28 protein-coding genes and 1 pseudogene are annotated in these 50454 nt (G+C 43.9%); 23 read left to right on the plus strand and 6 right to left on the minus strand.

Features of this window, described 5'->3' with window-relative positions:
- The first annotated feature begins 928 nt into the window (after positions 1-928).
- Complete coding sequence (locus tag G625_RS0117010) at positions 929-2638, plus strand: hypothetical protein (RefSeq protein ID WP_198014937.1); 1710 nt, start codon at positions 929-931, stop codon at positions 2636-2638.
- Between the two features lie 97 nt (positions 2639-2735).
- Positions 2736-5408, plus strand: coding sequence for a leucine-rich repeat domain-containing protein (locus G625_RS0117015; protein ID WP_029202054.1), 2673 nt, complete (start codon positions 2736-2738; stop codon positions 5406-5408).
- Between the two features lie 272 nt (positions 5409-5680).
- On the opposite strand, the gene G625_RS0117020 is transcribed toward G625_RS0117015, so the two are convergent.
- Entirely contained in the window at positions 5681-6289 is a 609-nt protein-coding gene (locus G625_RS0117020) for a hypothetical protein (protein WP_029202055.1), read from the minus strand.
- 314 nt (positions 6290-6603) lie between these two features.
- Here G625_RS0117020 and G625_RS0117025 point away from each other — a divergent pair, with 314 nt between their 5' ends.
- From G625_RS0117025 to G625_RS0117045, 5 genes are all read left to right on the plus strand, one after another.
- Positions 6604-8466: a hypothetical protein gene (locus G625_RS0117025; protein ID WP_029202056.1), complete on the plus strand. Its 1863-nt coding sequence runs from the start codon at positions 6604-6606 to the stop codon at positions 8464-8466.
- Positions 8467-8779: 313 nt separating this feature from the next.
- A complete protein-coding gene (gene glpK / locus G625_RS0117030) occupies positions 8780-10273 on the plus strand; it encodes a glycerol kinase GlpK (protein WP_029202057.1) in 1494 nt (497 codons plus the stop codon).
- Positions 10274-10300: 27 nt separating this feature from the next.
- The gene (locus G625_RS0117035) at positions 10301-11746 is read left to right on the plus strand and encodes an NAD(P)/FAD-dependent oxidoreductase (RefSeq protein ID WP_029202058.1); all 1446 of its coding nucleotides are present in this window, start codon (positions 10301-10303) and stop codon (positions 11744-11746) included.
- Positions 11743-13011: an NAD(P)/FAD-dependent oxidoreductase gene (locus G625_RS0117040; RefSeq protein ID WP_029202059.1), complete on the plus strand. Its 1269-nt coding sequence runs from the start codon at positions 11743-11745 to the stop codon at positions 13009-13011. Before G625_RS0117035 ends, G625_RS0117040 begins: the two co-directional genes overlap by 4 nt.
- Before the next feature lie 13 nt (positions 13012-13024).
- On the plus strand, positions 13025-13393 hold the full coding sequence (locus tag G625_RS0117045; RefSeq protein ID WP_029202060.1) for a DUF1667 domain-containing protein: 369 nt from the start codon (positions 13025-13027) through the stop codon (positions 13391-13393).
- Positions 13394-13667: 274 nt separating this feature from the next.
- Here the strand turns inward: G625_RS0117045 and G625_RS0117050 are convergent, their stop codons facing one another.
- Positions 13668-14036: a hypothetical protein gene (locus G625_RS0117050; protein WP_029202061.1), complete on the minus strand. Its 369-nt coding sequence runs from the start codon at positions 14034-14036 to the stop codon at positions 13668-13670.
- A 448-nt stretch (positions 14037-14484) separates the two neighbouring features.
- Between G625_RS0117050 and G625_RS21695 the strand changes: the two genes are divergently transcribed.
- The 4 genes from G625_RS21695 (at position 14485) to G625_RS0117075 (ending at position 18552) form a co-directional block, all read left to right on the plus strand.
- Complete coding sequence (locus tag G625_RS21695) at positions 14485-16017, plus strand: diguanylate cyclase domain-containing protein (RefSeq protein ID WP_029202062.1); 1533 nt, start codon at positions 14485-14487, stop codon at positions 16015-16017.
- A gap of 75 nt (positions 16018-16092) precedes the next feature.
- Positions 16093-16851 (plus strand): hypothetical protein, encoded by a 759-nt coding sequence (locus G625_RS20670; RefSeq protein ID WP_049895994.1) that lies wholly within the window; start codon positions 16093-16095, stop codon positions 16849-16851.
- A gap of 298 nt (positions 16852-17149) precedes the next feature.
- A complete protein-coding gene (fliY, locus tag G625_RS0117070) occupies positions 17150-17758 on the plus strand; it encodes a flagellar motor switch phosphatase FliY (RefSeq protein ID WP_029202063.1) in 609 nt (202 codons plus the stop codon).
- Between the two features lie 281 nt (positions 17759-18039).
- Positions 18040-18552 (plus strand): hypothetical protein, encoded by a 513-nt coding sequence (locus tag G625_RS0117075; protein WP_029202064.1) that lies wholly within the window; start codon positions 18040-18042, stop codon positions 18550-18552.
- Between the two features lie 288 nt (positions 18553-18840).
- On the opposite strand, the gene G625_RS23135 is transcribed toward G625_RS0117075, so the two are convergent.
- Positions 18841-19401, minus strand: coding sequence for a hypothetical protein (locus G625_RS23135; RefSeq protein ID WP_029202065.1), 561 nt, complete (start codon positions 19399-19401; stop codon positions 18841-18843).
- 454 nt (positions 19402-19855) lie between these two features.
- On the opposite strand from G625_RS23135, the gene G625_RS0117085 reads away from it, so the two are divergent.
- From G625_RS0117085 to G625_RS0117100, 4 genes are all read left to right on the plus strand, one after another.
- Positions 19856-20734, plus strand: coding sequence for a prepilin peptidase (locus tag G625_RS0117085; RefSeq protein WP_029202066.1), 879 nt, complete (start codon positions 19856-19858; stop codon positions 20732-20734).
- 76 nt (positions 20735-20810) lie between these two features.
- On the plus strand, positions 20811-22766 hold the full coding sequence (pilM, locus tag G625_RS0117090; RefSeq protein WP_029202067.1) for a pilus assembly protein PilM: 1956 nt from the start codon (positions 20811-20813) through the stop codon (positions 22764-22766).
- A gap of 21 nt (positions 22767-22787) precedes the next feature.
- On the plus strand, positions 22788-23930 hold the full coding sequence (locus tag G625_RS20680; RefSeq protein ID WP_044933412.1) for a hypothetical protein: 1143 nt from the start codon (positions 22788-22790) through the stop codon (positions 23928-23930).
- A 120-nt stretch (positions 23931-24050) separates the two neighbouring features.
- Positions 24051-24755 carry a hypothetical protein gene (locus G625_RS0117100; protein WP_029202068.1) on the plus strand — a complete coding sequence of 235 codons (705 nt, stop codon included), beginning with the start codon at positions 24051-24053 and terminating at the stop codon, positions 24753-24755.
- 141 nt (positions 24756-24896) lie between these two features.
- On the opposite strand, the gene G625_RS0117105 is transcribed toward G625_RS0117100, so the two are convergent.
- Positions 24897-25118: a hypothetical protein gene (locus G625_RS0117105; protein ID WP_029202069.1), complete on the minus strand. Its 222-nt coding sequence runs from the start codon at positions 25116-25118 to the stop codon at positions 24897-24899.
- 76 nt (positions 25119-25194) lie between these two features.
- A complete protein-coding gene (locus tag G625_RS20685; RefSeq protein ID WP_044933415.1) occupies positions 25195-26094 on the minus strand; it encodes a hypothetical protein in 900 nt (299 codons plus the stop codon).
- A 473-nt stretch (positions 26095-26567) separates the two neighbouring features.
- Here G625_RS20685 and G625_RS0117115 point away from each other — a divergent pair, with 473 nt between their 5' ends.
- Positions 26568-27752, plus strand: coding sequence for a substrate-binding domain-containing protein (locus tag G625_RS0117115; protein ID WP_029202070.1), 1185 nt, complete (start codon positions 26568-26570; stop codon positions 27750-27752).
- On the opposite strand, the gene G625_RS0117120 is transcribed toward G625_RS0117115, so the two are convergent.
- A complete protein-coding gene (locus G625_RS0117120; RefSeq protein ID WP_029202071.1) occupies positions 27723-29375 on the minus strand; it encodes an ABC transporter substrate binding protein in 1653 nt (550 codons plus the stop codon). The two genes, G625_RS0117115 and G625_RS0117120, sit on opposite strands and share 30 nt — an antisense overlap.
- 273 nt (positions 29376-29648) lie before the next feature.
- On the opposite strand from G625_RS0117120, the gene G625_RS23140 reads away from it, so the two are divergent.
- The 7 genes and pseudogenes from G625_RS23140 to G625_RS22825 form a co-directional block, all read left to right on the plus strand.
- Entirely contained in the window at positions 29649-29930 is a 282-nt protein-coding gene (locus tag G625_RS23140; RefSeq protein ID WP_044933418.1) for a hypothetical protein, read from the plus strand.
- Between the two features lie 435 nt (positions 29931-30365).
- The gene (locus G625_RS0117130) at positions 30366-31070 is read left to right on the plus strand and encodes a hypothetical protein (protein ID WP_029202072.1); all 705 of its coding nucleotides are present in this window, start codon (positions 30366-30368) and stop codon (positions 31068-31070) included.
- Between the two features lie 6 nt (positions 31071-31076).
- Positions 31077-31391, plus strand: a complete 315-nt coding sequence (locus G625_RS0117135; protein ID WP_029202073.1) for a hypothetical protein — start codon at positions 31077-31079, stop codon at positions 31389-31391.
- Between the two features lie 30 nt (positions 31392-31421).
- Positions 31422-32003: a hypothetical protein gene (locus G625_RS0117140; protein WP_029202074.1), complete on the plus strand. Its 582-nt coding sequence runs from the start codon at positions 31422-31424 to the stop codon at positions 32001-32003.
- Positions 32004-32016: 13 nt separating this feature from the next.
- On the plus strand, positions 32017-34443 hold the full coding sequence (locus tag G625_RS0117145; RefSeq protein ID WP_029202075.1) for a type II secretion system protein: 2427 nt from the start codon (positions 32017-32019) through the stop codon (positions 34441-34443).
- A gap of 24 nt (positions 34444-34467) precedes the next feature.
- On the plus strand, positions 34468-49353 hold the full coding sequence (locus G625_RS0117150; protein WP_029202076.1) for a SpaA isopeptide-forming pilin-related protein: 14886 nt from the start codon (positions 34468-34470) through the stop codon (positions 49351-49353).
- Between the two features lie 751 nt (positions 49354-50104).
- Positions 50105-50454, plus strand: a pseudogene (locus G625_RS22825) (hypothetical protein); the annotation flags it as partial.

Raw genomic sequence — 50454 nt, forward strand, 5'->3', positions numbered from 1 at the left:
ATTTGGGTCATCCTGAATGGCAGGTTACATTGACTCAATTTCAGGTAATCAGGATTTGGGTCATTCTGAATGGCAGATTACATTGACTTATATTCTGAATTCTGAGTTTTAAGGTCAATCAGTGGTTCCAATAACTCCAGATGGTGGGGAAAAAAGTCGACCACGGTCTTCGCGAACCATTGCCGGCTGAACTGTTACAAATAGTGTATGCTCAAGAACTAAAATTCTGGCTTTTTATTGAAAATTATAATCACAAATGATATATTTATCAGTAAGGAAAGTACCCACTCCAAAGTGGATGCTCCCATTAGATGTTATTTAGCTCTCAGTGAGAGCCGCCTCTCTTGTTTGCAGACGAGAGAGGCTTTATTTTTTTCGCTTGTTGTTTCTCTTATCAAGAAAGCTAAGCAACGCCAGTAAGAAACCACAAGCCGTAAAAAGCAATGCCAACAAAGTCAGCATAATCATTAAGATTTCGTAGTCCGTCATGTGCGCCACCTCCCTTCCACAGTGACATCCAAATAATGGAGCACCTTATAATATGGCTCGGGAGATTACCACCTCGTCATGGGTACTTGTAAAGCGGATGAACCGCTTTTTTAATATAGCACATACGTTCTGTCTGTTCAACCGAACAATTACCATTCCTTAGTAAATTCCAATAATAATCTCTTTATAATCTCTTTATTTTTCCTTCCTCCACTATTTGCGGCTAGCAAACTAAATACCATTCACCTGTGAATTGTTACTAAAATCCGGATATTTTATCTTTTTTTTGATTTTAAATAAAATCATTTTCTAATTTTATGGTATAATGTACAAAGGAAGTAGGCTTTAATATTTATAAATTGTATGCTTTTTACAAAATTTCTGATCTTTTTAAGCGTACAGGTATAAAGCAAGAGAGTATGAGTAGTATGAGGAGGGTATGATGAAACAATCGTTTAACAAGTATGTGCTGACTGTGACATTGCTTGCTGCGTTTTTTTCTTTAAACGGCTGCAGCGGCTCCGGAGATAAACCTGCGGAAACCACAACAGCTGCAGCGGCTGTCATAGCTGAGACAACAGCAAGGTCTTCTGCCGGAACAGCGAAGGCTTCTGCTGAAACAGCGAAGGCTTCTGAAATGAAAGCTGACAAGGCAGCCGGAGATGCAGGGAAGTATGTAATCTATGAATATGAATCCAACGGCAATAAGGTAGATCATGGCATGCTTGCAGAGGCCGGCATGGGAGACACATGGCTTGAGCTCTATGAGGACGGCACAGGAAAATTTAATCTTTTCAAAAATATGCTGGACATCACATGGGAACCCGGAGAGATCACAGTATACGGCACTTCAAAATATACTTATAAGCTTGAAGGTGACACACTTAATCTCGATATGCAGGGCGTTTACTACACTATGATGCGAGAGGGAAGCCTTCCTGCTGCAGACAGTACTGGCAGCAACAGCAGCTCCTCTGATTCCGGTGAAGTCTCCGGTACTTATTATCTCACCATGCTTGACACGATGTCCATTCAGGAATTTGCGGAGATGACAGGAACAACTGTTGATAAAGCATCTGAAATGATCATGCTCAGGCTTTCTCCTGACGGCAGTATGCATTTCATCGAGGACGGCGAAGACCAGCCGGGAACCTACACTATAGAGGATGATGTCATCACACTGACTGCTGAGGATGAAAAGATGACAGGAACCATAGACGGTGACACCATAACCTTTGATCTTGAGGGCGAAAAGCTGGTGTTATCAGGCAGCAGACCGACTGACAGCGGAGCTTCTGCAGCCGCTGATGGCTCTGACTCAAAATCCGGGGAGGCTGTCGATACTTCAACTGCCACCGGCGGTGACGGAGTTGTGGGAAGTGAAGAGGAGCTTGAAAAGGATTATGTATGGATGAACAAGGTAGCAAAGGATATCTTCCATACCACTTATGAGGATCTCGTAAAGCAGTTCGGTGTCGAAGGAAAGTTTGACAAGGAAGAGTATTCCGAGCATATGAAGGTAAACAAACGCTACTACTTCTGGATATCTCCTGAAGATGAGAATCACTTCATTTATGTCAACTTTGAGGAGGATGATCCTGACAATGCACCCGGAGTATACACAGTCAGCGGTTTCAACTCAAGCGGCTTCAGCGCATCAGAGGCTGAAAGCAGGTATCTTGAGGAGGTTCAGGCGGCAGCCAATGAAGCCGACAAGGCAGCTGCAGCAAACATGAAGATGAAAGACTTCTCTGTAGATATTCACCCGTTTGCACACGACGAAGACACGATAACCGTCAGTATGCAGATTCCGGAAAGCGGATGGTCATATGATGAAAACAAGGATCATCTTGTAGAAAATGAAGATCCCAATACCTTTGGCGCAGGCTTCATACAGTTCAAGGTGGATCCTGAACTCTCAAAATTTGATTTCTACAAGGATAAGTTTGAAAACTATAAGGATATCGATGAAAGAGAGATAGGAGGCATCAAATTTGCCGGACGAACCTACAAGAATATCGGATATGAGTGGACCGAGTATATCGCTCAGATAGATGATTCTCACGCTGTATCCATAGGTATAGTTCGCATAGATACAAGCGAAGGAAGCATGGGCGACAGGATACTCAATTCCATAAAATTTAAATGATAAAGATTTTATGCTATATACGGAACTGTAAACTGTTTATCAGACCCCATCGATACTAGCGGTGCTTGATAAACATCAAAAATAGAGAGGATGCATTATGAAGAAAAAAACTTTGATCCTTGTTCTCTGCGCGACGGCTATCGGGCTTGCGGCCTGCAGCAAAAAGCCTGTACAGGATACGCCTAAAACTACCGATACGCCTGAAACTACCGCCTCTGCCGAGACTGAAGCTCCGTTTGTGGAGGAAGAGCCTGCAAAAAACGAGCTTGATCCCGCATCACCTATTCCGGGTATAAACAAGGATTATGCCCTGACAGAGCAGGTGTTTGAAGATGAAAATCTCATACTCCGGCTGCCTGAAGGCGTCAGCGCTGTTAATGAAGGCAAAGGGGAAAACATGGGGCACATTACAGTGACCGATGAAGAAGATGGGTGGAAACTAATGTTCCGCCCTGATAATTTCTCACTTAACAACATAATAAACAATGTGAGTAATACTGTTATCTACGACGGAAACGAGGTAAAAACAGACTGGTCACGTGACGTATCAGGGACTCTGGCAGGATTCCCTGTACGGGTGTGGGCCAATAATACACGAAAGGGATGGCTCCACCCTTCCAACGAAAGTGATACACCTGCTGTTGATATCGTCATGGATTACGGCGAAACCCTGGTAGGAGAATGGCTGGGCATGCATATCCGTCTGGAAGCGCTGAAGCCAACCGATGATACAAACATTTATCACTACCTGTATAACAGTAAGCTTCGTGCCGTACTGAACAGTTTTGAATGTATAAAGACCGCGGATGGCAATGAATATTCCGTAAACGGCATCACCGCCACCTTCCCTGCCCGCTGGCCCGTAAAAACAGGCGAGAATTCCATGGTGGCAAATCTGCATTCCAATGCTCTCACCGGCGGTATCACCATGACAACACAGTACAACCCGGATCCTCAGCATCATGCAGATATGTACGAAGGGGATCAGTTCAGCCGTACCTATGGAAGCAATGACTGGCTCGGTGTCATCGCAAAACATATATTTGAAAAAGAAGGCGCTGATGAACCGACCATCCTTTACTCCATGTACCTGTTCTCAAAGTTCAGTGACAGGATGTGTGCCTGTGTTCATGTTTCCAACAACAGCTTCGGTCCTGAGGAATTCAAAGCATTCCTCGACAACGAACAGTTTGTGGATCTGATGAATTCTGTGAAACTTGATCCTGAGGCATGGCACCAGCCGGGTACAGCAGAAGTAAACGGTCTTCTTTCCGACGGCGGCAGTATCATGTCATACTCCGGTACTGATGAAGAAGTAACTATCCCTTCTGTTATCGGTGATTACAACACAGTCAGCGTGGGATTTAATGCATTTAAGGATAATACTTCCATCAAGAAGATAGTTATCCCTGAAGGCGTCACCGAGATCCAGGGCAATGCTTTCTTCGGATGTGCAAATCTCGAAACGGTCGTTCTTCCCGAAACCCTGAACTTCATATATCCATACGCTTTCCGTGACTGCCCTAACCTTAAGGATGTAGTACTGCCTGATGGTGTTTCTTATGTAGGATCCGGTGCTTATGAAGGTTCCGGCACAGGAACATTTAAAGGCAGCGCCGCAGAATATGATTATCACGCATTTGATGAAAGCGGATTTGATAAGATAAGTTTTGCAGACGGTGCGATCCTTTCGGCTGATTATATTTTTGACGGAGCATCGCTTTCTGAGATAGAGCTGCCGACAGACCTTAAAGAACTTGGCAAGGGAGCATTTGTAAACTGTCACAACATCCAGAAGATCGAACTTCCTGAGACAGTGACAACCATAGGTGAAGGTGCATTTTCATCCATGTTCGGACTTCCGTGTATAAATCTTCCGGAAGGTCTCACCGAGATTCCTGATGGCTGCTTCAACTCCACAACTTTGGACACTCTTGTCATTCCTTCTACAGTAACAAAAATCGGTGACCATGCAACATTTGGCGCTGCCTGCATCATCATCCTCTGTCCTGAGGCAGAGATAGGCGAGCGCGCAATACAGGCTGACTACGTATATCTGGAAGATGCCTATAAGCATGTATTCTCAGATCATGAGGAACTTGAAGGAAGCTGTCTGTATCTCGATGATGTTTATGACCCTGCTTCACAGATTCAGGGAAATTTCTATGATGCAACAAGCTTCGATTATCAGATCTACCTTCCGTCTGACGCAACCATTGAAGAGTCTGATAATCTTGATAAGTACCTGCTTTCTATCGGATATCCGGAGATTGCATGGATGGGTTCTTCCAGAGATTTCATCCCTGACAGCACCTTTGACTTTGACTGTATCAATCCGGGAATTATAACCGGATATCACGGCAACAGCGATAAGCTTGGTATCCCTAACTATCATATGTATACAGAAGATGGCTGGTGGCTGACAGGCAATGTATATGGAATCGCGGATGAAGCCTTCAAGGATTCTACATTTACTTCTGCCTACTTCCGCGGTCAGTGTGGAGACGGAATCGGTTCAAGGATCCTTGCAGGAAATACTGCTCTTAAGGACATATGGTTTACTACTGCCATCATGGATGAGATAGATGACGGGAATGCCATAGACGGAGTTCCTCACTATCAGCCTGATACCTTTGCAGGTATCCCTGAGGATGTGACCGTACATCTGCCGGATTCTATCCCTGAGGATCAGCGTTCCGGCCTGGAGGACAGCCTGCGTGCCCATGGCATACCGGGCGGAGCGACCTTTACATATTACAGCCTGAGGTAAGCCTCCGGTATCTGATTACAGTCTGAGGCAAGCTGCCTGTATCTGATTATAAAACCTCTTCTGTATAACACACTCCCCTCCGGATATTCAGGCAAAGGCCTAAGATCCGGAGGGGAGTTTTTTCTAAGAGTTACTTCTGTAGTGGTAAAAGATACACCGGATTTTATTGTTGATAGAATATAATTTAAAAACGTTTAAAGCCTCTCTCGTTTGAAAAGACGAGAGAGGCTTTTTTTAAGCAGAATTCAAAGAAAAAGCATACCTATTTAGTCTTATGAAACTGGAGATGTTGTCTTATCCTGTTTCTTTGCGAGCCATTCTTTGTATGCTTTACGAAATTGTTTTACAGGCATATCCAGTTCTTCGGCCGCATATTCTTCTAAGAGACGACCTTTATTGAATAAAGACATAATGCTGTCGCTTTTACTTTTAGATAAGGCTTCGTCAAATTCTGGTTTCATTAAAGTCATAAGAGCTTCATACATATCAGGTACCTCCTTAAAATGTCTAAAAATGTCAGGATTTTCAGCTAAAGCTAATCGTATAACCGAGTCGGCATTTTCTTTATCATCCTTATCGGAGAGACTATTAGCAGACAGCACCAGACATTTTCCGGTTTCTAAATTCATTTTACTTGTTAGTGACTTGAGCCAATAGTGTGATTTTTCACTGAGTCTGGATGAAACAATAAGTTGCAGAGGAAAAAGAATTTTGTTCCCGGACACATAATATATTCCGGGATATTTCTCTAAAATTTTACATCCATTATCTTTAAACCACTTTATAAGTTTGACCGGTTTTCCCTCATGTACAAGGGAAACAGTAATGTTATCAACTTTTATGCCATCAGATTTAGGACTGTTTGCCTTGTTTAAAATCATTCATTACATTATCTTTCTTTTATTTTGATTCTATCATCATTATTTAGATGATACAATGTGCAAATGTTAGGGGTGAAATACATCACAGAACGTGACAGAATTTTTTCCTGATTGTGTTACAGAAAGATGATAGCTGAGAAATGGAAATTTTCCTATAGTCTAAATTTAGACCATATATGGAATTTTATGAATTCGGATTCGATTATTGTACAGACCTACAAATCAAGATGGGTTAGAACCGTCCCCTCTGACTTGTACATACAAATATACATTGGTATATTAGGCATATACCGATTATACGAGGAGGTGTGAAGGTGAAAAAGAATATATTGCTTACCACACTGGATGTTTCCTGGAATGACAGAAGTCCGAGATATTACTCTGCAAGGAATGAGTTCGGTTACGATTACTGTGAAGCTCTGCAGAGTATTGAGGCGGGTACAAAGTTAATGCTGGCCCGAGTTCCTGTTGAGGAGATACTGATCATAGGTGATGAAGTACTTCAAGGTGACATGGACAGCCAAAAGAGCATAAGGCTGAAGGATTCAAAGAATCTTTCGCAGGAGGAAGGCTCCGGACTGTCGGCCTTGGATCTTTACAAGTGTCGTTTGGCTCGGTACATAGATGAAATCAGTCCGGACGAAAAGGCTTATGATACCTTACTTCCGGAGGAAGTCAGGAACAGGCTGATCAAATTTATCGGAGATTTTCAGGAGCAGTATTCGGAACGTGAGACTAAACGTCTTAACCGTTTTTTTGATGAGCTTTCAGAGAACCGGGTTTTATACAAGAAGTTCTGCTCTGCCCTTTTTAATGAATTCCCGGACCTCGACAAAGAATCGGGACACACAATGCAGTGGGTTAAATATTATCTTTATACACAGTTAAAGCCATCTTCAAAGCTTGAGTGTCTTGAGATAAATGAGGGTGTTTCATTCAGATATATTCCGGCGGAGATGCTTGAAAAACGTGAGTACTGGGTCAGCATACTACTCAACACTGACCCTGCGGATACTGAGGGAGAAGATGAGATAAATCTATATGTTTCTCTTGGTAATGATTCCGCAATAGACGGTCAGATCCTTCTCAACATGCTTGACATCCTGATCTCGACTCCCGGAAGTAATGTTCAATTAAAGAAGATTTACAAGGTGACGGAATCCGGCGACAGCCTGACGGGGCAGATAGAAGACAGCACTGTAATTTCAAAATCCACGGAGCTTGTCACAGCCGCCCACGCATTTCTCAACTACAGTAAAACGGATTTGCTTGTGAAATTCTGGGAGAATTCAGGAGGACAGGATGATAGGATAAGTAAACTTATCTATGGGGCAAGACATGTGGACGTAGGCATTTCCATGTGCAACATTCCTGAGGTTCAGGAGGGCATTGACCGTCTCCGCAGCTTATTCCGGGATGAAGCATCATGGAAGGATGAAGGCGAGTACGGACTGTTGTTTGGAATGATAGCAGGATGCATCAAGGCAGATTATAAGAACCTTTTGGAGGGTGACGGCAGCATTAAGTTTCTGGAGCTTATAAAATGGGCATATAAACACCAGCTGTATCAGCAGGTATTGACTCTTATCGAAGCCCACGCTCCTGCGAACATTGTAAGCTCAGGTATTTTCTTTTATTGTGATGATGAGACAAAGGCAGATGATATCATCAAGATCCTGGCGCTTCGGCGTCTGGAAATGAAACCATATGAATACTATAAGCTTGATGATATAGAGCACTATTTCATCAAAAATTATGACCGTGATGCCGTCAGACTGATGGGTACAAAAGATGAAGACAGAAACCTGATATATGCCGGCATCAGAACCGGGTCCATCAATGATGATACACCTGATAAGATAGCCGGACATACTGCCTGCAGCAGCATTGAAAGTGTACAGAAGGTTCTTTATGCTTATTACCACCTGGGAGAAGTCAGGAACAAGATAAGTCATGCCGATTCCCGTGCCATGGCTGAAAGTCGCCTGATCGTATACGAAAACGATATCAGCTCCGCCATGCTGGTAATGCGTGAAACCATCGAATATTTCATAAACAGTTATGAAGCTTCACTGGAGGAGGTTAAGGGCAAAGCTCCGAACATTGTCATCATCACACCGGAAGAAGTGAGAAAAAAAGCTGATATGTTAAAACGTGGCACCAAAAGAGATATGTAATGGCCATGGAAGCGGGCATAACCGACAACTGCTGGCTTTGACCGGCATTTTAGTGTAAAATGTATAAGGCACGAACACAGCTGAAAATTTTTTTGGCTTTTATGCTGTTTCCTGTTGTACATTTTGTCTTAAAGTGCTAGTATACATATATAAATATTTTGCCACGGAGAGTAGAGAGTATGGCAGTAAGCAGTTTATGAAGGCTGTTTACTTGCTGTACTCTTTTTTGTGCCCAAAACGAGGTAAAACATGCCGTATCGTGCTGATGTTAGTAAAAGAATCTTATAAGTAACTTTAACGGAGGAATATATAAATGTCTAAATACGTAATGGCCATGGATTCCGGTACAACCAGTAACCGCTGCATCCTCTTTGACAAAGCAGGAAATATCTGCTCGGTAGCGCAGAAGGAATTCACACAGTTTTTCCCTCAGCCTGGCTGGGTTGAGCATGACGCCGGTGAGATCTGGCAGTCACAGCTTTCTGTAGCGAGACACGCGATGCAGAAGATCGGAGCAACCTTCGAGGATATCGTTTCTATCGGTATCACAAACCAGCGAGAGACCGCTATCGTATGGGATAAGCTCACAGGTCAGCCTTTATGCCACGCAATCGTCTGGCAATGCCGTCGAACCGCCGACGCAGCTGAAGAACTGAAGAAGGAAGGACTTGAGGAAAGTTTCCGGAAGAAGACCGGCCTCATCATTGACCCATACTTCTCAGCCACAAAGCTTCAGTGGATCCTCCACCATATGCCGAATGCACAGGAAAGAGCGGAAAAAGGAGAGCTGCTTTTCGGAACAGTAGACACCTGGCTCATATGGAAGCTCACAAAGGGAAAGGTTCATGTGACAGATTATTCCAATGCTTCCAGAACCATGCTCTTCAATATCAATACTCTTGACTGGGATGATGAGATCCTTCAGAAGCTTAACATTCCACGCTGCATGCTTCCCGAGGTTAAGCCCAGCAGCTGCGTTTACGGAGAATCAGATCCCGAATTCTTCGGAGGCCCCATTAAGATCGCGGGCGCCGGCGGAGACCAGCAGTGTGCATTGTTCGGACAGACCTGCTTCGATTCCGGAGAAGCCAAGAATACTTACGGAACCGGATGCTTCATGCTGATGAACACAGGCGAGAAGCCGGTATTCTCAAAGAACGGTCTTCTCACTACCATCGCATGGGGAATCGACGGAAAAATAAATTATGCTCTGGAAGGTTCAGTTTATGTAGCAGGAGCTGCCATCCAGTGGCTGAGAGATGAGCTTAGAGTCATCGACAGCTCGGCAGATTCCGAGTACTTCGCCACAAGAGTTAAGAATACAAACGGCTGCTATGTGGTACCTGCCTTCACAGGACTTGGCGCACCTTACTGGGATCCCTTCGCAAGAGGCGTCATCACAGGACTTACCCGTGGAGTAAACAAATACCACATCATCAGAGCGACGCTGGAGTCATTAGCCTTCCAGACAAATGACGTGCTGAGAGCCATGGAAAAGGATTCCAACATTCACCTTACTTCACTTAAGGTTGACGGCGGTGCCTGCAAGAACAATTTCCTGATGCAGTTCCAGTCAGACATCATCGATGCTCCGGTACACAGACCTAAATGTGTAGAGACCACAGCCATGGGAGCCGCTTATCTGGCAGGACTTGCAACCGGATTCTGGAAGGACAAGGAAGACGTCAAGAAGAACTGGCAGATAGATGAGGAATTCCGACCCGAGATGAGAGCGGAACAAAGAGAAGAAGAAATCCGCGGATGGAATCAGGCAGTAAAGGCCACCTTCGGCTGGGACAAGAGATAATAGTTATTTATAAGGAGATAATAAATCATGACTTACGATGTGATCATTATCGGTGCAGGTGTCACCGGTGCGGCCGTGGCGAGAGAGCTTTCCCGCTACAATGTTGAAGTATGTGTTCTCGATAAGGAAGAGGACGTATGCTGCGGTACTTCAAAAGCAAACAGCGCCATTATTCACGCAGGCTACGATGCTGAGCCGGGATCAAACATGGCAAAGATGAACGTTCGCGGAAATTACATGATGGATCAGCTCTGCAAGGATCTGGATGTTCCTTTCAAGAGAAACGGTTCCCTGGTTGTATGTATCAATAAAGAAATGCTTCCGGGACTCAAGGAGCTATACGATAAGGGCGTTAAGAACGGCGTTCCCGGCATGAAGCTTTTAAGCAGGGAAGAAGCTCTCGCAATGGAGCCGAACCTTTCCGACAACGTTCAGGGTGCTCTTTACGCAGAGACAGCTGGGATTATCTGCCCATTCAAGCTGAACATAGCCATGGCAGAGAATGCCAATGTTAACGGCGTTGACTTCCGTTTCAATACCAGGGTTGAGAAGATCAAGAAGGGTACTGATGGTCTCTGGCATCTCCGCACCAACAACGGTGAGTACAAGACAAGATATGTTGTTAATGCAGCCGGCGTTTACGCAGATGTATTCCACAACATGGTAAGCGAAGAGAAGATTCATATCATAGAGCGCCGCGGAGAGTATTATCTCCTTGACAGAACAGTAGGGGATCACGTAAGTCACACAATATTCCCTCAGCCCAATAAATTCGGAAAGGGTGTTCTGGTAGCACCTACAGTACATGGAAATCTCCTTGTAGGACCTACAGCCATCGACCAGGATGACAAGGATGCAACAAACACAACTCAGTTTGGAATGGATCAGATAACAGCCAAGGCTTCTGAGAATGTAAAGAACCTTCCGTTAAGAAGTGTTATCACTTCCTTCTCAGGACTTCGTGCTCATGAAGATCATCAGGAATTCATCCTTGGAGAGGTTAAGGATGCACCGGGCTTCATCGACTGCGCAGGTATCGAGTCACCGGGACTTTCAAGCTCACCGGCAATCGGAGAGTATATCGGAAATATGCTCCGTGACATGATGAACCTTACAGCAAAGGAAAACTGGATCTCAACAAGAAAAGACGTGCTTGATCCTAAGAAGCTTTCATTAGAAGAAAGAAATGAACTTATCAAGAAGAATCCTGCATACGGTCAGATCATCTGCAGATGCGAGTCTGTAACAGAGGGTGAGATACTTGATGCCATTCACAGACCTCTCGGCGCACGTTCACTGGACGGCGTAAAGAGAAGAACCAGAGCAGGAATGGGACGCTGCCAGGCAGGTTTCTGCAGTCCCCGTGTAATGGATATCCTTGCAAGAGAGCTTGGACTTCCACTTACAGAGATCACAAAGAGCGGCGGAAAGTCAAACATAGTGCTTGAGCACTCCAAGGAGGTAGCAGAATGAATAATGTAGATATCGTAATAGTCGGCGGAGGACCCGCAGGTCTCGCCGCAGCAGTAGCCGCAAAGAAAGCCGGCTGCGACAGCATTCTCATCCTTGAGAGAGACGGAGAGCTGGGAGGAATCCTTAATCAGTGTATCCACAACGGATTCGGTCTTCATACATTTAAAGAGGAGCTTACAGGTCCCGAGTACGCAGACCGCTTCATCCGGCAGGCCCTGGATCTTAACATTGAATACAAACTGAACACCATGGTCATGGACATCTCACCAGAGAAGGTCATCACAGCCATGAACCGTACAGACGGAATGTTCCAGATCCAGGCAGGAGCAGTTATCCTCGCCATGGGCTGCCGCGAGCGTCCCAGAGGAGCCCTCAATATCCCGGGCTACAGACCCGCCGGAATCTTCTCAGCAGGAACCGCACAGAGACTTGTTAATATCGAAGGCTACATGCCCGGAAGAGAAGTTGTCATCCTGGGTTCCGGAGACATCGGACTCATCATGGCACGCCGTATGACTCTTGAAGGCGCAAAGGTAAAGGTTGTTGCCGAGCTTATGCCTTACTCAGGCGGACTCAAGAGAAACATCGTACAGTGCCTTGACGACTACGGAATTCCTCTCAAGCTTTCACACACAGTCATAGACATCGAAGGCAAGGAGCATATCTCAGCTGTAACCATCGCTGAGGTTGGACCTGATCGTAGGCCGATTCCCGGCACAGAAGAGAGATACACCTGTGACACACTTCTTCTTTCCTGCGGACTTATACCTGAGAACGAGCTTTCACAGTCCGCCGGCATTGAAATGAGCCGCATCACCTCAGGCCCTGTTGTAAATGAGAGCCTCGAGACCAATGTTCCCGGTATCTTCGCTTGTGGCAACGTTCTTCATGTTCATGACCTCGTTGACTACGTTTCCGAGGAAGCCGGACGTGCCGGAGAAAACGCTGTGAAGTATGTAAAGGGACAGCTTGACGAAAATGCTTCAGGAAAGCTCATTAAGCTTGCTGCAACCGATGGTGCAAGATACACAGTTCCTTCAACCATCGATCCGGGCCGTATGGATGAGAATCTGACAGTCCGATTCCGTGTCGGTGATGTATATAAGGATTCCTACGTTTCTGTATATTATGGAGATGAGAGAGTTCAGCACAGAAAGCGCCAGATTCTGGCACCGGGCGAGATGGAGCAGATCATTGTTAAAAAGGAAGACCTGCTGGCAAGACCTGAGATGGAGACCATAACCATCAAGATTGAAAAAGAGTAAGGAGAATAGAATTATGGAGCAGAGACATTTGACCTGTATCGGCTGTCCCATGGGCTGCCAGCTCACAGTCGAGATGGATAAAGGAGAAGTTCTCTCAGTAGCAGGAAACACTTGCAAGAGAGGTGACATATATGCAAGAAAAGAGGTTACAAATCCTACCAGGATCGTGACTTCAACCATAGCAGTTAAAGAAGGTGACAAGGAAAGAGTTTCCTGCAAGACAGCAAATGACATTCCAAAGGACAAAATCTTCGCAGTAATGCAGGACATCAACCACGCAGTTTGCAAGGCACCAATCAGCATCGGTGACGTTCTCATCGAGAATGCAGCAGGCACCGGCGTAGCTGTAATCGCAACACGCGACATCAGAAAAATATCTTAAATAATTAAACGGGCTCTGATTTGCACATAGAAGAAGATGTGTGAATCAGAGCCTGTTTATTTAAATTAAAACCACGAGAACCTTGTTTGTTGAAAATCATCACCACGTCCACACTTTCTTAAACAAAGATCATAAGTTCCAAATTAGATTTGATTCAGAACTGATTATTATCCAAGTGGGTCAAAAATCTGTAAACTTTTCAATGACTGCAATTCATTTATCTTGATAATGAAGTTAACCATAGAGTTATTATTCGTTGATTCCACACACGGTTTTATAAATATGAATCAAAACCTAAGATTGCTTTCATTGACTCCAAATCCGGCTTTATCCATCTGAGGTCATTCCACTGGCTTACTTTCATTGACTCCAAATCCGGTTTTATCCATCTGAGGTCATTCCACTGGCTTACTTTCATTGACTCCAAATCCGATTTTATCCATCTGAGGTCATTCCACTGGCTTACTTTCATTGACTCCAAATCCGATTTTATCCATCTGAGGTCATTCCACTGGCTTACTTTCATTGACTCCAAATCCGGTTTTATCCATCTGAGGTCATTCCATTGGCTTACTTTCATTGACTCCAAATCCGGTTTTGTCAATCTGAAGTCAATCCACTGACTAATATTAATTGACTCCATATCCCGTTTTATCCATCTGAAGTCAACCCACCGGCTTTTTGTTTTTGACTTCAAGTCAAGTAATATCCATCCTGAGTCATGCCGGGAGATGGTTTTTATCGTATTCGAGGCCGAACCTATCCATTTGTTGTCAAATTCTAAACCTTATATTGGCAAATCCTAAACCTTATATTGTCGAATCAGAATCCGGATTAAATCTTCACAGAATAATTATTCCAATATTAATATAAAACTTATAAATCAAATGTTTTATCACGAAATACTATATATAGTAATTTAGAAACGAATTATTGTGTTCAGATTTCTTAACTAAATTAATAATATGTGAGCATACAAGAGCAAGCGTAAGTGAAAGAGCAAGTAAAAGCGCAGATGCAAGTAATAACGCAGATGCAACTAAAAGCGCAAATGCAAGTGAAAGTGCAAAAAGCAGAGGAGACCCACCACCTTGGACAAAAATAAGACTATCACCAACCAGAACCGGAATTCTCCGGAAAACTCAACAAAATACAGAGAATTCATAAATAATAACAGGGTTAAGCTCAATAAATACCTGAATAATATACTGTGGTTCTGTATCCTTACGGGACCTGCAATTGCAGGCGGAGTCTATGCCGGAGTTTTTCGTAAAGTTCAGATGATTACTTGTCTTCATATCTCACTGACCATGCTGATCATCGCACTTGTTCATTATTACCTGAGACGCTGGAAACCGGCATCAGCCTGGGTGAGTATGTTTGCTCTTTTGGCTCTGGAAATTCTCCTCTTATACATGTGTTACGCCCATGTAGGCATTCATCTTACATGGTTCTCAGTGCCTGTACTGTCACTGCTTTTCTGCGACAAGTGGTTTTATCTCACCACAGTCATTACAAATTATTTGGTGATGGTGCTTGGAACCTTTATCACTGCGCCGTACTATGGAGCATTAAGAACAGACTTTAGTTCGATCACATCATATTTCATAAATATGATTGTCGGACTGACCATTGAGACTGTTGTGATGCTTGGAGTAGGCTATGGACTTCTGAGAACCATGAACAGGTATCTCGAGGATATGTTCAACCAGAATCAGACCATTGAGGACGACAAGGTGAAGTTGAAAGATCAGCTTCGTATTTTATTTTCCATGGCGGAGATATATGACAATGTAAACCTCCTGGATTTTAAAAAAATGACGGAGATGTCTTTGCGGGAGGAAGTCCCTGTGGAACACGAACTGAATCTGAACTCATATAACCACTCCATTATGAACCGCAAGTTAAAAATGGAAGTAATTCACAAATATGTTAATGATTTCCAGAGATTTACCAATATAAAAACAGTCCAGAAAAGACTCATCGGAAAAAAATACATTTCTTATGAATTTGAAAGTATCTTCTCGGGATGGTACAGGGCACTGTATATCCCGGTTGAAACAGACGAAAAAGGTGTTCCTCAGGTAATCATATACACACTGCAGAATATTGATGAAGATAAAAAACGTGAAGAGCATCTCGTCCGTATATCCATGACGGATGAACTCACCAGACTTTACAACAGAAGATGCTTTGAAGAGGATCTTATAAGTATAAGAAACAACGGAATGGAAGATGACTTTGTCATCTATTCAGTCGATGTTAACGGTTTAAAATCCGTGAATGATAATATAGGCCATGCCGCAGGAGATGAGCTTATAAAAGGTGCGGCAGACTGCATGTCCCTGGTTGTGGCAGGAAACGGTCGCGTTTACAGAACAGGAGGAGATGAATATTTCATCATCGCACATACAACAGAACCCGAAAAACTAAAAGAAGGTATCTTATCAGAAGCGGCAAAGTGGCATGGCAAGCTGGTTGAGCAAATGTCTATATCCATAGGATACGCCACCCACAAAGAAAATTCTGAAGCTAATGTTGACGACCTGGAGCGACTGGCTGATAAGAAAATGTACGAAGACAAAGACCGGTACTATCAGGAAAACGGCCTGATCAGACGTTAAACTGAAATAATATACAGAAATCCACCGGGAGTTATTCAACAGAGACGATTCAAAAAGACAGGGGTGATTTGGGGGATGAAACTGAATACAAAGGTCAAAACAGGGATTTTGATCACACTATATACATATGTGATAATGTCGACGGCAGGTGCATTAACCTCATATGCTGAAGGCTGGAAAAACAATTCCGGTGTCTGGCAATGGGTTAAGGATGACGGGACCGTCGCCACCGACACCTGGAAATCTGCCAACGGCTACTGGTTTTATCTGGATTCCAGCGGAAACATTGCCAAAAACAAACTTATATCAGAAGAAACAAAAGACAGCATCGATTACTACTATGTAGATTCCAACGGTGCACTCCTTAGAGATTCCTGGAAAGCAATCCCCATAGACCAGTCTGAGAAAAAGAACTACAAGGCTCAGTACTGGATGTACTACTTCGGAAATGACGGAAAAGCTTATAAATCCGATAAAAACTTCTCGGATGATGACATTAAAACCATCGAAGGAAAGAAATATGCATTCGACAAAAACGGACGTATGCTATACGGCTGGATCGATTCCTCCGATGTCAAACAGCAGGACTATGATTCCATCGCATGGGTCTTTTCGGATTACTACTTTGGTGAGTGGAATGACGGTCACATGCAGGAAGGCTGGCTGCAGCTTCCTGTTTACGAAAGAAAAGACGGTGCCACCAGAGAATACTGGTTCTACTTTGATTCCAACGGAAAGAAAGTGAAAAGCAAGACAAGGATCATAGACGATTATTATTACGCTTTTGAAGACGACGGTCATATGTCCAGAAGCTGGAAACCGAAAGCAGAATAATTATTATATGAATCGAAAACTGATACCTGTATCAGATTGAAGATTACATGAATCTGGAAGCCTGATACCTGAAACAATTTGTTTTCTAAAAATTTTGTAAAAAATCTCTTATTAAGAGAATGCTTTAACCGATAAATATTAGAAGAAGGTTATTTTTGTATTGAAGGGCAACCTGGAGCTTACATGTTGTGTATGGTCTAAAGCAGGGAGGCATCAGCCAAATAGTGATATCATATAACAAAGACTGCTCTTTAAGACGAATACGAGGAAAAGATCATTTTAAATCGAGGGAATACGAATGAGCGAATTAACAAATGAGCAAAAGGATATTTTGGGAGAGATCGCAAATATCAGCATGGGAAACGCAGCTACAAATCTTAGCATGATGGTTAATAACCCTGTAAACATCACTACCCCGGGCGTGAGCATCATCAGCAGAAAGAATGCTTTGGATGATTATGAAAAGACCTGTATCTTTGTACAGATCCATTACGTTAAAGGTCTTTACGGAAACAATGTTTTCATCCTGCAGGAGCCGGATGTTGTCGCAATTACAGATTTAATGATGGGTGGTCCTGGAAGCAGTGAAGGAGAGGTGAATGATATGCATCTGAGCGCCATCTCCGAAGCCATGAACCAGATGATGGGTGCATCGGCAAGCTCTCTTGCTACACTGCTTGACCGGTTGGTTGATATAAGCCCGCCTGAAGTATGTAAGATCGATGTAGACAGTATCAAAACATTTGAAAGAATATTCGATTCGGTGTCGGAGCAGTTTGTTAAGGTCGCATTCAAGATGGATATCGGTGATCTGATACATTCAACCATGGTGCAGCTTTATCCTATACCCTTTGCTGTTGAAATGTGTGAGAAATTCTCTGTTAAGAAGAAAGCCGGACAGTACTGATAGTTTATGTTATCAAAGATAAAATGCATATATGGGATCTCCTGAGTTTAATTGGGGTATTAGCCTACAAAACTCTCATAAACAGATATATAAAGCGGAATAATAAAAGTAATTTATAAAGTTTATATTTTTTTAATGTTTTTTTTGAAAAAACTACTTATATATTGTTTGCTATTTAGTATTTCTATACTATAATTAACTCATAAAAGACTATGTACGTAATGCGTAGCATTGACTTTAACGGCGAAGGAGAGTCGTTAACCATTACAAGGAGGTTCAAAATGAGTTATCAGGCAATTGAGGGTGTAGCCAGATACGATAACCAGGAACGGATCAGTACGGAAAGCCGTTGGCAGCAGTATTTGGAGTTACGGAGCCGTAACAACCAGAAGCTGGATCAGACATATCAGTCTGAGAACAGGAAGTTTCAGAATGAGAATTCAGATGAAGCAAAAGAAGAGAATAAGCTTCTTTTTGAGCGTCCGAATCAGCAAAATCTTGATCAGTTAAAGCGTAAGGCTGACTCAGGACAGAAGCTGTCTTCTGATGAAAAGGCTTATCTCCAGCAGTATGATCCCGAGTCTTATCGTAAGGTTACCGAAAGGGAAAGTGAGTTAAAAGAGTATAAGCGTATTTTAAGGCAGGCCAAATCCAAAGAAGAGATACGTAATGCAAAGATTAGTCATGCTAAGGTGGCTTATGGCAATTTTGAGGTTTTAGCAGAAAGCAATTATGCTTTGGATAGTGATTATCTGGTGGATGAGGAAAGATCTACTTATGACCGGGTTGTTTGATTTTAAGCAACAAGTTTCTTTTGAGTGAGGAAAGATGCGTATGGTCAGAGAGATGAAGTTTATTAATAGAAAATCATAAGCTTCTGAGATAATTAAATATCTCAGGAGCTTTTTTAATTGGAAATCCAAGGTTTAGCAGGGCTTTACAAAGTTATTTAAAAGATCCGTCCGCGATAGCTCTTTAAAAAAATCCACCGGGGACGGTTCTCGCCGGCGAGAACCGTCCCCGGTGGATCAAAAAAAAAGGTCTTGCGCTTTGCGCAGGACCTAAAGCTCATAAGTTATATATTAAGCAGTCTTTGTGTAGTGCATCTTTGAGCCATCAACATTTGTGATGATCATCTCACCGTTGTTGAAGTCATACTGGAGACCGTTGATAACACTTACATAGTGATTTGTTCCCATGAAAGAAACCTGTGATGTTGTGCCACCCATTCCGTTAGCTCTCTCGATGATTGTAAGAGACTTGTCTGAGTTAGCAGATACTTCACGTGTATCAAGGAAAGTTGCAGGCATAGCAGCCGCACCGTTGTTAGGCTCTGTGTATACCCATGTATATGTACCGATCACAGAAATTGATGCATTTGTGTCAGTGTTTAATGCATTTGGAATCCACTTTCCGTCAGCACCTACGAAATATCCATCAGGTGTCCATGTGTTTGTGAGCATATGTCCATCTGACCCTAAATAGTAGTTACCTACCCACTGATTAGCGGCTAACTGACCGTTGCTCCTTAAATAGTACCATAAATTACCGTTGGCGATCCACTGGCCTGCCATGGCTGTCATAGCTGATCCTGCGATCATAAATGCAGCAATCCCTGCTGTTAAAAGCTTCTTTAACTTCATTCCTAACCCTCCTGGATTTAAAACATTATTTGCGCATGCACTGCTTTTGAGTGATACGCTGTGTATGTGAGAGAAATATATTGTCCCCTCATACAGTTTAAACATCAGAAGTATAACATCAGAATGCTTAAATGCAAGTCTGATGCAGGAAATTTTAAAATTTTGACAGGAAAGTTAATATTTTCACAGACAGACTCTGTTCAATTCTTATATTATATAGTGATTATAAAAATTCTATTAAATTTTCCCATGAGGGCGCACAACAAAGTTCTAGTGGAAATTTAATCCATTTTTTAAGAATTTTGGGCAAAATTACTATATTTTGCTTATATTTGAATTATCTTAAGTCGACGTATCAGTAAAGGATTTGTTTAGAATTTTTATCGGATTTTAATAATGGTGCCTCAGGATTCACCTAAGGAATCATACTCGTGTTTTATATGCAGGAAATCATATGGACCATACAAGCATTGGATTTACTATTTACATTCTGACTTTAGCATTTGTTTTTGGAACTGTTTTTGGTAGTTTTATCGATTGTATGGCCTGGCGTATTGTAAAACAGGAGAGTGTTCTCAACGGACGCTCCCACTGTGATGTGTGCGGGGCACAGCTCACAGCAGGAGATCTGATACCTATAGTGTCGTATTTGAAATCCGGTGGAAAATGCAGTCACTGCGGTGCGAAGATAAGCCCGGAATCAACATGGGTAGAATTACTTCTGGGTGTAACCTCAGTAGTACTGGTTTTAAAATTCGATCTGTCCTTCACAGCGCTAAGATTTATGGGACTTGCAGTTATCCTCATGGGACTTAGTCTTGTGGATTTAAAGACCTACATAATTCCGGACAGATTTCATGTCCTGGGGATCATCTGGTGGCTAATGACTCTGCCCCTGATAGCACTCACTAAAGGACAGGGTCTGACTTCATACTTCGCAAGAGAAGTTTTGGGAGCCGAAGGTACTTCGTTACAGACAGGAACAGAATCCCTGAGTACCCTTGAGCTGATGCTTCAGGATCTAAAGTATGGACTTATCAGTGCCTTTGGCATAGCGCTTTTTATGCTGGTACTGTCGATCATCTTCGACAAGGTTTCGGGAAAAGAGAGCCTTGGCGGCGGAGACATTAAACTACTGTTCATGACAGGACTTTATATGAGACCGGGGGTTGCGGTTTTTAATCTCATACTCAGCTGCATCGTTGGACTCGTATTTGTATTTATATTAAAGAAAGAAAAGATCCCATTCGGACCATCCATCTCACTTGCTACCATGATTTCCATCCTGATAGGAAGTGAATTTGTAGACTGGTACATTGGTCTTTTGTTTTAAATGATTTTTGGGGAACCGGAACCCTTTGAAGAGGATTCCATTAAATAAAAAAGTACACATTAGTTAGGGGTTAATGATGAGAATCAATAAGGTAGTCGGCATCAGCATAGGAAATTACCGTATATCGGTTTCTTATGTGGTTAAAAGACAATTAAGGAGCTACTTTTATGAGAACGTACCGGACAATGCTGTAAAAGAAGGCATGATCCAGTACTGGGATGCTATGTCCGAATTTCTCCGTGACACTCTGAAACAGCACGGGATCAAATGTAAAAATGTTATCTTCAGTGTGCCTCTAAACGGTGTTTATATCCGTAACATAGAGCTGCCTCTTATGAATCTACAGCAGCTTGAACTGAATCTGCCCTTTGAGTTCCATGATTACATTTCTGATAGTTCAGACAAATATTTCTATGACTATGCGGTAATAGAAAAGACAGATAAGAGCATGAGACTTCAGGCCGTAGCCTGCAGTAAGGATCTCATTGAACGCTACCGTAAGATGGCGAAGGCTGCAAAGCTTGTACCCATCGGACTGGTGCCGGATGTTATCGGAATCCAGAGAATTCTGAGTGCATACAGACAGCAATTCTCGATCGAGGAGCAGAAGGATTTTGCAATCCTTGACATGGGAGATGAGAGCTTCAAGATTCACTTCTATAATCAGGGAATATACAATGCTACAAGAACCTTTGAACCCGGCGGGCAGGCATTGGCAGAAAAAATAAGCGAGATAAACGGTACAGATATACATATCTCGCATCTTGCCCTGGAAGATAATCTCAATAATATTCAGTCTCATCCTGCTTTGGTTCAGATATATGAAAGCAGAGCTGTTGAGATCATGAGAGCTCTTAACTTCTATAGCTACAGCAATAACAATAACAATATCGATACTCTGTATTATTGCGGCGGAGTCAGCAATATCAGAAAATTTATAAAGGTTCTTTCGGAAACAGTCAATCTTCCGGTGAGACCTTTAGGCGATCTGGTAGCTGTTATGGATGATGAAGTTAGAGACAGCTTCATTTCCTGTCCCCAAAGCCATGGCATCACCCTTGATCCCGAATATGAACCTAAGCCTTTGACTGCAGAGGAAGCCGACAGGTTCAGAGCTCATATCGAACAGTACGAACAGCAAAAGATTGATTCCTTTAAGGACAAAGAGTACGGAGGCTCCGTAGATATGCCAGCCTCCGAAATTAAGATGACTTCTGATCATACAGACCTTAACTCTCTGGCTTCACAGGTTAGCAGGGCTGTTGGAGCCGGAAGACAGGCAACACCGATGCCTGCTGCAGAGCCGGTAATACAGCCGGTTGCAGAAGCAGTGAGTGAGTCTCAGCCTGTAGTACAGCCGATAGTCGAGAACATGTGGAAACCGGCGGTTTCGGAAGCTGTGCCGGTGATACCAGGCATACCGAATCCGGTTACTTCCGAAGTTGTTCCTCGGATCATACCATCATCAGAGCCGAGAAATCCGGAGTCAGTACCTGTTATGCAAGCTGCACCGGAGCAGACTACTTCTGAAGTTGTACCTCTGATCATACCTGCATCAGAGACAGAGGCTTCAGAATCCGTTCCGAAAATAGAAACTACACCGGAACCGGAAATACAGCCGGTTATCAAATCGACACGCGAACCAGAAATTACAGAATTGGCAGCTTCAGCTCCACTTAGTTCACAGGATCTGAAACAGTTTACAGATAATTCAGAGCTTAGACCGATTGGCTTGGATGACAATGTTCAAACCATGGAAACAAAGGCTGAACCTGTTCAGAATACATCTCCGGTCATTAAGACAGAACCGGAACCTGTCCAGGAGAAACTTCCAGTGATCAAATCAGTGGAAGAGCCTGCAGAAAACGATTTTGCTGCAAGACTCATCAGACTAAACGACTATAAGGATGATCCTGTCAAAGAATCCGATGATCAATGGGTGAAACATTTGGACGAAGACGAATATGAGTCGGAAACAGATAAAGCTATAGACGAACTTACTGAAAGATTTTTAAAAGGACAAAGTTCATAAATATAAGGGGAGGGGACCGATTTGGCAGCAAAGGCTAGTATAAACAGAATACAGATCGGTAAGAGTAGGAAGTATCCTGTCAAGAAAACCATAAATCTCATGTATAAAGAGAAAACGAGAAGTGATATCGTTTTCACTTTATTGATATTTATGTTGTATCTTGTTGCTTTGTATTTCTTCTCGAAATACGGAGTAATTGCACAGCTAAGTAAAGCCGACGAAGCAGAAAGTTTCTATAATCAAAAGCTTCAAGAGCTTCATGCTCTTCAAGCTGAAAATAATGAATATGCAAATGTGATCGCAGAGTATAGTCATTATGGGAATGGTTTCCTTACTGATGGCGAGGTCGCAGCTCAGGACAGGATAACCATGCTGAATGTTCTCGATCAGCGTATTCATACCACAGGCGGTATCCAGAACATCAAGATCATTGATAATACTGCACAGATAAACTTAGGCGTACCTGAGGCGGAAATGATCCCGGAAATCATAAAACAGCTTGAAGAGTCAGAGTATGTTGGGTATGTAACTGCTCAGACCGCAAGTACAGTCGATAAAAACAATGCCCAGATTGAAGTGGATGCTGATGGTAATGTTCTTACACCGCTGTATGTGGATGCTTCCATAACAGTAAACTTCCGGTCACCTGCAGAGGTAGAGGCAGCACTTTCTAATGGTGAGACAGCAGTGGATGCTTACCTTGATGCAAGTCCGACAGGCTTTGCAACAGGTACCAATGTTTATGTGCCGACGATCGTAGAGCAGCCTTCCGAAGATGCTGAAGGAACTGAAGAAAAGACAGAAGCTAAGAAAGAAGAAAACAAGGATACCAAAAAGGAAGATAAAAGCTCTAAAGATAATAAGTCAAAGTCTTCTTCGGATTCGAAATCTTCAAGCTCAAAGTCAAGTTCATCAAGCAGTAGTTCAGATGCCAAGGCTAAAGCACAGGCTGCACAGAAGGCAGCTGCTCAGGCTCAGGCAGCTGCTCAGGCTCAGGCACAACAACAGGCAGCTTCTTCCGCCAGCAGCCAGACTGTATCTATTGATACAGATACAAGCCAGTTTGGTGGTAATGTTACTATTTCAGGAGGATCTCCGACATTAACGTCCGGATCACCGATTTCATTTTCGACATCGGGTCCAACAGTTGGAACCGGAGCATAACAGTTGGAACCGGAGCATCATCAGATTCAAGTCCTGTTATCAACTCAAGCTTTGATCCGTCCTCACCTTTGGGAACAGTAGATTAATCTATAAATCCATTATATTGATTTAGGAGCAAAAATGCTGAAACGACCCTTTTCAAAATTTGAAAAATCATTTCTTCTCTTACTGGTCATACTTATGCTCGGTCTTGTTTACTACAGGTTTGTCAAGATTCCGGTAGAAGACAGGATAGCAGCTGCTGACACCTTTGAGATAGAACAGCAGATAGAGACTGAGTATAGAAAGAGACAACTTATTCAGTCAATGAAGGATGAGGTTTCCACTAATCAGGATACTATCACGGGAGTTGTGGCAACCTACGACAACTTCAAGTCAGAAGCCGCGCTGCTAAACTCTATATTTGTTCCTCTTGCCGAAAAGTATAACTACAGTTTTCAGACTCCTATAGCAACTGACGACACTGTAAGAAGAACTATTAATATCAGCTTTTCAACAGCAAACTACAGAGTATGCAGAGATATACTACAGAGGCTTCATGACAGTAAGTACAGATGCATGATAAGCAATATCACCATATCAGCTACGGATAAATCTTCAAATACCAACAAAACCTTGCTTACAAGCCCCATCAATTGCAATCTGAGCGTCACTTTCTATGAGACACTTATCGGTGCAGCTACCACAGCGGGTCTTGATATGGGAAAGAGCAATACTTCAGGAGACTATGTCGGTCTTCGTAATGCTGATCTATCAGGTATTCATAGAAACACACTGGAAACCATGGCGGAGTCAATTGCTGATGAGCATAGATTGAAGTATTAAGAAGATTCGTACCGTTTACCATGAAACAAGATTATACAGGATCAGAAATTGGAACCTGATTAAGAATCAAAAACAGGGGAGCGTATACGGATGGCCATATACGCTCCCTTTTCTTTGTATATTCACAATAGCAGATCATTTTCACGATAATGCCGCTAACAATTCATTGGCGGATTTCACTATATCCGGATCAAAGCCTTCTTTAAGGAGTTTCTCATCTGAATAACCTTTCTTTAATCGTTTTGTAACTTCAGTTAACTCATTTACAACTTCGGCTCTTCCTTCGGCTCTTCCTTCAGCTCTTCCTTCATTTTTAGCTGCATCGAGTTCTGGTTTCATAAGTTTTATAAGAGCTTCGTTCATTTCCGGTACCTCCTTCAAATTCTGATAAATGGTAGAAAAAAATCATTAAGTATTCCAGCATTTATGCAGGAAACTTCTAAGGTAGGATTTTCTGTTTTTGGTCGTATTTTAAGTTACTTTGAACCTCTAATACAAGTTTTATCGGATAATCACAGAAGTCAGCAATCTGCTCTGGAGTTTTGCCTTTGCTGAGCATTTTAGAGATCTGATCACGTTGTTCTTCTTCGCGACCTTCTTCTCGTCCTTCTTGCTTTATGCCTTCAACAAAAGTTTTTTCATCAAATTCTGTTAAAACCATACCAACAACCTCCGCCCTGTGGGCCAGTAAGAAATCTTTTAGTATTCCATCATTTATGCAGGATACTACTGCAGCATCTACAGCTACAGTAATATCCTTGATTTCTTTCATTTTATCACGGATTCGCTCTATGAACATCATGTATTCATGTAATGGTTTGCATTTTGATCTGAGGACATCGTTCTTTCCGTTATTCAGGTTATACATGACAGCTGTCCATTCAAAATCATCGGACTTATCAGGATTAATAAAAGCATCTGATAGTTTCATTTTTTCAACCGGAGGAATTTCCGTTAAACCGTTATAAAATACGATGTATCGAGGTGTTGGTATTTTCACAAGAGTTTTGCCATAAATATTTAAAGCATTGGTTTTAATGTACTTGCTGTACATTTGTCCAAAGTACATCAGACCCCTCAGCGGCATATTTGGATTATAGCTGCTTTGTTGTTCCCAAAGGCTAAGATAGCTGTCCAAAATAAGTGCAACATCATTTTTCATTTTGATGTATATTACATCCTCAATAGTGTAAAACTCAAGGTCCGATACATCCTTGTAATCGGTATTGTTTATAGCATTGTAAAGATCAAGGGCATAAGCCTTGTTTTCTTCGTGCCCGAATATAAAACGAAATAGTCTGTCTTTATATTTATCATTGATTTTGAAATTGTCGCTCATATATGTTCCTTATGATTTTTGATGATTTTTAGATAATTTGAAACCGGATGATATGTTCCGAAAGAGATTTATAAAAAGATAAGATAGATTATATTTTATGAATCAGTACTGATGCCCAATGCATTAGCTTGCTTTGGTGAACAACATGATACAATGATTTAATTGATTCTGTCAATATGGTTTGAAATTAGACTATACATTGGAAATATAATAATTTTCAGAGTAGAAGAGAGAACATATTAGTGTTACTATAAAAATTATAAAGCAAAATTAAAATGACATGTGAAACCGGTTAGATAGTCATCGTTCTTCGTAGTGAAGATGGAGAATTTACAGAACCAATCCTTGATTAACTGAATGTAGTAAATAAAGCAGATATTGAGTGGATTGACAGATATACTCCTGTAAGTGATAATCCGGAGATAGTTAAGTAGGTATCGGTATGCCAGGAATAAGTGAGGTTATATTTATTTATGAAAAATAATATTTCAATATTTCTTAACTTAATATGTATAACCCTAATTATGACGGGATGCAGCAAAGCTTCACCGGTTGAGACAAGTACAGCTCACGAAGCAGTTTCTACTGTGTCATCAGGCTATGTGAACAGAGCTGATGATGGTCGGATAATCGTAGGTATCAGCATGCCCGATCAGCAGCTTGAGAGGTGGAACCGGGACGGAGCCTTCCTGAAATCCGAATTTGAAAAATACGGTTATGAGGTTATTCTTTCCTATGCTGATAATCTGATAGATAAGCAGATCAAAGAACTTCGGAATATGATAGATGAAGGTGTGGACCTCGTTGTGGTATCTGCCATAGACGGTGGAACTCTTTCATCAGTGCTGGATGAGGCATCTCAGGCAGGCGTCAAAGTAATTGCCTATGACAGACTTCTCATGGATACGGATATGGTTGATTACTATGTGTCTTTCGACAATTACATCGTGGGGGAGCTTCAGGCAAGATATGTTATAGACGCACTTAAGCTAGATGCTTCTGATGAAACCCGGAATATAGAGATTGTGACCGGAGATCCTGTAGATAATAATGCACGTTATTTTTATAACGGAGAGATGGATACTCTGGCTCCTTATTTTGAGAAAGGTAAGCTTAATATAGTCTCCGGACAGAAGGATTTCTATGTGACAGCTACAGGAACCTGGTCTACTGAGATTGCACAGCAGCGTATGCAGATCATTTTGAATTCATATTATAAGCACAACAGGCTCGATGCAGTAGTATGTGCCAATGACTCCACTGCCTTAGGAGCTGTTAATGCTATAAAAAGTGACTACTCTCAGAACAATAAAGTGATTGTTACGGGACAGGACGCCGACGTGGATAATGTTTATAATATACTGTCCGGGAATCAGAGTATGACAGTATTTAAGGCGCTGAAAAACGAAGCCATAGTGACGGTTGATCTGACAAGGGCTGTTCTGGAGGGAGATTCCCCGGATGAGAAGCTGATAGAAGAGAGCGGTTGGGATTTTGAATGCAGATATGATACCACAAGCTACAACAACGGTAGAAAAAATGTGAAATCATATCTGCTTATCCCCAAGGTTTTGGATAGCAGCAATATTAAAAAAGAACTCTTTGATACCGGCTATTATACCTATGATTCAGACGGAAATATCGTTCCGGGAGAATAGATGGAAACCATTTCGTCCGTGTTCCTTAGTGACATATAGGGCCTTGTCTGCATATTCCATCACTTCATTTATATCATCCACATCTTCGGGATAAAGTGCACATCCAAGGCTCACTGTTATTTTGATCGTACCTATACTGGTCTCAAAGTCATCTCGCATTCTGCTGACTATTTTTTCGCAGATGCGGATGACTTTTTCTTTGTCAGGTTTTGAGATTATGGCTGAGAATTCATCTCCTCCGAGTCTGGCAAATGTGATATTTCTTCCTGAAAATTCTTTTAATCTTTCAGCGACACCGGCAAGGATCTCGTCACCAACCTGATGTCCTTTTGTATCGTTTATTCCCTTGAAATGATCCACGTCCATCATGATTATGCCGTAAGATTTTTTGGATTCTACGGCTTTGGATATTTTCTCGGTGATGAATGTTCTGTTAGGCAGCTGGGTCAGATAATCTGTTCTGATAAGTTTATACCTTCTTCGGTTACTTCCAAGAAGAAGTCCTATAACTATGACAAGAAGCAAGGCAGTCAGCATCACAAGATTACTGACAGTTGAATTATCCCTGTAAAATGTTGTTAATGTCTGTCGCTCATTTAAAACAACTGAACCAATAGGAAGATCTTTGCTTTTCAGATTGAAGATATCCATCTGTCCCTGTTCAAAAAATGGAGTAGATATTGCGCTTGTAACTAATGGCATCGAATCAGGATTTTCACCAAGAAGGATTTTTCTCGCCATCTTTCCTGCCATGAGACCTGCCTCATAATAGGAATATGACAAACCGCCAAGCACGCCATGCTCTATATTGGCAGATCCCACCCTGAATATCGGTACATTTGTTGTATTTTTAGAAATAAAGCTTGCAGCAGTCTGAAGGGGATATAGATTGGACTCACCATCGATTGAAAAATCCAGAAATAATATGATATCGTCTTCTCCAAGTTCGTGCAAAACATCTTTGATACCATCAGCTGTGTAGTAGGAAGTATTGATGATTCTTGTTTTAAGATCAGGATGAGCATTCTTGAACTTCATAAATTCCACAAAATCGCCCTGTCCGGATATTGTGGCATCTACTATGGCAACCAATGTTTTTCTGTCTGGAAAGAGCTCCTGCATAAGCTTGTAATTTCCCTCTATATCTATCACCTCTGCAATACCGGTGACTCCGGGAAGATCAGAAGTTGTCATGGCTTCCGTGGTGTTGTTTACTCCAAAGAAAACAACAGGTTTATTCTTTAACAATGTTTGTCTATGATTATTTAAGAATCTGAGAGCCTGATCATCCGCCAGGGCGATAAGATCAAAATTTCCACCGGCAGATATCTTGTAAGAAAGATAATCACTGAAATTATCAATATCCTCAGCGCGATAGTAGTACTCTGTATCCATGAATTCATAATCAATCTGATAGTTCAGTTCTTCAAGTCCCGCTTCAAATCCACTGAGCTCATCCGGTACCACTGCATTGGAGAACCCATAGGAAGATATGAACAGAATACGATACTGATGCTCGAAATCGTCAGAAGCATAAACAACGCTAGAGAAAGTTTCGAACAATAGACAAAAAAATATGATAAATAAAGAGAATAATCTTATTTGTATATATTTAAGATTCATGGAGCCGAATTCCTTATTTTTAAAAACCAATTTTGGGACTATAAATATATATAAATTATAAGGTAAAATGACATAAATTAAAATAACAGATAGCTACGAGACATCGATTTAAATAGCGGAACTGAAAAAGTATTATTTTTTTGCGAAAATTAAAAATTTTTAAACATGTTTAAAGGATTTTCGCAAAATTACAAATCTTGTCTCTAATTTAATAGATTTTTTGATAACTCATTTGATATATTATCACTGTAAGATTGTGTGACGGAGGATATCATGAGCGAGAATTCTAATGAAAAGAGAAAAAAAGCTCCCAGTAAAGTGGACAATGTGTTTGTAATCCAGATTTTAGATCAGGAACATGGCACATGGCAGGGACGCGTTACTTGGGCGGATCGTAACAAGACTAAATATTTTCGCTCAGCTCTTGAGCTTATCAAATTAGTTGAAGGCGCTCTGGGTTCATCAGATTTTGAAATTGGATTTGATGATGAGTCAGAGGAGTTGAGTGAGCAGGCATCTTTGGTAGGTGATGGCCAGGATGTTGATGCAAGTTAAGTATTAGTCATAAAAAGTATATTTGACGTTACACGAGTTCGTGTTTTTAAAGAGGTCCGAAAGGACCTCTTTATTATTTTGAGAAAGATGTCGACATAGATGATATAACTAACTTATATTCTTAACTTCCAATAAGCATACTTATTATCAAGGAGAAAATGTTCCATGTATTAAGATTTCAGAGTGAAGATACCGGACTCATTAATAATAGTTTTATTTGTAAGAGAACGATTAGAAGTGGTATAATTATAAGTAATAATAAGAATGAGGCTTTCTCATGATCAGTGAAAAAGCCCTTTTGGTGTTTAAAAAGTTTAGGGAGCCCACAATACTCTGAAAACCATACCATGAAGATGTACATGAGATAAGATGTCAACGGCTCTAGGAGAAAGGTAATCCGCCGGATCCTTCAGAGAGGTGGGTGATTGATTGTAAATGAAACGGTATGAACATATGAACGTGGTTTATAACAAGCTAAGATCAAAATCCGGTGCATCCATCATACTGGCTCTGCTGCTGGTGTTGATAACATCAACTGTCGGAGTGGTAATATTGTCATCCGGAACTGCAGCAAGTGGCAGAATGGCAAGATTATGGGAAGATGAGAGGCATTACATGTTAGTGACTTCAGCAGCGGATGTTTTGATCGATGAAATTAATGGAAAAAAAGTAACGATAGAAATCAAGAGAACAACAGGTGAGTCTACTTCATATAGTTTTTCTGTTAATGGAAAATCTCCCGGTACACAGGATAGTCTGTTAACACGTACGGCACGATGTTTTATATTTGGAGAAAACGGAGAACCCTCATCTCAAACTGATTATGAAAATCTCTTTAATGCTGAAAGTCTCTTTAGTGTTCAAAGAGGTGACCCTTCAGTGAAAACTATAGAACACAAATATAAAATACACACAGATATAAATGGAAATACCAATGATGTAAATGTGAAGTTGACACTAGTAAAATCAGATGGATCTTTTGATGCCGAGTTATCAAGTAGTAAGAGTTCAGCTAAAGATGTTTATAGTATAAACATCAGGTTTATTCCGACATTTAAAGAAGGTTATACAATAGAATCACAAACTGAAGTAAAAAAATATGAAATCTGGTGGGAGGCACAAGAGATAGAAGTGGGGTAAAAAGAGATGAAACCGGTATATAGAAGATTAAAATCAAAGAATGGTGAAACCCTTGTGGAAACTTTAGCAGCAACTTTACTGGTATCCTTAGCGATGATAGCTTTTTCTGTAATGTTATCAACAACAGCAAATATAATTACAACCAGTAGAGATACAATAAATAATTATATACAGTCAGGTGGTAGTGATATTGGTGGAACATTAACTGTTTATAGGGATGGTTCAAGTGAAAGTATTAAGTTTACTGATGAACAAGATAAGAGCAGTATAGATATTGCAGCGAACTTGTTTGAACATGGGATAGTATCGTATCATAAATAACAATAGCTGATTAAACAGGGATTTAAATGAATGATAGCATATATAAAGAATAAAATAGCAGAGAAAACAGGATTCTCACTTACGGAATTACTTGCAACAACGCTTATACTCAGTTTGGTTACAGCTACAATAGCTTCATCAATACCCGGAGCTATAAGAGCATACAGAACAGTTGTGGATGTGGCAAATGCCAATATTTTGCTGACATCAACAATTACAAAATTACGTTATGAATTGACTGGTGCATCTGAAATAAAGGTTTACAACAATGGAAAAACAGATGATCGCAACAAAGCAAATACAGTGGATTACACTAATGGTAAAGGCGTATTGTGCAGAATAGAATTTGTAGAATCAAACGATAAATCTAAAGGGATATATTATTATGAGTTTAAAGGCGCCGATAAAAATAGAGTAGATAATAATCCATCTGGCTACTTATTAGTATCCCAAGAGGCAGCCTCTAAAAAAATGTATGTAAAAGGGTCTGTGGAAAAAGATACAAATGGAGATTTAAAGTTTACCGGTTTATCGGTTTGGAAAGATGACTGGAATATCACAAAAAGCAACATAACCTTCACCGTGAGGTTACTGTCACCCAAAGCTTGGTAAGAGATGTAATCATATGATAAAGAAGATTAGAAATTCAAAAGGTTTTACATTAGTAGAATTAATATTAGCGGTTGCTATACTTTCAATACTTTTAGCTTTTTCCTTTGTGAACGTAGCAGCTTACATGAGAAACATGAAACAACTGGAGCTGGATGGGTATGCAAAAGAAATTTTCATAGCCGCACAAAATCATTTGATAATGGCTGAAAGTAATGGATATTATGGCAGGTCAACTGCGTCTGGATATTTTGGAACATTAGAACATATACCAGGATATACACCAAAAGATACAACTCTTTATTATTTCGTATCACCATATACCGGTACTAATTTAAAAGATACATTACTATATAGAATGTTACCTCCCGGATCAATAGATGTAGGCAATACGAACTACATTATAAGATATGATTTAAACACAGGAAAAGTACTTGACGTATTTTGTACAGAGAAAGAAGATACATCAAGATATGGATTGAATAATTTGCAAGAGAAATATGATGATCTACTCCTTAATTATAGTGGAGATGAGAAAAGAGGATTAAGAAGAAGTTACGGTGACAATAAATCTGTCATAGGATATTATGGCGGAACAGATATCAGTATAGATAAAACTGATGATCTTAAAGCTCCTGAAGTAACTATAGTAAACGGTGAGGAACTAACAGCAACAGTAAAAAAAGATATTAATGAAATCCTATCGGGTACAATAGAGATATTACTTCACATTGAAGGTCTTCAGAGTGGAAGTATAAGAGAAGTGATCTTATATAAGGACAGAAATCCCGAGATAAGAAAAGTAATCTTATATAAGGGCGGAAATCCCGAGGAAGGTAATTATGATTATGTGAAATATGATAATGTGAAAAAAGAATGGGAAATAAAGCTTGACAATATAAAAGATTCATCCGAAGGACATTTTGGTAAATTATTCCCGGAATTTTACCCGGGAGAGGATATAAGCCTGCAGACTTTAGTATTTGATACAGATAAGGTATCAAACAGAGCATTTGGCAACATAGAAATAACAAACAGTCTGTTCGGTAATTACACAGAAATTAATAAGAATAATGAAGTAACAGCAAGTATAGAAAACTTAAGACATTTGGAAAATTTATCAGATTTAGTTTCAAATGTACATACTCATGCATTATCAAATCTTGAAGTAGAAAAAGCCAATCAGGTAAAAAACATAAATATGGCTGATTCAGGCTTCAAGAATGGTGGTGTATTTGAATTTAACGGTGATACCGGGTCAACAGGTCTCAGGCCTGTATATACCGGGAAAAAACTGGAATATGAGGGAAATAATTTCGAATTAAAAAATATATGCATAGACGAAACAGATGAAGATGTGGGTATATTCGGAAAACTTGAAAGTGGAAGTATAGTCACAAATCTACAGATATTCAATCCGAGTATAAACGGGAATAAAAATGTTGGAGCATTAGTTGGAAAACTTGAAAGTGGACTTGAAAGTGTAAGTAAAGTCACAAATATACACATAATCAATCCGAGTATAAACGGGAATAATAATGTTGGAGGATTAGTTGGAGAATCAATTTCATCTGAGCTTTCCGGAGTTTATGTGTATGAGAAAAATGGATCATCAACAATAGGCTCCGGTGACGGGACAGCCGGTGGACTTGTGGGAAAAATGAATGGTGGCAGTATAACAGGCTGTTTTGCATCTGTTTTGGTAGAAGCAAAGAATAATGCCGGCGGACTTATAGGAGTAGCAGATGGTTCCTCTGTAAAAGCTTCCTATTCCGGTGGTCATACAAAAGATGGAGAGTATCAGACAGATAAGTTCAATGTAACCGCAGAAGGAAATGCCGGCGGACTTATAGGAGATGCAAAAAACTCCACCGTTGAGTTCTGTTACTCTACCTGTTCTGCAAGTGGCAGAGTAGCCGGTGGGTTTGTAGGTTCCGTTAGCGGCGCAACAATAAAAAACTGTTATTGTACCGGACTTGTTAAGGGAGATACAACCGACACATCCGGAGGATTTAGTGGCATCGGTAATGCTAATGCTAAAACTACCTATTATAAGGACAGATATTTGGAAACAGTGGTTTATGATTACGATAAACAGATCAAAGAAGAAGGCGGAAAAGATGTAGAAGGTATCCGGTCTATGGATCCTGATACTGTTAACATTACAGATTGGGATAAAGAATATGCTGATTTTACAGACTATAAAAAAGCTGATGCTTCAGATGCTGAGCCATATGATAAAAAATTAATAGAATATTATAATAATAAATATCCATTTAAAACAATAGACGGAAATGATGGTTATAAAATATACACGGCAGATCAGGAAGATCAGGCAGATCAGCCAGCTCTGCCAGCTCTGCCTAACACTGATCCTGACATGATGAAAAAGCATTATGGTGATTGGCCTATTGCAGAAACCATAGTGATAAATAATGTGTAATTAGATTTAAATTTGGAGTGGCTTATGATTAACACAAATAATAACAGACTTTTTAATAAAGACCTGAGAAGATGTATAGCTTTCTTTTGTGCTTTGTTGATGACGATGAATTTAATAACGAATACAGCTGCTCCATTGGTGTCATTTGCTGATACAAACTCTGACTCTGATTACAATGTGTCAGAGGACTTTAACGAAGAGGAAAATGAAGATAATTCGGAAAATGATGAAAACCAAGAAGCACCAGGGGAGGAGAACAGTGATAACTCTGATGCTTCCGGTTCAGACGAGAATAACGATGATTCAGGCAATGAAAAGTCAGAGGAAAATGAAGATAATTCGGAAAATGATGAAAACCAAGAAGCATCAGGGGAGGAGAATAGTGATAACTCTGATGCTTCCGGTTCAGACGAGAATAACGATGATTCAGGCAATGAAAAGTCAGAGGAAAATGAAGATAATTCGGAAAATGATGAAAACCAAGAAGCATCGGGGGAGGAGAATAGTGATAACTCTGATGCTTCTGGTTCAGATGAGAATAACGATGATTCAGGCAATGAAAAGTCAGAGGAAAATGAAGATAATTCCGGCAATGGCAGTGAATCATCAGATAATGTAGATGATGCAAATAATAATTCAGGAGATGCAGGTAACCAATCTGATGGTGAAGTTGAAGCTGAAGAAAACAACAGCATCACAGAAAACGCGTCTGAAGATAATACAGAAAACACCATATCTCAAGATGGAGAAGCTGTAGCACCGGAGGATGAAACCGCAGAAAACGAAATCGAGACAACAGAAACAGAGGAGTCAACCGGCATCTCAACAGCGAACACAGAGGTAACAGTACAGGAACCCGTGACCATAACAGAAATAGCTGAAGTCACAGGAAATAAGGTTGAAGATGCAGCGGCTGCTGTTGTTGAGACCCAAAAAGAACCGGGACCGGACAGATACGCCATTGAGTTCACTGAAGAATCAGATAATGGCATGACTGTTACAGTCAGACTGAAAGAAAAGGAAGAGCTTACGGATGACAAAGAGGTAGTATTTGATGAGCTTGTAATATCAGACGACGATGAAGATGACGCAGAGGATGCGATATCAAAGATCAGGTATGACATATTAAATAAACTGTTTTCAAAGAATCTTAAAACCGATAAGGATAAGGATACCTTTGAGACATCCTTCTACAGACTTAAAGTAGTAGATGAGGATGGCAAAGAGCTTAAAAACGTAAACTTAAATGGTGTTATAGAGATCACATCCGAGACCGGATGTGAAATAGCAGCAGCAGCTGCTTCAACAGCAAAAAATAAAAAATCAGATATAAAGAAAACCGGAGAGGCTGATGGAACATATAAGTTTTCCTTAAATACAAAAGGAGAGCTTATTTTTGGCGTGGCATACTGCGGAAAATTATTGGAAACCTGGAGCAGAGATGGTGCGTCAATTAAGCTTGGAGTTCCGGTTTACGATAAAGAAAATGATAATGCAGACAAAAAGCTGGTAAAAATTGCAGATGAAGAAAAAGATACAGATGAAGATACAGAAGTACCATGGTTGATCAAGGAAGGTACATATAGATTATCCGATGCTGAAGAGGTGGCAACAGCTTCAGAGCTGGAGCGTACTTCAGAGTCAGAATCGTCCTCAGATCCGGAAGAGTCCTCAGAATCTGAGAGTACTTCAGAATCAGAGTCTTCTACTGAGACGGAAGACAACTCGGAATCAGACTTGCCTTCAGATTCGGAGTTGTCTTCTGAATCAGAATCTGCATCAGAGGCTGAATCTTCTTCCGAGTCGGAATCTGTATCTGAGTCAGAATCTTCTTCCGAGCCGGATATGTTTTCCGAGTCAGATTCTTCAGAAACAGAATCAGGTCCGTATTCAGAAAGTCCTTATGAGGATGAAACTGAAGGAATCATGTGGTTCAAGGTTTCTGACAAATTAAATAAAAAGTATAACGTCGTTATAAATGATGAAGAAGTAGAATTTGGCGATAATGACTGCTTAAGAATAGAGACAAATGATAGTTTTGATATAGTCTTTGATACCGGAGTAAGGGAGACAGAATGTTCTAACGGTATAGTAGATATAAAGGGCTTATTACCTGTAGGACACCATGTAGACTATATGGATGTAACTGACTCTGTTGATGTCGGTTTATTTGACATGCAGGAAAATACAGAAGACAGCAATGATGGTTATATAAGGCAGGAATTTTTAGATATATCAGTTTTAACAGCCTTCACTATACTTGATGTTGATGAATCTGAGTCTGATTCAGAGCTTAATGCTGATTCAGAGTCAGAGCTTTTTGCTGAGATGGATTCTAGGTCTGTCTTCGGGACTGATTCAGAGTTTAAGTCCGATTCAGAGCTTAAGTCAGAGTTTGATTCAGAGTCCGGGTCCGGATCATCGAAAGATAAATCTGATAGTGATCACAGCTTCTCTATTGAATTAAGTGATGAGTATACAAAGGATGCTGTCGACATATACAGACTTGATGGAGAAAGTCTGGAAAAAATCAAGATATCAGAAGATGACATAGTTTATGCAGATAATTTAAGTATAGGCACATATGTTGTAACAAGTAAAACAAAGAGGGTAAGGTATATATGCTCAGATGACGAAAGCTATGAGATAACGATTTCTTATGATGAGTCATCCGGAATACCTGATGATGCTGTTCCTTCTATAAAAGAGCTCAATGAGAGAGATTCAGAGTATAAAGACTACATAGATAAGGCAACAGAAGCCTTTGAAAGCAAAAAATCAATAAAGAATACAGCAAGAGTGTATTATATTGCACTTGTTGACCCTGAAACAAACACAGAATATGTACCTGATGAGTCGGTAGAAATCGATATAAGCTTATCAGGTAAAAGACGTGGTTCAAGCTGTACAGATTTAAATGTAGTATATTTTACAGCTGATGAAGAAAATGACATGGTCATACCGGGTATGAGTGGTGATACTGATAGTGATTCTGCAGAATTTATGGCAGAGACATTACCGGTATACGCTGTTGTGCGATATATGAGGAACCAGATCCTCACCGCCACTGACGGAAAGAGCTATGAGATAACAGTCGAGTATGACAGTAACACCGGAATCCCCGAGGACGCGGTACTGGAAGTTACAGAACTGAAGGAAAATGACCCGAACTTCGATGGATATGTATCCCAGGCTAATGAAATTCTGGGAAAAGACAAGAGAAAGCTTCTTTTCGCACGTCCTTTCGACATCAAACTGGTGGATCCTGATAACGGTGAGAAGTATGAACCGGATGAGAATGTCAAGGTTTCAATGAAGCTCCTGACCGAGGAGGTTGAAAAGGCTGAAGAACTGTCTGTTGTTCATTTCAAGGATACACGCAAAGAGAGACAATCAAGGGCTGCAAGAAAGAGTCAAGAAAAAATCGAAAACCAGGAAACCATGAGCGGTGAGATCGTAGAGGCAGAAGTCGTGGATGGTTCTGTTGAATTTGAGACAGGATCCTTCTCGGTGTTTGTTTTCACAGGGTACACCGTGGACTTCCACTGGGGGGAGTATACCTTCAATCTGCCCGGCGGAGACACCATATTCCTGAGCGAATTGCTGGAAACCCTGATCAATGGGGCTTCTGAGACAGAGGATACTGCACAGCTACAGAAGGTTCTGGAGAATCCGAAGCTGGTGGAGAAGGTGGAATTCACCAATCCTGCGCTGATCCAGGTGGACGAGGTCGTGATTGCCGATCCAGAAGAAGGGAACGACGTTTTCGAAGAGGACGAGACTCTGACCGATGAGGACATTCAGCAGAGCGAGGCGAAGACGGACTGGCGCCTCTGGTCTCTTGCGCCCTTTGACACGGAGGAGACCCTGACCATTCGCTTGACTGATGGCGAGACGGTTGAAATCCGCGTGACGGATATCAATTACGGCGATGGCACCCGAGAGGGCGAGATGGTAACACGTGTAGGTAATGCCCGTGTGACGGCGGACGGCGTGACCTATAACCTGCAGAACAACGGAACGGCGGACGGCTGGGCCCGTGTCTATGCCTATTCCAATAACTGCATGATCCACAACGCGATCAGCTACAACAGACATACCTACACGGTTCAGTGGGCGAACACCGGTGTGGGCTACGGCAACTTCACCAAGTTCACGAAGATCCGCATGGACGCGGAGCTGATCGCCCGTGCGGCGGGTTACAGCTTCAACTTGCCGGAAATGAAGACCGACGTTGACGCCGCCACCAAGGCGCAGTGGGCCAGCGAGGGATTTGTTGCGGGCGCGAACAATGACGCAATTCTGGATAGAGAGGGTAATGTAACCACCCCAGCCTCTGATAACAAGGTCTGGAAGAAGGCCACCTACAACCCGAACACCAACGCCATCGACTATGAGATGAAGTATTTCCAGGCGCTCAAGGAAAATGTGCCGTTGGACTTTATCTTCATCTATGACGACTCCATCACCATGTTCGACGGCAACCGCTGGGCGCCCAAGAACAATGCTGAGGACCCGGTTCGCATCGTCGAGGCCCAGGGCACCCGCGTCATCATCCTGGAGGCGGCGAAGGCTCTGCTCTCTGATGCGGCAAAGAACGGCTATAACATCCGTGTGGCGGCCGGCGGCGCGGCCAACGGCGACACTGGTCACAGCGGATGGTATTCTTCAAGGACTGACCTTGACAATGTCGCGGGCGGCTTTGACGATCTTGAAGAATATCTGGCCACCTACCACGGCGGCGCAAACGGCAGAGGCGGAGGTGTGACAGATCATACCGTGGGCGTGAACAACGCCTACGCCATGGCGCAGGAATCCGTCAACGCGGGCCGGACGCCCATCGTGATCTACCTCTCCGACTTCGTGGACGGCGGCGGCTCCGCAGACTTCCGGCGGCTTGAATCCAAGCTGAATGCCCTTCACGGCTGGGGCAGCGTCTACGGCCTGAAGACCATCGGCCAGGGCGATAACTTCCGCACCAGAGCCATCTGCTCCGGGGATAATTATCTCTACCACATGAGAGATGAGTTCCCGATGGGTGTGCAGCAGCTGGAAGCCATCATCCAGGACGCCATCGGCTACTACATGAAGGACAAAGTCACCATCACTGACAACATGTCCTCCGCTCTCTCGGACATTACGCCCACGAACGGCAGCGCGAATACGGGCAGCGGCGCCGGCGCGAAGGGCAAGAATGCCTGGACGCTCGGCGGCACCAAGGATTCGGAGGGCAAATACCCCGGCGCGGGCACGATCTACACCGAGACCTTCTCCGTCACGCTTGACCCCAATGTGGTTTACGTGGGCGCCATGCCCACCAACGGCGTGGCCGGGGTCTATGTGAAAGACAATGAGGTCAACACGCTCACGCCCGACGAAAACGACCCGGAGCATCTGCACCTGGGCAAGGGACTGGTCTTCCTTCTGGGCGAAATGGATGAGAAGAACCGGGTGCTCGAGGTTTCGGATACAGACAAAAACCCGAAGAACCCCGTCAACGGCATCAGCTTCAAGCTGACCGAGGCGGACGACAGCGGCAGCCCGAAAACCGGGGCAACGCCGCATACATACAGCACCCAAACCGAGGACGGAGTCGTCGGTGTGCTTCGCGTACCCTATAAGGAGGGGACAACGCCCATTCTCGAGTTGGGGAAGACCTATGTCCTGGAGGAAGATAGCAGCAGCGTCAACACCTACAACAGCGGTAACGACGCCTCCGCCAACGATCTGAAGGTCCCGGACAAGACCTGGCTCATCAAGGTCGGCGCAAACGGTGTCGTGGTCACCGAGGTCAACGGCGTAGCCGGACAGACCCCGGAGATGACCGTTGCTCCTGCAGCCAACGGCAAGCCCGCCCGCTTTGTGATCTGGAACCAGATCGTGGTGGAGGCGCGGCTGATTCCGATCACGGTGCAGAAGAAGTGGGATACCACCCAGACGGATCACCGCGACCCGGTGCCCTTTGAAATCTATGGCGTCTACCAGGGAACCGGCAGTCATGCGGCGAATGAGCGGGAGAAGCTTGTGGCCTATGATGGAAAGGATTCCACCACGGCGAATACTGTGAAGTATATCACCGCGGACGACAATTCTGTAGATCATGACGCGAATATCTGGACACAGACCGTCTATGTCCCCGACTGGACGGACAGTCAGGATAAGTTTTTTGATTATACGGAGGTGCTTAACATCAGCGCGTTGGATCCTGCCCACACTTTCACCGTTGGAGAAACTGAGTATACGGTTGAAGAGCTCAAACAGTATGCAAATAAGGACGGAGAAATCTTTATTGGCGGGACCTATCATTACGCGATTGAAGAAGGGCATATGTACTATGAGGATGGCTGGTATTCCCCTAGTTATCCCAACAATGTTCCTACGATCGGAGAACATAATGTGACTTCGACCTTGACGATCGGCGAAAATTGGGAAGAGATTATAACGGTTGAGGACTGGGTTGACATTCCGAGTACTTACTCTACGACTGATTTCCAGTTACATATAAATACTGCGGGGTTCAAGTGGAATGATTTTAATCCTCAGACGATGTCAAGTAGTTATTACAAGCCTAGATATAACGTGTTAGGAAATCTTACGGGATATACAGGTGACTATACAAACAACACAAATTTAGTTGAACACCTAAAGTATATTGAATTGGAGGTAACGAATTCCAACGAAGCGACCGGTGCTGGCTCTGTTACGCTGAAATTTGATCTTACTAGCCACGCTGATACAGGTGCATTCCTAATTCACAATATTCCGCTTCCGGCGACTTGGGCGAATAATGGTTTAACTGGACCGCATCCTTGGAATATTGCCAATCTCAGGGTTACGAAGTTGTTCTTTGTCGATGATGAAGATAATGTCATAAAAATAACCGGAGGCGGTACATCGAATACTATGACATATGGGCCGGATTATACTGGTGACGTATTGCCGCTTGCTATTCAGAAGGAAGGCACAAACCCGCACACTGACAGATATATTAAACAAGACAGCTTAAAAGTCTGGGGAACCAGACCAGATATAGAGACGCATTATGGATCTGACAGAACAGTCAATAACTGTACACTATTGATTAACAATGAGTGGACCCCCAACACCCTCATCCCCGTCACCGTCACCAAAAACTGGGTTAACAGCGAGGGCGGCAGCGTGCCCGTGCCGACCGAGGTGATTGCGGCCAATACGCCAATTGAATTTACCATCAGCGGGACGACCTCCAAGGGTACGTCTCCGGTTAAGGTGTTCTCTTCTGACAGCTGGAACAGTGAAACAGAGGGCAAGCTGACGGATGCCACAACATGGACGGGCACTTTCTATGTGCCGACTTTTGATGTACTGAATACCTATAATAAGGAGACCAGAACCTGCGAAGCGTATACCTATGATAACGGTAGTATATCCGAGGACACGACGCTCACGGCAGAGGTTGGCGGAGAAGTGCGCGGTGAGTGGAGTGAAGTAGGAAAGGAGTATCAGGAAGGACATTCTATTACCACACCGGGAGAGTACCATGAAGGTGGTTACTACGTTATAGATTCAGATAGATATGATGCGTTGAAGTACAGATATTATGTTAGATTTCTAACAAATACAAGTGGCTTTACTATTAGGAAAGTTAATATAAAGTTTCATGACAACGGTACTAATGAACGATACCAGCTTGAGCTTACGGTAAAAAATCCGCCAATCGCAAATGACGAGAAGACTTATTTTGTAGAGTTTAGAACTGATAATTTCTATATCGGTAGATTTGTTCTCGATTCTATTGTAGTAAACGATAACTATACAAACATAGAAGATCCAGATATACGAAAAGAGATAGGTGGAAGCACACAAACTGTAGTACTTAAGAGCTCGTCGTCTCTACCTCCGCTCATGGAGTGGCGTGACGCATATTATGACGAGCCAACGACGGATACTCAGCCGACCGTCTTTACCCTCACCAACACCTTCCACCCCTACGTCCCCGTGACCCTGTCCTCCACCTTCCAGGACCAGACGGACGACAGAGCCAGCACGGGCATGATCAAATCCGTGGTGTACACCATCAATGGAACAACGGATTCTGGTAAGTCATATGCTCATACGGTCAAAACCACGGCAGATCCGACAGTGGATACTACGAATTCAACGAAGACAGAAGTATCGATAAGCTCCAACACCGTGTACGTCCCGAAGGGAAACTATACGGTGACGCAGACGGCCTATATCATCGGAAGCAGCGCCAGGGAATACCCGACGACGGCGTTTAAGACCACCTACGGAAGCCAGGCGACGGCGGGCACGGCGCAGAGCGTGACGCTGAACGCCGCTTCCTCAACCCAGTCGGTCTCCTTCGCCAACGAGCGTAAGATGATGCCGGTGACGGTGCAGACGCGGTTTGACCCGACACTGACCGACGAGGATATCGCAAGCATTGATACCCGCCCGATGAAGGACAGGTCTGTTTCCTATACCCTGAAATACAACAAGGGCGACGGAACGGTTCAGGAAGTGCAAAACAGCGCTTTCGTGCTGAAAGACGGCAGCTTTGATTCTTCTGCAAGGAACTACATCAATAACCATACTTTGCAGACCGTCTCCGTCCCGACCTACAGCGTGTTCGGAGAGCTGACCGACTGCAATATCACGGGCAATGGTCTGGCCGAGGCCCTGCCGGATTACGTTGCGGTCATCGATTCCGAGGAGAAGGACGGCAAGCTGGTGTTTACCATCCTGGCCTCGGTCAACCGCGCACCGGTTACCATCAGCAAGAGCTGGGACGAGGATATTCCGACCAATGAGAGACAGAATATCACCTTGACCTTCTCCATCCGCCGCGACGACGGAAAGGCGATTTACGGCACGACGGAGGATAATAAGACGCTGAGCGTCACCACCGGCGAGGACGGCGAGGCGATTGCTACCTTTGACCTTGGTAAGGACGCCGAGGACACTGTGATTTACCTGCCCGCCATCCGCTCCACCGATGTGGATGCCAGCGGCAATCCGGTGAAGTACATCCTCACCGAGACCGCGCCCGCGGACTATTACGTCAACTTCGCGGATATGAATAATGAAGCCTCGAATCAGTTCGAGCAGACAAGACCGGGCGGCAAGAGCGGCGCGGCTGGCGAAAGCACGACCAATGAGGCGCGGTTTGTCCTGAACCAGGGCGGCATCATGATCGACGTCAACAACGCAAGGAACCCCTATATCTGCAAGATCGTGGAGACCTTCGGCGATACCACGGTTGAGGTTCCCTTCCGCACGCTCAACAAGGCGGTGACCTACGCCCGCACCTACGGCAACGGCGCGGAGATGGGCGCAGAGAACCCCGTGAAGATCGAAATGCTGGTGGACTATGAGATTCCGGAAACGGATAAGGTCACGCTGAACCAGGCCACCGACAACATCATCATAACTACTGCCGACAAGACAGGGAAGGCTTATGTCTATACCGGCTCGGGTGACAAGGCCACGATCAAGAGGGGCTTTACGCCTGCAAGCGCAGAGAATACAAATGAAAGCCAGCTCTTTACCGTTACCGGCAATGGGGCAATGTTGACCTTTACCAACATCATCATTGATGGTGACAGAGATCATCATTCCGGCGGCAAGGGGAGCCTTGTCTATGTGAACGGCAAAGGCGGGGAAACCAATGTGCCTGCGTTGGTTATCGGAAAAGGCGCTACGCTTCAAAACGCAAAGAGCAGCGGCAGTACAGACGGCGGTGCGGTCTATGTTACGCACGGCAAAGTTACGGTTGATGCTGGCGGCTCGATTCAGAACTGCGTGGCGGATAACAGCCACGGCGGCGCAATCTATGCGGAGAAAACCGGGGCTGTCATCAATATCAGCGGCAGCCTTACCGGAAACAGCGCAGTAGATGGCGGCGCAATCAAAGCCTCTGAGGACGTACGTATCTATATTTATCCGGGCGCAACCCTGTCCGGAAATACAGCGTCCAAAAACGGAGGCGCAATTTACGCCAGCGGCAGTGTGAACATGACCGGCCCGGGCGCAACCCTGTCTGGAAATACAGCGTCCAAAAACGGCGGCGCAATTTACGCCAGCGGCAGTGTGAACATGACCGGCGGTTCCATTGATAACAATACTGCTGCAGAGAAGGGAGGCGCAATCTATCAGGATGGTGACAATGCACTAACCTTGACCAACGTGACCTTTGGCAAGGCAAATACAACTAATTCCGGCTGTACAGCAGCTTGGGAAGGCGGCTGCATATACAGTACAGGAAATGTTGTGACGATTACCGACTGCAATTTCTATTATGGTGTAGCAGGAGATGCTAGTAAGCCCAATAAGACTCGCGGCGGTGCAATCTATTATAAAGGATCAACAAGTCTGTCCATATATGGCTGTATATTCGATCATTGCAGTGTGCAAACGACATCACCAAACAGCGGCTGGGGAAACGGCGGTGCAATATTTGTGGATGATACCGATATTGCTCTGACTATAGACAAGAGTAATAGTGGAAGAAGATCCTCCTTCACCGACTGCTTCGCACATCGTTTTGGCGGTGCTGTTATGTATGAGAAAAACAATGGAAAGAGCGTCAGCATTTTCAATACGGATTTCACGGGCTGCTATACAGAAACCAGAGGCGGCGGTGCAGTATGTCCAGATTCAAACAAGACGACCATAGACAACTGTACGTTTAAGGGATGCTACGATAATAGTGGCAGCGGTGGCGGAGCAATTCAGCTCCATCCGGACAAAACTCCTGGCAACAATCCGAGCTGTACCATCTCAAATTCCACCTTCGAGGACTGCTATACAGTCAGCGGATACGGCGGAGCAATCTATGAAGTATCTGGAAGCGTGCCTGTAACACTGATAAATGTCAGCATCGACGGTCACACGAACGGAAACCCGACTTCTCTTGCAACGAACATTAACAATGCCAAATTCGGCGCGGCCATCTACAGCAATGGCAACCTGACCATCAAGCAGAGCGAAACCGGCACCAGCGAGATTAAGAACTGTTCAGCCTACGATACTAACGGTGGTGCGGTGCAGGTGGCGTCCGGCAAGACCATGACCTTTGAAGGCAATGTGGTCATCTTTAACAATAAAGGAACCGGAACGCTGGCAGATCAGCAGAAGAACGTGGTGCTGGATCAGAATAACAATACGACCATCAACACATCGACAGTTGGACTGGGTTCAGATGCACGTATCGGAGTCTACGTGACCGGTACGAAGGGAGTAACGGAAACAGACCCGTATAAATCACATGGCGGCTTCGAGGACGACTTCGGCACGTACCCGGACTTAGGCAGCACCGACAACTTTGACGCCTTCACCAACGACCGCAACGGCTTGTACGGCGAGATCAGCACTACAGCGAATAAGATCCGCTGGGCGAGCTACCTGTGCAAGCTGACGGACGCGAGCGGCAATCTGCTCTATAAGGACGCAGAACATAAGGATGCGGCAGTATACAAGTTCCTGAAGACGCAGGACGGCGACACGAACGGAAAGAAGACCGGCGGCTTCAACGCGGCACAGGGAACGCTTTACACAGTTGACGGCACCGAAGTTGCAAACAATGCGCCTGTCCAGGTTCAGATGCTGCGCAACTACACGCAGCCGTCTACCGACCAGCCGACCGTCAGCGGCGGCAGGGCGGTGACCTTTACCACGGCGAATAAAACGGCAACGGATAATCTGGGCTACAGCGCCGGAGATATCTACATCTATGACAGAGGAAGTGATACGACTAAAGAAGCTGACAGAGCCACGATTACGAGAGGCGCAGACGGCGGAAGCATGTTTACCGTGGATGGCGATTCAGCGAGCCTGACCACGAAGAAGCTGATCTTCAATGGCGGAAACGCGCTGAGCACACCGCTCACGGCAGGAACAGCAAATGGCGGTATCGTCAATGCCACAAACGGCAATCTTACTGTGGGTGAAGCCACTGTTATGAAGAACAGCACAGCTGTCAACGGCGGCGCGATCTACAGCGCAAACGGCGTCACCGTCAGCGGAACAAGTACAAACAAAGTACAGTTCTGGGACTGCAATGCATCGAGCGGCAACGGCGGTGCGATCTACACAGCGGGTGATTCGACAGAACAGATCAGCATCTCCAATGCGGTCAGCATTTCCGATGCGGTCTTTGAGGATTGCTATACCAACAAAGACAATGGTCAGGGCGGCGCAATGTACTTTACGAACGGAACGCAGAAACTTATTGATGTGGAAGTGAACGGCGTGGCCGAAGGCCACAAGAACTCCCAGGGCATCGACGCCAAAGATGGCGGCGGTATCTACCTCAAAAAAGGGAACCTGACGCTGAGACATGTAGTGCTTCAAGACTGCCATGTCAACAGAAATGGCGGCGGCATCTACATGGAGGAGGGCACCCTGACCGTCAACGGCAACGAAAACGGCCAGAGCGAGTTCAAGGAGTGCGCGGCTCCAGATGGCAACGGCGGCACGATCTACAATGAAAGCTTCAAGACGAAAAGTACAACGGGCGTCACTGTGAGCATTGTCAACACCACGTTCGACGGCCACTTCAACCATCCGAACAACCTTTCCGGACCGGATGAAAACGAAGAGCCGATCAGAGATCCGGTTAACCCGGGCAGTGACGACGAGTTTGGTGAAGACGGGTCTGGAGGGAATTCACAGAGCGAGGATCGCTTGGATGGACATGAAGTCGATCCTGCAGAACCGCACCTTGATGATAATGTGCAGAACGCAAGAAACGGAGGCGCGATCTACATGGCGGCCGGTACGCTGTCTCTCGGCGGAAGCGGCGAAGACGACGCCGTGACCTTCAAAAACTGCACCGTCACCGGCAATGGCGGCGCGATCTACAACGTCAGCAATTCGAATTATGAGAACGCCACAGTAAAGCTCCAGAACGTGACTATCGACGGCCACGATCAGAGCCGCGACGGTGGAGCACTGGACGCGACCTTTGTGAACGCGGTGGACGGCGGCGCCATCTATCTGGCCAGCGGTACCCTGAGCATCACCGGCGGCGAGTTCCATAATCTCCGGGCGCGTACTTACGGCGGTGTGATCTACAGTGGCAGCAGCTCCAGGATGACCGTGACGGGAACGAACAACGCCACCGTATTGATCAGAGGCAACACCGGATTCAGAGGCCGTCCCGCCACCACAGACACCGACGATTTCGCAGGCCATGCCAACGCAGGCAGCGGCGGCGCGATCTATAACAACCAGGGCAATCTGCGCGTGACGGACGCTCAGTTCTACGATTTCATAGCGTCTCAGGACGGTGGTGTGATCTTTGACAATAATAGTGATTTGTACACTGATATTGACACCGTAAACTTGCAGAACGTTACCATTGACGGGTATCATGGCGGCATGCAGGATGGAGAGTACAACGCCCAGCGCGGTGGTGCGATCTTTACGGCCACCCAGGGAGATATGAGAAAGGGCGGCTCGACCCGGCTGAGTAAATGCCAGATTGTTGACTGTGCGGTAAGCAGCCAGGGCGGTGCAATCTTTAACCAAAGCGCAAGGCGCGAGGTGAGTACAGACACCAATGTGGATGAACCGACCATTCATCTGGTCAATAATACGGTCATTGACGGGAACGAAACCCGGCCGGAAACGATGAATAACGCCCAGCGCGGCGGAGCGATCCTGATATCCAACGGAACGCTGGTCATGGAGGATTCTACGATCCGTGATTGCAAGACCACCACGGACGGCGGCGGTATCACCAGCTACGGCGGCGGTACGCAGTTTAAGAATCAGAGTGGAGAATTCGGTGTAAATGACTACACCGTCAAGCTGAAAAACACCACCATCGACAACTGCAGTTCGCAAAACGGCGGCGGCATCAGCATCAAGCAGATTCTGACCATGCTCAATTCCACCATCACAAACTGTGCTGCAACCAACAACGGCGGCGCGATCTACCTGTTCGGAGAAGACACGAATAAGCGGTTTGTCCGGATGAACGACAGTACATCTAACGCAAATGTGATCACCGGCAACACGGCAGGACAGAACGGCGCGGGCATCTATGTGCGGGAAAAATCTGTTGTCTCCATTGCTGGCGCACCGAACTTCGGCGGAACGGATGCAAGCGGTGCCAATATCAACACCGTCGGGACAGGAACGACTAAGCGTGAGGATATTTATATCGCGGGCTACCTTGGACTTAACGGAGCTGATCCGAAGCTTGCGGAATCCCTGATTGTGACCGGCAAGTTGTATGATAGTTTGACAACTGAGCAGGCGAAGGGTCAGATCTGGGTTGGCGCACAGCAGCAGGATAACGAGGACAACAACCACTGGGATACCCTGAAGCAGTTTGCCAAGTTTGCAGATGCGTTGATGACCGGAACCGGCGATAACATGAAGATCGACGAAAGCAAGCTGAGTGAATCAGATGTTGAGAAGATCTACGCCGCATTCCGCAACGCGACGCTTACGGATGTGACCTACGGCATGACCGGCGACGGCCAGACGGGCGGCATCCAGTGCATCTACTGGGAGGGCGTCCAGGGCAGCCGGAAGGTGATCTTGAGAAAGGTGGGAAAAAAGGTGGAAGATTCAACCTACAAGTTAATCGAGGGCGCTAAGTTCACAATCCACAAGGGTAACAGCAGTTACGCATATACACCTCAAGGAGAGACAGCGCCACTGAGCGATCTCGATTCCAAGGCGTCCGGCGTCTTCTGGATCGGCACACTGCCGTATGGCGTGTACTATCTGCATGAGACGACCGTCCCTGACGGCTATACAGGTCACGGGACTTTCGAAGGCCGATGGTTCTTCATGGTAGTCGGCGACGACACTGTACCCGGAAGCAGGAACGGCGCGTATATGTCCGAAGGCTATGCAAACCGTGAAGCCGCCAAGACAGGCTACGAAGACTGGAAGGCCGGCACAACCCCATAAGATTCCAACCCTCCAGGACTGACAAGGCTCTGGAGGGAGCAAAAGCAAAGCAAGCCCTATCGTCAAATAAAGATATGCTCCCTCTATGAGAGACAGTGAAAACACCGTCAAACATGGGGGAGCATATCAGGAAGGCGGTAGGGCTTGTTTCTTGTGAGGCGGTTAGCGGAAGCTAATTGAATGCGGCGCAGACTCCGCGGCAAAAGACTGGAAGTGACAGAATTGTCGGCTGGGCAGTCTTGTACATTCTCCTCAAATATCAGCCCAAACTACAAGTCTTGGCGGTAGAAGCAGTAAAAGGGCAAAACGGTTTTGTTTTGTGCAATATGGCTCAAAAACTACCCGAAATTCGTCTTGATTGACTATGTAGTTACGTACCGTGTATCGGAAAATTTTGGTGTCACTAAGACTTTTTGTGTAAGCGCCAAGTGATAGGGCGGATGAAATCTGCCCTATCACTTGGTGCTTACCATTAATAATAGTTTTATTTGCAAGAGTCGAATTAAAGATGGTATAATAAAGAGTTAAATCAAAAGGAGGCTTTCTCATGATCAATGAAAAAGCCCTTTTGTTGTCTGAAAAGTTAAGGGAGCCCACAAGACTCTGAAAACTATACCCTGACGATGTGCAGGTGATAAGATCAACGGCTCATAGGAAAAAGCTAATCCGCCATGGTGATTGGCTTATGGCGGACACTATAGTAATAAATGATTATAGAATAGGTAATTAGATTTAAAATTTGGAGTGACTTATGATCAACACAAATAATAACAGACTTTTTAATAAAGACTTAAGAAGAAGGATAGCCTTCTTCTGTGCTTTGTTGATGACGATGAATTTAATAACGAATACAGCTCCTCCATTGGTGTCCGTTGCTGATACAAACTCTGACTCTGATTACAATGTGTCAGAGGACTTTGGCGAGTCTGAAAATGAAGATAATTCGGAAAATGATGATGACCGGGGAGCATCAGGGGAGGAGAATAGTGATAACTCTGATGCTTCCGGTTCAGATGAGAATAACGATGATTCAGGCGATGAAAAGTCAGAGGATAATGAAGATAATTCCGGCAATGGCAGTGAATCAACAGATAATGCAGA

Origin of the sequence: Oribacterium sp. NK2B42, assembly GCF_000424445.1 — a bacterium.
Lineage (GTDB): Bacteria > Bacillota > Clostridia > Lachnospirales > Lachnospiraceae > Oribacterium.

What these genes read in the sequence shown, in the direction of transcription:
- G625_RS0117120 (WP_029202071.1), bottom strand. Translation starts at nt 29,375, where the DNA reads ATGAATCTTAAATATATACAAATAAGATTATTCTCTTTATTTATCATA.
- G625_RS0117085 (WP_029202066.1), top strand. Translation starts at nt 19,856, where the DNA reads ATGGACCATACAAGCATTGGATTTACTATTTACATTCTGACTTTAGCA.
- G625_RS0117035 (WP_029202058.1), top strand. Translation starts at nt 10,301, where the DNA reads ATGACTTACGATGTGATCATTATCGGTGCAGGTGTCACCGGTGCGGCC.
- G625_RS0117135 (WP_029202073.1), top strand. Translation starts at nt 31,077, where the DNA reads ATGAAACCGGTATATAGAAGATTAAAATCAAAGAATGGTGAAACCCTT.
- G625_RS0117040 (WP_029202059.1), top strand. Translation starts at nt 11,743, where the DNA reads ATGAATAATGTAGATATCGTAATAGTCGGCGGAGGACCCGCAGGTCTC.
- G625_RS0117100 (WP_029202068.1), top strand. Translation starts at nt 24,051, where the DNA reads ATGCTGAAACGACCCTTTTCAAAATTTGAAAAATCATTTCTTCTCTTA.
- G625_RS0117050 (WP_029202061.1), bottom strand. Translation starts at nt 14,036, where the DNA reads ATGGAGTCAATTAATATTAGTCAGTGGATTGACTTCAGATTGACAAAA.
- G625_RS0117015 (WP_029202054.1), top strand. Translation starts at nt 2,736, where the DNA reads ATGAAGAAAAAAACTTTGATCCTTGTTCTCTGCGCGACGGCTATCGGG.
- G625_RS0117105 (WP_029202069.1), bottom strand. Translation starts at nt 25,118, where the DNA reads ATGAACGAAGCTCTTATAAAACTTATGAAACCAGAACTCGATGCAGCT.
- pilM (WP_029202067.1), top strand. Translation starts at nt 20,811, where the DNA reads ATGAGAATCAATAAGGTAGTCGGCATCAGCATAGGAAATTACCGTATA.
- G625_RS0117020 (WP_029202055.1), bottom strand. Translation starts at nt 6,289, where the DNA reads ATGATTTTAAACAAGGCAAACAGTCCTAAATCTGATGGCATAAAAGTT.
- G625_RS0117150 (WP_029202076.1), top strand. Translation starts at nt 34,468, where the DNA reads ATGATTAACACAAATAATAACAGACTTTTTAATAAAGACCTGAGAAGA.
- G625_RS0117045 (WP_029202060.1), top strand. Translation starts at nt 13,025, where the DNA reads ATGGAGCAGAGACATTTGACCTGTATCGGCTGTCCCATGGGCTGCCAG.
- G625_RS0117130 (WP_029202072.1), top strand. Translation starts at nt 30,366, where the DNA reads ATGAAACGGTATGAACATATGAACGTGGTTTATAACAAGCTAAGATCA.
- G625_RS0117075 (WP_029202064.1), top strand. Translation starts at nt 18,040, where the DNA reads ATGAGTTATCAGGCAATTGAGGGTGTAGCCAGATACGATAACCAGGAA.
- G625_RS0117115 (WP_029202070.1), top strand. Translation starts at nt 26,568, where the DNA reads ATGAAAAATAATATTTCAATATTTCTTAACTTAATATGTATAACCCTA.
- G625_RS0117010 (WP_198014937.1), top strand. Translation starts at nt 929, where the DNA reads ATGATGAAACAATCGTTTAACAAGTATGTGCTGACTGTGACATTGCTT.
- G625_RS20685 (WP_044933415.1), bottom strand. Translation starts at nt 26,094, where the DNA reads ATGAGCGACAATTTCAAAATCAATGATAAATATAAAGACAGACTATTT.
- G625_RS23135 (WP_029202065.1), bottom strand. Translation starts at nt 19,401, where the DNA reads ATGAAGTTAAAGAAGCTTTTAACAGCAGGGATTGCTGCATTTATGATC.
- fliY (WP_029202063.1), top strand. Translation starts at nt 17,150, where the DNA reads ATGAGCGAATTAACAAATGAGCAAAAGGATATTTTGGGAGAGATCGCA.
- G625_RS0117145 (WP_029202075.1), top strand. Translation starts at nt 32,017, where the DNA reads ATGATAAAGAAGATTAGAAATTCAAAAGGTTTTACATTAGTAGAATTA.
- G625_RS20670 (WP_049895994.1), top strand. Translation starts at nt 16,093, where the DNA reads ATGAAACTGAATACAAAGGTCAAAACAGGGATTTTGATCACACTATAT.
- G625_RS23140 (WP_044933418.1), top strand. Translation starts at nt 29,649, where the DNA reads ATGAGCGAGAATTCTAATGAAAAGAGAAAAAAAGCTCCCAGTAAAGTG.
- G625_RS0117140 (WP_029202074.1), top strand. Translation starts at nt 31,422, where the DNA reads ATGATAGCATATATAAAGAATAAAATAGCAGAGAAAACAGGATTCTCA.
- glpK (WP_029202057.1), top strand. Translation starts at nt 8,780, where the DNA reads ATGTCTAAATACGTAATGGCCATGGATTCCGGTACAACCAGTAACCGC.